This window comes from Streptomyces mutabilis (genome assembly GCF_014649815.1).
Lineage (GTDB): Bacteria > Actinomycetota > Actinomycetes > Streptomycetales > Streptomycetaceae > Streptomyces > Streptomyces mutabilis.
In genome coordinates, this window is sequence record NZ_BMTT01000014.1 from 114931 (window position 1) to 171622 (window position 56692).

Genomic DNA, 56692 nt, shown 5'->3' on the forward strand with positions numbered 1-56692 from the left:
GGTCCGACGGGTCGGCGGGGTACTGCGCCTGGGGGTCGGCGCCGGAGCCCCAGTCGCCGTCGTCGTAGCCCTGCTGGTGCTGGGACTGCGGCTGGCCGCCGTACTGCTGGTCGTACTGCTGTTGGTCGTACTGGGGCCGGCCGTACTGGTCGTACTGCGGCTCGGGGTGCTGCTGCCCGTACTGGTCGTACTGCGACTGGTGACCGTACGCGGCCGGGCCGCCGTCGCCCCAGTCGCCGTACTGCTGCTGCGACTGCGGCTGCTCCGGCTGGCCGCCGTAGGGGGGCTGCTGACCCGTGTGGGTCTGCTGCCCGCCCCATCCGCCGTCCCCGTACAACGGGTCCTCCGGATGCCACGGTTCGGAGCCTTGGCCCCGGCCATACTCAGTCATCGATCCCCTAGAGCCGCGAGACGGGCCATACGCGCGGCCTGTCATGGGGGCCGGCTTCCGTTCCGCCTCTTGCTGTGCGGTGGCTGTTCGAATGCCTCCGCATCGCGCGGAACGTTACCGTATCGCGATCAGGTGACCACTTCGACGCCCTCGCCGGGTGGCTTGCCTGACACCCGTTCGGATTCCAGCGCCTGCTGGAGAATGATCACCGCCGCGGCCTGGTCGATGACGGACCGGCCCTTCTTGGACTTCACTCCGGAGGCACGCAGTCCCTGACTGGCGGTCACCGTCGTCATCCGCTCGTCGACGAGACGCACCGGGACGGGCGCGATGCCCCTCGCCAGTTCCTGCGCGAAGCGACGGACCTTGACCGCCGCCGGGCCCTCGCCCCCCTTGAGGGAGCGAGGGAGGCCGACGACGACCTCGATCGGCTCGTACTCCTCGACGAGCTGCATCAGACGGCGGTGCGCCGCCGGAACGTCCCGGCCGGGGACCGTCTCCACCGGGGTGGCGAGGATCCCGTCGGGGTCGCACGAAGCGACCCCGATACGGGCGTCACCGACGTCGACGGCGAGGCGGCGGCCCCGGCGCGGCGCCGGGGTGTCCCGCTGGTCGGCGCTCACTTGGCGGTGTCCGCCACGAGGCGCTCGACGGCGTCCACGGCGTCACCGATGGCGGCCGGGTTCTGGCCGCCGCCCTGGGCGACGTCCGGCTTGCCGCCACCGCCGCCGCCGAGGGTCTTGGCGGCGGTGCGCACCAGGTCACCGGCCCTGAGACCACGTTCGCGGGCGGCGTCGTTGGTGGCGATGACCGTCAGGGGCTTGCCGTTGACGGTGGTGAACAGGGCGACCACGGCGGCCCGTCCGCCCTGGATGCGGCCGCGCACGTCGAGGACCAGCTTGCGCAGGTCGTCGGCGGTGGTGCCGTCCGGGACCTGGCCGGTGACCAGGGCGACGCCGCGTACGTCCTTGGCGGAGTCGGCGAGCGAGCCGGCGGCCTGGAGGACCTTCTCGGCGCGGAACTTCTCGATCTCCTTCTCGGCGTCCTTCAGCTTGCCGAGCATCGCGGAGACCTTTTCCGGGAGTTCCTCCGGGCGGCCCTTGATCAGCTCCTGGAGCTGGGCGACGACCGTGTGCTCACGGGCGAGGAAGTTGTAGGCGTCCACGCCGACCAGGGCCTCGATACGACGGACACCCGAGCCGATGGAGGACTCGCCGAGCAGCTTGACCAGACCCAGCTGGGCGGTGTTGTGCACGTGGGTGCCGCCGCACAGCTCCTTCGAGAAGTCGCCGATGGTCACGACGCGCACGCGCTCGCCGTACTTCTCGCCGAACTCGGCGATGGCGCCCTGCTTCTTGGCCTCGTCGATGCCCATGACGTCGGCACGCACGTCGAGGTCGCGGGCGAGCACCTCGTTGATCTTCTGCTCGACGTCGGTCATCACGGCCGTCGGCACGGCGGACGGCGATCCGAAGTCGAAGCGGAAGCGGCCGGGCTGGTTCTCGGAACCGGCCTGGGCGGCCGTCGGGCCGAGGGCGTCGCGCAGCGCCTGGTGGGTGAGGTGGGTGGCCGAGTGGGCGCGGGCGATGGCCTTGCGGCGCCGGTCGTCGATGGAGGCGTGGGCCTTGGCGCCGACGGTGATCTCGCCGACCTGGACGACACCCTTGTGGACGTACACCCCCGGGACGGGCTTCTGGCAGTCGCGGACCTCGATGACGGCGCCGGTGTCGACCTTGATCCGGCCGGTGTCGCCGATCTGGCCGCCGCCCTCGGCGTAGAACGGGGTGCGGTCGAGGACGATCTCGACCTCGTCGCCCTCGGTGGCGGCCGGCGAGGAGACGCCGTCGACGAGGATGCCGACGATCGTGGACTCGCTCTCGGTGTCCGTGTAACCGACGAAGTCGGTGGCGCCGGCCTGGTCGGCGATCTCGCGGTACGCGCCGGCGCCGGCGTGGCCGGTCTTCTTGGCCTGGGCGTCGGCCTTGGCGCGCTCCCGCTGCTCCTTCATCAGGCGGCGGAAGCCGTCCTCGTCCACGGAGAGCCCCTGCTCGGCGGCCATCTCCAGGGTGAGGTCGATCGGGAAGCCCCAGGTGTCGTGGAGCAGGAACGCCTTGTCGCCGGCGAGGACGGTGCCGCCGGCGGCCTTGGTGTCGCTCACGGCGGTGTCGAGGATGTTGGTGCCGGCCTTGAGCGTCTTGAGGAAGGCGTTCTCCTCGGCGAGGGCGACCTTCTCGATGCGCTCGCGGTCGGTGATCAGCTCGGGGTACTGCTGCCCCATCATCCCGATCACGACGTCGATCAGGTCCTTGACGACCGGGCCGGTGGCGCCGAGCAGCCGCATGTTGCGGATGGCGCGGCGCATGATGCGGCGCAGCACGTAGCCGCGGCCCTCGTTGCCGGGGGTGACGCCGTCGCCGATGAGCATCACGGAGGTGCGCATGTGGTCGGTGACCACGCGCAGGGAGACGTCCGAGGCCTGGGCGTCGCCGTAGGCCACACCGGTCAGCTCGGTGGCCTTCTTGATCACGGCCATGGAGGTGTCGATCTCGTACATGTTCTGCACGCCCTGCAGAATCATGGCGAGCCGCTCCAGGCCGAGCCCGGTGTCGATGTTCTTGCTCGGCAGCTCGCCGAGGATCTCGAACTCCTCCTTGCCGATGCCCTCGCCCCGCTCGTACTGCATGAAGACGAGGTTCCAGATCTCCACGTACCGCTCGTCGTTGACGGCGGGACCGCCCTCGGCGCCGAACTCGGGGCCTCGGTCGTAGTTGATCTCGGAGCAGGGGCCGCAGGGGCCGGGGACGCCCATGGACCAGTAGTTGTCCTTCTTGCCGAGCCGCTGGATGCGCTCGGACGGGACACCCACGACGTCGTGCCAGATGCGCTCGGCCTCGTCGTCGTCCTTGTAGACGGTGATCCACAGGCGCTCGGGGTCGAGGCCGTAACCGCCCTTGTCCTGGGGGCTGGTGAGCAGCTCCCAGGCGAGCTTGATGGCGCCTTCCTTGAAGTAGTCCCCGAAGGAGAAGTTGCCGCACATCTGGAAGAACGTGCCGTGACGCGTGGTCTTGCCGACCTCTTCGATGTCCGGCGTGCGCACGCACTTCTGCACGCTGGTGGCGCGGTCGAAGGGCGGCTTGACCTCACCCAGGAAGTAGGGTTTGAACGGCACCATGCCGGCCGGGACCAGCAGCAGAGTCGGGTCGTCCGCGATGAGCGACGCCGAAGGGACGACGGTGTGCCCGCGCTCCTCGAAGAAGCTCAACCAGCGGCGACGAATCTCGGCCGACTCCATCAGTGGTCCTCATTCCGGTTGTACGAGTACGTCGTCCTGACGTCGACGACGGACTTCGGGTTGCTGCGGTGTTCGGTGTTGCGGTTGTCGATGGCGGCGTGGTGCCGCGGTGCGGGGAGTTCGTCGCGGTCGACGGGCGCGTTCAGCCCGAGCGCGTCGTCCAGTTCGGCCTCCCGCTGGGCCATGTTCTCGCGGACGTCGAGGGCGAAGCCCACCGCGCGGTCCTTGAGCCGGGTGCCCGCCTCCAGCGCCTTGTTGGCCGCGGTCGCGGCAAGGCTCTCCGGGGTCAGCTGCTTGAGCTTCCGGTTGACCTTGGTGGTGGCCCACACACCGGCGGCGACACCGGTGCCGAACCAGAACGTACGGCGGAACATCGCTGGATCAGTCCTTCTTCCGCTTCGTCCGCCGCGCGGCCGGGATCGTACGGCCGACGATCACGGTGCGCCGCGGCTGTTTGGCCGGGCCCGCGGGCACGTCCTCCTTGCGACCGCCGAGCGCCCGGCGCACGCCGTACCCGAACGCGGCGACCTTGACCAGGGGGCCACCGAAGGTGGAGGCCACGGTGGTGGACAGCGCGGAGGCGTTGGACGTGACCTCCTGGACGTCGGAGGCGATGGCGTCGACCCGGTCGATCTGGGTCTGCGCGGAACGCACCGCCGACGAGGCGTCGGCCAGCAGCGGGACGGCCTGGTCGGTCACGTCCGCCACCAGCTTGGTGGTCGCCCTGAGCGTCTGGGCCAGCCTCGCCAGTGCCACGGCGAGGAAGGAGACCAGGATCGCCCAGAAGACGGCCACCAGGATTCCGGCCACCTCGCCACCGGACACTGTCGCACCCGCTCCCTGAAAGACGTGCCTGAACATCAAGAAAGTCGCGCACCGAGCCTATCGCGCCGGGCGCGGGGCTCCGTACCGGATTCGCGTCCGCGTTCCCGTGGAGTACGACGGAGTCGGGCGAAGCGATTGTACGGAGTGAATACGCTTCAGTACGCTCCGTGTTTCATGCGAGACCTTCGGCGCGACCGCATCCCGCACGGCAACCTCCCGCTGGAACTGGACACCTTCGTGGGCAGAGCCGCGGAACTCGCGGAGCTGGTCCGGGCGCTGGACTCGGAGCGGCTGGTGACGGTGACCGGGGCGGGCGGGGTCGGGAAGTCGCGTCTGGCGGTGCGGACGGCGGCGCGGTGCACGCCCCGGGACGGGGTGTGGCGTGTGGAGCTGGCGCCGGTGCGCGACGAGGAGTTCGTCGACTACGCGGTCGTGGAGGCCCTGGGATTGGTGGACCACACCACCCGGCTGCCGCGCGAGACGCTGCTCGCGCACCTCGCCGACCGGGAGCTGCTGCTGGTCCTCGACGGGGTCGAGCACCTGGTGGACGCGTGCGCCTCGCTGGCGGCCGACCTGCTGGGCCGCGCCCCCGGGCTGCGGGTGCTGGCGGTGGGCCGCAGGCCGCTGGCCGTGGCGGGGGAACGGGTGGTCCCCCTGGCACCGCTGAGTGCGGAGGAGTCGGTGGAGCTGCTGACGATCCGCGCGGGGCAGCGGCACGCGGGCCACGGGTACGACGCCTCCCCGAACGAGGGCTACGGGGAGATGCGCGAGCTGTGCCGGCGCCTGGACGGGATCCCGCTGGCGATCGAGCTGGCGGCGGGCCGGCTGGGCGCCCTGTCCCCGCGGCAGATACTGCAACGGCTGGACGACCGGTTCCGCCTGCTGACCGGCGGCGACCGCACCGCGCTGCCGCGGCACCGGACGCTGCGCACGGCGATCGGCTGGAGTCACGAGCTGTGCTCGCCCGGGGAGCGGCTCCTGTGGGCGCGGCTGTCGGTCTTCTCGGGCTCGTTCGACCTGGAGGCGGCCGAGTACGTGTGCAGCGGCGACGGACTGCCCGCCGAACAGGTGCTGGACGTGCTGTCCGCGCTGCTCGCCCAGTCCGTGCTGATCCGCGAGGAGACACCGTCCGGGGTGCGCTACCGGATGCTCGACACCGTCCGGGCCTACGGCGCCGACTGGCTGCAGGCGACCGGGGACGCGGCGCGGCTGCGGCGCCGGCACCGGGACTGGTACGTCGGCCTGGCGACCTGGTGCGAGCTGGAGTGGTTCTCGCCGCGTCAGCGGGAGGTCGCCACGCGCGTGGACGCGGAACTGCCGAATCTGCGCGGCGCCCTGGAGCACTCCTTGACCGAGCCGGACGAGACGCACCTGGGGCAGTACCTGGCGGGCTCCCTGTGGTTCCACTGGGTCGGCTGCGGACGGCTGTCGGAGGGGCGGCGGTGGCTGGAGCAGGCGGTGCGGCTGGACGCGGAGGGGCCGGCGGGCGAGCAGTCCCGGCTGAAGGCGCTGTGGGTGCTCGGCTACGTGGCGGTCCTGCAGGGCGACACCGTGCAGGCGCTGGCGGCGCTCCAGGAGTGCCGGGAGGAGGCCGAGCGGTCGGCCAACCCGACGGCCGTGGCGTACGCGGAGCACCGCACCGGCTGCCTGGCGCTGGTCACGGACGACCTGCCGCGCGCGGAGACGCTGTTGCGCTCGGCGCTGCACCGCTACCGGGAGATCGGTGAGCTCAACAGCAACGTCCTGATGGGCCAGGTGGAGCTGGCGATGGTCCGGGCGTTCCAGGGCGACCTGCCGGACGCGGTGCGCCTGTGCGAGGACGTACGCCAGGTGTGCGAGGACCACGGCGAGCGCTGGGCCCGGGGGTACGCCCTGTACGTGCTGGCCTACGCGGCCTGGAGCGACGGCGAGCCGCGGCGGGCGCGCGAGCTGCTGGCCGACTGTCTGCGCGGTGCGCACCGCTTCCGGGACCAGCTGGGCTCGGTGCTGGCCGTTGAGCTGCTCGCCCTGGTCACGGTGGCGGAGGGCGACGCGGCGGAGGCCGCGGTGCTGCAGGGCGCCGCGGGGCGGATGTGGCCGTCGGTGGGGCTGCGTCTGTTCGGCTCGGCGCACTACAACGTGCCGCACGAGCTGTGCGAGGCGGCCGCGCGCAAGCAGTTGGGAGACGAGCGCTACGAGGAGTTCGTGCGGCACGGTGCGCTGCTCGGCCGCCGGGAGGTGATGACGCGGGCGCTGCGGCGGCCCGGTCCACCGACCGCGCTGCCCCTGCCGCGCGGAGCCGGGCGGCGTGCCACGGCGGGAGCGCGGACGGCGAAGCCCGCCGCCTCACCCACCCGGAAGGGCGGGGAGACGGCGGGCTGAGGTACCGCTGGTGTACTGCGCCGGGGCTGGTATCAGCGGGCGTAGTACTCGACGACGAGCTGCTCGTCGCAGATCACCGGGATCTCCTTGCGGTTCGGCTCACGGTCCAGGCGGAACGCCAGGGCCTTGAGGTTCACCTGGAGGTAGCGCGGGGTCTCGCCGTCGGGGGCGAAGCCACCCTCACGGGCGATCGTGAAGAGCGTCTTCTCCTTGGAGCGCTCGCGCACCTGCACGACGTCGTCCGGACGGACACGGAAGGACGGCTTGTCGACCTTCTGGCCGTTGACCTGGATGTGGCCGTGGACGACCATCTGGCGGGCCTGGTAGATCGTGCGGGCGATGCCCGAACGCAGGACCAGCGCGTCGAGACGGCGCTCGAGCTCGATGACCAGGGCCTCGCCGGTCTTCATGTTGGTCTTGGAGGCACGCTCGTAGGCGCGGACGAGCTGGCGCTCGCTGAGGTCGTACTGCGCGCGCAGACGCTGCTTCTCGAGCAGACGGACCTTGTAGTCCGAGTTCTGCTTGCGGCCGCGGCCGTGCTCACCCGGCGGGTAGGGGCGGGCCTCGAAGTACTTGACGGCCTTCGGCGTCAGCGCGATGCCGAGGGCACGCGACTTCTTGACCTTGGGGCGGGACTGGTTCGCCACTGTCTGTGTCTCTTTCCTGGTTCCGGCTTGTCAGGGTTGAGGGAGGTCGCAATCCGCAGCCGGGGAAACCCGCCTGGTCCGCGAGGGACCTGCCGGGCAGCCGCTCCCTGGTCTGGGCACATACGTGCAGCACGCGAGTGGCCCACCGACCGCTCCCGGAGCTCCGGGTGGTGGTGGGCTGCCCGCGACACCTATCGACGGTGCGCGACGCTCCTGGAACCCCGAGGGGTTCCGGCCGGTTGTCCCGTTCTGACTGCACGGGACTCGGCACTCCGACCGAGTCTACAGGCTGCTCAGGACCGCTTGCGACCGAGGTGCCCGCGGGTCCACTCCACCGCGTCCGCGTACCTGGCCTCGGCTCCGTGCCGGGTCGGGGCGTAGTAGGTGCGGTCCTTGAGCTCGTCCGGGGCGTACTGCTGGGCGGCGATGCCCTCCGGCAGGTCGTGCGGGTACACGTACCCCTGCCCGTGTCCGAGCTTGCCCGCGCCCTTGTAGTGGCTGTCGCGCAGGTGAGCCGGGACCGGTCCCGCGTACCCCTTGCGTACGTCGTCCAGGGCGGCGCCGATGGCCGTCGTCGCGGCGTTGGACTTGGGGGCGAGGGCCAGGGCGATGGTGGCGTGACTGAGGGTGAGGGCGGCCTCGGGGAAGCCGATCATGGCGACGGCCTGGGCGGCGGCGACGGCGATCGGCAGGGCGTTCGGGTCGGCGAGGCCGATGTCCTCGCTGGCGGAGATCATCAGGCGGCGGGCGATGAACCTGGGGTCCTCGCCGGCCTCGATCATCCGGGCCAGGTAGTGCAGGGCGGCGTCCACGTCGGAGCCGCGGATGGACTTGATCAGGGCGCTGGCGACGTCGTAGTGCTGGTCGCCGTCGCGGTCGTACTTCACCGCGGCCCGGTCGACCGTCTCCTCCAGCGTCGCCAGGGTGACCTCGGCCTCGCCCTTGTCGAGCGCGGCCCCGGCGGCGGCCTCCAGCGCGGTCAGCGCGCGGCGGGCGTCGCCGCCGGCGATGCGCAGCAGGTGGTCCTCGGTGTCCTCGGGGAGCGTGACGGCCCTCCCCAGGCCCCGCTCGTCGGTGAGGGCGCGGCGGAGCAGGCCGCGGACGTCGTCGTCGGTGAGGGGTTCGAGCGTGAGGAGGAGGGAGCGGGAGAGCAGCGGCGAGATCACCGAGAAGTACGGGTTCTCCGTGGTGGCGGCGATGAGGGTGACCCAGCGGTTCTCCACGGCCGGGAGGAGGGAGTCCTGCTGGGCCTTGCTGAAGCGGTGGATCTCGTCGAGGAAGAGGACGGTCTCCTTGCCGTACCCGCCGACCGCGCGGCGCGCGCCGTCGATGACCGCGCGGACCTCCTTGACGCCCGCGGTGATCGCCGACAACTCCACGAAGCGCTTGTTGGTGGCCTTGGAGACGACGTACGCCAGCGTGGTCTTGCCGGTGCCGGGCGGTCCCCAGAGGATGACCGAGGAGGGCCCGGCGGGGCCGGATCCGCCCTCACCGACCAGTCTGCGCAGGGGGGACCCCGGCTTGAGCAGGTGCTGTTGACCGACGACCTCGTCGAGGGTGCGCGGGCGCATCCGCACGGCGAGGGGACTGCCGGTCGGGTCCTTCTCCTGGCGTTCTTCTGCTGCGGCGGTGAACAGGTCGGGCTCCACGCTCTGAACCCTAAATCACCGCACCGACAACGCGAGGGGCCCGGTGGACCCGGCCCGTCAGCTGATCCAGAAGTCCCACCAGCGGGTCAGGACCATCATCCCGATGATGCCGATGTGCAGCACCGGCAGGACCCAGGTGAACTCGCCGAAGAAGCCCTTGAGCCAGCCCGGCGCGGGCAGGAAGCCCTTGCGGACGTTGAAGGACGTCACGTACCAGAACATGATGATGGTCGCGACCCAGGCCAGGCAGCACCACAGGCACAGCGAATTGATCCGGTACAGGGACTGGAACTGCAGCCATGTGCAGAAGCCCACACCGAAGAGGGTGCCGGCGTTGAAGGTGAGCCAGTACCAGCGCGGGAAGCGGGCGCGGCCGAGCAGGCTCATGCCGACGCAGATGACCATGCCGTAGGCGACGAGGCCGAGCATCGGGTTGGGGAAGCCGAAGACCGACGCCTGGTCGCTCTCCATGATGTTGCCGCAGGAGACGACCGGGTTGAGGCTGCAGCCGGGCGTGAACGTGGTGCCGGCGACCTTGGCCTCGAGGATCTTCTGCTTGTCGAGCGTGATGACCCAGGCAGCGAGCAGACCGGCCGCGCCCGTGATCACCAGCAGCAGTGCGAGGGCGCGACTGCCGCCCTCGGTGCGCGGGGTGCGGGTGCTGGGGTCCGGCGCGGGCTCCGCCACGGTGGAGACGTCCTTCACTGTCGTCTTGCTCATCACGCCGATTCCGTCACTCGAGAGTCGGACCTGCTTCGGGCAGGCCCATTGTGCCGCACCGCCCTGTGTGGCAACCGTTCGATGAACATAAGAACGCATCGGTGATCGCGCCGGAGAGTTGCCTTCCGGCCGATTCCCGTTCCCCGGGGGCACGCGCGAGCGAACGCGCGCACCCCCGAGGGTGACATGACGCACAGACTTGCTAGCCGAGCCGCGACTCCAGCTCCGCGACGATCTCGTTGACCCCGATCGCGGTCTGCTCGCCGGACTCCATGTCCTTGAGCTGGACGACGCCCTCCGCGAGGTCGCGCTCGCCGAGCACCAGGGCGTAGCGGGCGCCGGAACGGTTGGCGGCCTTCATCGCCGCCTTCAGGCCCTTGCCGCCGTAGGAGAAGTCGGCGGCGACCCCGTTCTTGCGCAGCTCGGTGACCTTCGAGAAGAGGACCCGGCGGGCCTCTTCACCGAGCGGCACCGCGAAGACGGAGGTGGCCGACGGGATGTCCAGTTCGATGCCCTCGGCCTCCAGGGCGAGGACGGTGCGGTCGACGCCGAGCGCCCAGCCGACGGACGGGAGGGAGGGGCCGCCGATCATCTCGGACAGTCCGTCGTAGCGGCCGCCGCCGCCCACCGCGGACTGGGAGCCGAGGCCGTCGTGGACGAACTCGAAAGTCGTGCGGGTGTAGTAGTCCAGGCCGCGCACCAGCTTCGGGTCGTCCTCGAAGACGACGCCGGCCGCCGTGATCAGTTCGCGGACCTCCTCGTGGTACGTCTTGCAGGCGTCGCACAGGTAGTCGCGCAGCAGCGGGGCGTCGGTGAGCTGCTTCTGCACCTCGGGACGCTTGTCGTCCAGGACGCGCAGCGGGTTGATCTCCGCCCGGCGCAGCGTCTCCTCGTCCAGGTCCAGGCCGCGCAGGAAGTCCTGGAGCGCGGCGCGGTAGACCGGACGGCACTCCTTGTCGCCCAGGGAGTTGAGCAGGATGCGGAAGTTCTGCAGGCCGAGCGCGCGGTACGACTGGTCGGCGAGGATGATCAGTTCGGCGTCCAGCGCCGGGTCCTCCGCGCCGATCGCCTCGGCGCCGACCTGGGAGAAGTGACGGTAACGGCCCTTCTGGGGGCGCTCGTAGCGGTACTGCGAGCCGGAGTACCAGACCTTGACCGGCAGGTTGCCCGCCTTGTGCAGGTTGGCCTCCAGGACCGCGCGCAGCACGGGGGCGGTGGTCTCCGGGCGCAGGGCGAGGCGGTCGCCGCCCTTGGTCTCGAAGACGTACATCTCCTTGGTCACGATGTCGGTCGACTCACCGACCCCGCGCGCGAAGAGCTCGACGTTCTCGAAGCCGGGCGTCTCGATGTAGCCGTAGCCGGAGTTGCGCAGCGGGGCGGCGATCGCCTCGCGTACCGCCAGGAACTGGGCGGAGTCGGGCGGCAGCAGGTCGTACGTGCCCTTGGGGGCCTTGAAGGTGCTCACGGAAGGTCTCTCGTCACATTCCTCGTCGGGGAGCCCCGGGGGCTCCCTGGCCGGCCGCCACCTGCCGCAGGTAGGGGTTGGTGGCGCGTTCCTGGCCGATGGTCGTCTGGGGGCCGTGTCCGGACAGCACCACGGTCGAGTCGTCGAGCGGCAGGCACACGCGTGCCAGGGACTCGAGCATGTCGTCCATGGAGCCACCGGGGAAGTCGGTGCGTCCGATGGAGCCGGCGAACAGCAGGTCGCCCGAGAACATGATCGGCGGGATGTCCGCCGCCTCGGGCAAACCGAAGGCCACCGACCCCTTGGTATGGCCCGGCGCGTGCGCGACCGACAGGTTGAGGCCGGCCAGCTCCAGCTTCGCGCCGTCGGTCAGCTCCTTGACGTCGTCCGGCTCCCCTACGGTCAGCTCGCCCATGAGGGGCATGCCGATGGTGCGGCCGATCCCCTTTTCGGGGTCGCTCATCATGAAACGGTCCTCGGGGTGGATCCAGGCGGGCACGTCGTGCGCGCCGCACACCGGGACGACCGAGGCCACGTGGTCGATGTGGCCGTGGGTGAGGACGACGGCGACGGGCTTGAGCCGATGCTTCTGGATCGCTTCCTCGACTCCGGGGGCCGCCTGGTGGCCCGGGTCGATGATCACGCACTCCTCACCGGCGGCCGGGGCGACGAGATAACAGTTCGTCCCCCAGGCTCCGGCGGGGAACCCGGCAATGAGCACGATCGTCCTTCGTTTGTGTCGGTTCGGGTGGGCTTGCGGACCGGCCGCGCCCATGGTCAGAGCCTACCGGCGGTGCCGATTCCTCAGCGAACCCATATACGGTACGGGGCTACACGCCCACGGTCGGCTCATCGCACCCACGCGTACCGGTCGGCACACGAAGACGCATGAGGAGAGAACCCGGTGGTCAGCCAGGAGCAGCGGCGGCGTCAGCTCGCCCGGGAGAAGTTCTTGCGGCAGCAGCAGCGACGCACGTCCGCGCGACGCAAGGCGCGCATGCGCAACGCTGCGATCGCGTCGGTGCTCGGCGTGATCCTGATCGGCAGCCTCGCGCTGTACACGACCGGCGTGGTCCTGGGGGACGACGACAGCAAGACGAATGCGAGCGCGGAGGTCACGCCGAGCGCCTCGGCCTCCAGCAAGGCGCCGGACCCGTGCGACAAGCCGGCCGAGGGCAAGGTCAAGACGCAGACCTGGAAGAAGGAACCTGCGATGACCATCGACGAGTCGGCGAAGTACTCGATGAAGCTGGAGACGACCTGCGGCGACATCGACATCGCGCTGAAGGCGGATGCCGCGCCGCACACCGTCAACTCGTTCGACTTCCTGGCCGGGAAGGGCTACTTCGACCACACCAAGTGCCACCGGCTCACCACCGAGGGCATCTTCGTGCTCCAGTGCGGCGACCCCACGGCGCAGGGCAACGGCGGCCCCGGCTACAACATCCCGGACGAGAACCTGAAGGACGAGAGCCTGAAGGACAACATGTACCCGGCGGGCACGGTGGCGATGGCGAACACCGGCCAGCCGGACTCCGGCGGCAGCCAGTTCTTCCTCGTGTACCAGAACAGCCCGCTGCCGCCCAGCTACACCCCGTTCGGCACCGTCTCGGAAGAGGGCATGACGGTGCTGAAGAAGATCGCTTCCGCGGGATCCCAGCCCGCGGACCCCGCGACCGGCAACACCGCGCCCAACGCGACGGTCGTGATCGACAAGGCCACCGTCACGAAATCCTGACCCTCATCAGCGAGATTTCGGTCGTGCGGGATGCGGACAGGCCCCCCGCCGGTCGCCTATGTTGGCCGTGACGAAACTGTGGACGATGCCCGGGGGTAGCGAAGCCCTCCGCAGGCATCATGTGGAGGAGGCGCTGTGAGCAGCGACCCGTGGGGCCGCGTCGACGAGACGGGGACCGTGTACGTGCGTACGGCCGACGGCGAGAAGGTCGTCGGTTCCTGGCAGGCGGGCTCCCCCGAGGAGGCGCTGGCCTATTTCGAGCGCAAGTACGAAGGCCTGGTTGTCGAGATCGGCCTCCTCGAGAAGCGCGTGAAGACCACCGACCTGTCGGCGAAGGACGCCCAGACGGCCATCGACCACCTGCGGGAGCAGGTCGACGCGCACCACGCGGTGGGCGACCTGGACGCCCTGCGGGCCCGGTTGGACAAGCTCGTGTCGCTGGTGGAGAAGCGCCGCGAGGAGCGCAAGGTCCAGCGGGCCAAGCAGTCCGACGAGGCACGCGCCGCCAAGGAGGCGCTGGTCGCCGAGGCCGAGGAGCTGGCACAGTCCGACCAGTGGCGGTCGGCCGGTGAGCGGCTGCGGTCCCTGGTGGACACCTGGAAGGGTCTGCCGCGGCTGGACCGCAAGTCCGACGACGAGCTGTGGCACCGCTTCTCGCACGCGCGGTCGGCGTTCTCCAAGCGGCGCAAGCAGCACTTCGCCCAGCTGGACGCCCAGCGCGAAGGGGCCCGCCGGACCAAGGAACGGCTGGTCGCCGAGGCCGAGGCGCTGTCGAACTCGACGGACTGGGGACCGACGGCCGCGCGCTACCGCGACCTGATGTCCGAGTGGAAGGCCGCGGGCCGCGCCCAGCGCGAGCACGAGGACGACCTGTGGAACCGCTTCCGCGGCGCCCAGGACGTGTTCTTCGCGGCCCGCAGCTCGGTCTTCGCCGAGCGGGACGCCGAGCAGGCGGAGAACCTCAAGCTCAAGGAGGAGCTGGCCGAGGAGGCCGAGAGGCTCCTGCCGGTCACCGACCTGAAGGCGGCCCGCGCCGCGTTCCGCTCGGTGAACGAGCGCTGGGAGGCCATCGGCCACGTGCCGCGCGACGCCCGGCCCAAGGTCGAGGGCCGGATGCACGCCGTGGAGCGGGCGCTCCAGGAAGCCGAGGAGGCCGAGTGGCGCCGGACGAACCCGGAGGCACGCGCGCGTGCCGAGGGTCTCACCGGTCAGCTCCAGGCGGCCGTCGACAAGCTCAAGGGCCAGATCGAGCAGGCCCGTGCCCAGGGCAACAACGCGAAGGCCGACAAGCTGGAGCGTGAGCTGGAGGGCCGGCAGGCGCTGCTGGACCAGGCGCTGAAGGGGCTGCACGAGTTCGGCGGCTGACCTCGGTCACAGGGTGTGCAGCGGCCCGGCGGTGCGTGTCACCGCCGGGCCGCTGCACTGTTTCAGCGCCGTCCGGCGTGCTCGCTGATGTCGAGGGCGTGCTTGAGCACCTCACATGCCTGGAGGTGATTGCCGGACTCCTGCAGCAGGTCGGCCAGGCGGCGGCAGACCAGCACGGCCTCGGGTCCGTACACCTTGTGCACCTGCTGGAAGGCGAGCTCCAGCACCTCGATCGCCTCCCGCACCTGCCCGGTCTCGGCGAGCAGCTCCGACAGCTCCAGCTGTACCTCGACCAGGTCGCCGTGCCGGTCGCCGCTCCGCTGCTCCTGCAGCGCCAGGCGCAGCACGGGCAGCGCGTCGCGGGTGTTGCCCTCGGCGCGCAACACCCTGGCCAGGGAGAGCCCGGTGGCGACCAGTGCGGCGCGGACGTCGGCGGCCAGCACCGGGCCGGCGGGGCCGCGGCGGCGGCCGGCCCTCGCCTTGTTGCGGGCCAGGGGCAGGCGTCCGACGCCGTTCTCCTGGGAGCGCTGCGGCAGCGGCCGGTTCTTGGCGCGCAGGCGCTCCTCCAGGACCCGGTGGAGGGTGTCCAGGTCGATCAGTTCGGGGCCGTCCTCGACGCCGTCCCGCAGGACGCCGAGCAGTTCGCCGGTGAACGCCGTGTAGCGTTCGCCGTCCGGCGCCAGCGCGATGCGGTCCCGCGGTGAGGCGGCCAGGACGTATGCCCCGTCCACCGCGGCCTGGGCGGCCAGCTGGTCCCCGCCGGACAGGGCGCGGGCGGCGCGTCCGCTGAAGCAGCAGTCGAGGACGACGATCTTGCGCCGGGCGCGGGCGGTGCGCAGCGCGGCGCGCAGGTGCTGGTAGGCGACGGCCGTGTAGCCGAGGTGCTCGCGGGAGTCGCCCAGGGCCAGGTACAGGTCGGCCGAGTCGGCGTCCCGCATGCCGTGCCCCGCGAAGTACACCAGGAGGGTGTCGGTGGCCTCCTCGGCGGCCTGGTACACCGGGTCCAGGATCGCCGGGGTGGTGAGCGGGTCGGTGACGACGGTGCAGTGCCGTACCGGAAGTCCCCAGACGGTCGCGTCGCACAGTTCGGCGGCCAGGTCGACCACGTTGGCCTCGACCGCGGACAACTGGGGCAGGTGCCGGTAGGAGGCGGTGCCCACGAGGACGGCCCGGGAGCGCGTGGGGTCAGGCAGTCCTGTCATCTCCTCCGCTTCCCTCGCTGTGTGCGGGCGCGGGCGGCACCTGCCGGTCGAGCAGGTCGATGATGCCGCGGACGGTTTCCTCGTCCCCCGCCGCCTGAGCCGTGAGCACGACCTCCACGTCGCCGCGGCGCAGGGTGACGGCCGGTGCCCGGCGTCGGGAGGCCTGCCACTGTAGGACGGAGAAGACGAGGGAGCCCGCGGACAGCCCGCTGCCGATGGCCAATTGGAGGATGTCGAGGCCGGTGCCCATGCTGCCGGGGGCGGCCGGCGCGCTGCTGGCGGCCCGGGCCCGGAGGGTGGGTGTCCCGTCCTCGCGCAGCCAGCTCAGCAGGGACCGGAGGTGGTCCTCGGCGTCCGTGCCGTCCGGCGGTTCCGAGATCTCAACGCGGAAGTCGGTCATCGTCTCCGTTCGTCCCGTCCAGTCGTGGGCTGACACGTCGGTTCACGCGGGAGAGCAGGTCCAGTGCCTCTCCCCCGGCGCCCAGCCGGGCCAGGCAGACCGCCTGCCAGTACTGGCTGGTGAGGGTGGTGGGATGGTCGGGGCCCAGCTTGGACAGACAGACCGGTACGACCACCGACAGCGTCTGTGCCGCCTCCCGCAACTGTCCGCGCAGTACCAGGCCGACCGCCTCGCGCTGCCGGGACAGCGCGGCCCGGGGTGTCATGCTGCCCAGGACGATGCGCCGGGTGGCGTCGCTGAGCGTGGCGGGGTCCAGGACGTCGTGACGGCGCTGCTCGGGCAGGTGGGCTTCCGTCCAGACGTACTCGGGCGCCTCCTCCTCGGCTTCGTCCGGCGCCCCGGCGGCCGGCCCGGCCGCCTCGTGCACGGCGTCCACGGCTTCGTCCCGGACGTGCCGCTTCACCAGGTCGGCGAGCATCTGGGTACCGCCGTACGTCAGGGGGACGAGGATGTCGCGCACCACGCGGGGGTCGCCGAGACGCCGCTCCGGGTCCTGCCGGCACAGCTCGTCGACGAGCCCGGCCAGCGGCTGGGGGAGGCCGCCGGTGCCGGTCAGCGGCCGGATGCCGTCGCCGAGGGCCCGCTCCATGATGGCCCCGACGTCGGCGGTCTGCCCGAAGGGCAGCTCACCGGTCAGCATGAGGAAGACGCAGGCCCCGAGGCCGTACCAGTCCGCCGCCGGTCCGGGCAGGACGCCCCGCATCGCCTCCGGCGCCATGAACTGCGGGGTGCCGATCAGTGCGCCGGTGCGGGTGATCGCCGCCTCGCCCGCCAGCCGGGCCAGTCCGAAGTCCTGCAGCACGACCCGGCCGCCGCGTGTGGTCCCCACGTTGGACGGCTTGACGTCGCGGTGGACCACGCCCTTGTGGTGGCCGGCCTCCAGGGCTTCCGCGATCCCCAGGGCCACGGTGCAGGCTGCCGGTACCGGCAGCGGTCCCGAGTGCAGGACCAGCTCGGCCAGACTGGTGCCGTCGAGCACCTGCATCACGAGGTACGGAGTGCCGTCGTGCACGCCGTTGTCGTACAGCGTGACGACACCGGGGTGCTCGATCCGCGCGAGCGCGCGGGCCTCCCGCTGGAACCTCTCCCAGGCCGCGTCCTGCGCGGTCAGCCCCTCGACGGCGGTCAGCATCTTCACCGCCACGCGGCGGCCGAGCCGAGTGTCCTCCGCCTCGTAGACGACTCCCATGCCGCCACGCCCCAGTAGCCGCACCGGGCGGTAGCGTCCCGCGACGAGCGCGGGAGGCTCGGCCGACGGGTCGGCTAAGCCGGACTGTTCGACGTGCTCCTCCATCTGCTCCCCCGTCTCCCTTGGACCGCGCTACGACGGTCTGCGCGCCGACGTAACGCGGTACACGTCGTACACGCCCTCGACACCGCGTACGGCCTTCAGGACGTGGCCCAAGTGCTTGGGGTCGCCCATCTCGAAGGTGAAGCGGGAGGTGGCGACGCGGTCCCGGGAGGTCTGGACGGCCGCGGAGAGGATGTTGACGTGCTGGTCGGACAGTACGCGGGTGACGTCCGAGAGGAGCCGGGAGCGGTCCAGGGCCTCCACCTGGATGGCGACCAGGAACACGGAGGACTGGGTGGGAGCCCACTCGACCTCGAGGATGCGCTCGGGTTCACGGGAGAGCGAGTCCACGTTCACGCAGTCGCTGCGGTGGACGGACACGCCGCTGCCCCGGGTGACGAAGCCGATGATCGGGTCGCCGGGGACGGGTGTGCAGCAGCGGGCCAGCTTGACCCACACGTCCTCGACGCCCTTGACGACGACACCCGGGTCGGCACTGGTGCGGCGTTTGCGGCCGCGACCACGGGCGGGCGGGACCGACTCGTCGATCTCCTCGGTGGCCGCCTCCTCGCCGCCGAGCGCCTGGACCAGCTTCTGCACGATGTTCTGCGCGGAGACGTGGCCCTCGCCGATCGCCGCGTACAGCGCGGAGATGTCCGAGTAGCGCATCTCGTGCGCGAGGGTGACCAGGGAGTCGCCGGTCAGGATCCGCTGGATCGGCAGGTTCTGCTTGCGCATGGCGCGGACGATGGAGTCCTTGCCCTGCTCGATCGCCTCGTCACGGCGTTCCTTCGAGAACCAGGCGCGGATCTTGTTACGGGCGCGCGGCGACTTGACGAAGCCCAGCCAGTCGCGGGACGGGCCCGCGCCGGCCGCCTTGGAGGTGAAGACCTCCACCAGGTCGCCGTTGTCCAGGGTGGACTCCAGTGGGACCAGGCGCCCGTTGACCCGTGCCCCTATGGTCCGGTGGCCGACCTCGGTGTGTACCGCGTAGGCGAAGTCCACGGGCGTGGCCCCGGCCGGGAGCGCTATGACGTCGCCCTTGGGCGTGAAGACGAAGACCTCGTTGCGGGAGAGGTCGAAGCGCAGGGACTCGAGGAACTCGCCGGGGTCCTCGGTCTCCTTCTGCCAGTCGAGGAGCTGGCGCAGCCACGCCATGTCGTTGAGGTGGTCGTCCTTGCCCCTGCCGGACGACTTGGGCGCGTCGGAGCGGACCTTGGAGGCGCCGGCGACGGCCTCCTGCTTGTACTTCCAGTGCGCGGCGATGCCGTACTCCGCGCGGCGGTGCATGTCGAAGGTGCGGATCTGCAGCTCGACCGGCTTGCCGTTGGGTCCGATGACCGTCGTGTGCAGCGACTGGTACATGTTGAACTTCGGCATCGCGATGTAGTCCTTGAACCGCCCGGGAACCGGGTTCCAGCGGGCGTGGACCGTACCGAGCGCCGCGTAGCAGTCGCGAACGGTGTCCACCAGGACGCGGATGCCCACCAGGTCGTAGATCTCCGCGAAGTCACGGCCGCGGACGATCATCTTCTGGTAGACGCTGTAGTAGTGCTTGGGGCGGCCGGTGACGGTCGCCTTGATGCGGGCCGCGCGCAGGTCCTGCTGGACCTCGTCGGTGACGATCGCGAGGTACTCGTCGCGCTTGGGGGCGCGCTCGGCGACCAGGCGGACGATCTCGTCGTACATCTTGGGGTAGAGGATCGCGAAGGCGAGGTCCTCCAGTTCCCACTTGATGGTGTTCATGCCCAGGCGGTGGGCCAGCGGCGCGTAGATCTCAAGGGTCTCGCGGGCCTTCTTCTCCTGCTTCTCGCGCTTGAGATAGCGCATGGTGCGCATGTTGTGCAGGCGGTCGGCGAGCTTGATGACCAGGACGCGCGGGTCCTTCGCCATGGCGACGACCATCTTGCGGACGGTCTCGGCCTGCGCGGCCTCGCCGAACTTGACCTTGTCGAGTTTGGTGACGCCGTCGACGAGGAGCGTGACCACGTCACCGAAGTCGCGGCGCAGGTCCTCCAGGCCGTACTCGGTGTCCTCGACGGTGTCGTGCAGCAGGCCCGCCATCAGGGTGGCCGGGTCCATGCCCAACTCGGCGAGGATGGTGGTGACGGCGAGCGGGTGCGTGATGTACGGGTCGCCGCTCTTGCGCTTCTGGCCGCGGTGCCAGCGTTCGGCGACCTGGTAGGCGCGCTCGATCTGGCGCAGGGTCGCCGTCTCGATCTTGGGGTCGTTGCTGCGCACTATCCGCAGCAGCGGCTCCAGGACCGGGTTGTACGGGTTGGCGCGCTGCACCCCGAGGCGGGCGAGGCGGGCGCGTACGCGGTTGGAGGAGCCGGAGCGGGCGGGCTGCCCGGCGGGGGTGCGGACCACGGGCGCGTTGCGCTCACGCTCGGGCGGCATGGGCTTGGGACGGGGCTGCTGCTCGGCCGGCTTGTCGACGGGCGCGGACGGGGCGTGCTGGATCGGCCCGCGGGTGTCGTTCTTCGCCTGGGGCGCACTCGGCGCGGGCTTCGCCGCGGGCGCCGAGGCGGACTCGGGCTTTGCGGCGGTCAGTGGCTGGGCCTCGTCTGGCAAGAGGACTCCTCGTGCGCGATCCGGGTCCCCCGGTCAGGCTCCGGAGTCCCCATGGTAGCGATCCTGCACCCGAGGACCGCCTTCAGGCCGATGTGAGGGCCGTCAACCCGTGAAACGCCAGGGGCGGGCGCCGGATTCCTCCGGGCCCGCCCCAGGTGTGCGTACGTGACGCTCAGACGGTGAGCAGCGCCTTCAGCGGCGCCCCGGCCAGGGCGGGCTCCAGCCGGGCCCGGCCGCCGAGGAAGCCCAACTCCATCAGGACGGCGAGGCCCGCGACCTCGGCGCCGGCCCGGCGGATGAGCTCCAGCGAGGCCTCGGCGGTGCCGCCGGTGGCGAGGACGTCGTCGACGACCAGCACCCGGTCCCCGGCACTCAGGTCCTCGGCGTGCACCTCGATCTCGGCGGAGCCGTACTCCAGGTCGTACGACTGGCTGAGGGTGGCCCCGGGGAGCTTGCCGGCCTTGCGTACGGGGATGAAGCCGAGGCCGGCCCGCAGGGCCACCGGAGCGCCCAGGATGAACCCGCGGGCCTCCAGGCCCACGACCTTGGTCGCACCGGTGTCCCGCGCCACCTCGGCGAGCGCGTCGGTGAGCGCGGCGAAGGCCGCCGGGTCCGCCAGGAGCGGGGTGATGTCCTTGAACATCACACCCGGTTCCGGGTAGTCGGCCACGTCCCGGATGCGGCTGAGCAGCAGCTCCGTGATGTCGGTCGTCTCGGTCATCGGCGCTTCCCCGAGGGTCGGCCGCGACCGCGGGTGCGGGACGCGGGCTGGCTGCGCGGACCGACGACCGCGGGGGCCGCGTCGTCGGGCTCGTCGGCCTCGTCGTCGGCGTACCGCAAGTCGGCGTCGGACTCCACCGGCTCGCCCTTGGCGGCGGCCTGGGCGCGCTTGGCGAGGACGCGCTTCTTGAGGGACTTCATCTGCGGCTCGGCCTCCTTGAGGTCGGCGACGAGCGGCGTGGCGATGAAGATCGACGAGTACGCGCCGGCCGCGAGGCCCACGAACAGCGACAGGGAGATGTCGTTGAGCATGCCGGCGCCGAGGACACCGCCACCGATGAACAGCAGGCCGCCCACCGGCAGCAGCGCGACCACCGTGGTGTTGACGGAGCGGACCAGGGTGCTGTTGATCGAGCGGTTGGCGATCTCGCCGTACGTCCAGCGGGTCTGTTTGGTGATGTCCCTCGTCTGTTCCTTGAGACTGTCGAAGACCACGACCGTGTCGTAGAGCGAGTAACCGAGGATCGTGAGCAGACCGATCACCGTGCCGGGCGTGACCTCGAAGCCGACGAGGGCGTAGACGCCGACGGTGATGGTGATGTCGTGGACCAACGCGACGAACGCGGCCAGCGCCATGCGCCACTCGAAGGCGATGGCCAGGTAGATGACCACAAGGACCATGAAGATCCCGAGGCCCTGCCACGCCTTGTTCGCGATCTGGTCGCCCCAGCTGGGGCCGACCAGATCCGCGTTGATCTTCTCGGCCGGGACGTCGAGGTCCTTGGAGAGTTCTTCCTTGATCTGGTCCGAGGCCGCGGTGTCGGTGCCCGAGATCTGGATGCGGAGGCTGCCGTCACCGAGCTTCTGGACGATCGCGTCGTGGCCCGACGCCTCCTCCGCGTACGTCTCGGCCTGGGAGACCGAGGCGCTCATGTTCTTCGGAGTGGTGAAGACCGCGCCGCCCTGGAACTCGATGCCCATGTGCAGGCCGCGCACCGCCAGGCCGACGATGGCCGTGATGGTGATCAGGATCGAGATGCCGTACCAGAGCTTGCGGTTCTTGACGAAGTCGTAGCCGATCTCGCCGTGGTGCAGTCGGGCGCCGAGGTTGCCGAGCTTTCCCATCTCACGCCTCCTTCGGGTCGACGGGGCCGGCGACGGGGCGCGCGGGACGGCGGGTGCGGCGCAGCGGCGGCTTGGCGCCCAGGCTCTTCGGGTCGAGGCCGGACCACTTGTGACCGCTCGCGAAGAACTTGCGGCGGGCCATCAGCGTCAGCAGCGGCTTGGTGAAGAGGAACACCACCACCACGTCGAGCAGGGTGGTCAGGCCGAGCGTGAACGCGAAGCCCTGCACCTTGCCGACGGTGACCACGAAGAGCACCGCGGCGGCGAGGAAGGACACGAAGTCGGAGACCAGGATGGTGCGCCGGGCGCGCGGCCAGGCCCGCTCGACGGCGGGGCGCAGCGTGCGGCCCTCCCGGATCTCGTCGCGGACGCGTTCGAAGTACACGATGAACGAGTCCGCCGTGATGCCGATCGCGACGATGGCACCGCACACGGCCGGCAGGTTCAGCGCGAAGCCGATGGTCGGGCCGAGCAGCGACATGATCACGTACGTGAGACCCGCGGAGACCAGCAGCGAGGCGACGGCGATGAACGACAGCCCGCGGTAGTAGACCAGCAGGTAGATGACGACCAGGGCGAGGCCGATCGCGCCGGCGATCAGACCGGCCTCAAGCTGCTCACCGCCGAGCGCGGCGGTGACGGTGGTGACGCTGTCCTCCTTGAAGGTCAGCGGCAGGGCACCGTAGGACAGCATGTTGGCGAGGCCTTGGGCCTCTTCCTGGTCGAAGTTGCCGGAGATCTCCGCGCTGCCGCCGGTGAGTGCCTGGCTGACGTAGGGGTCGGAGACGACCTCGTTGTCCAGGACGATGGCGAACTGGTTCTGCGGAGACTGGTTCTGGGCCAGCTTGCCGGTGATATCGGCGAACTTCTTGGCACCGTCGTCCGTGAACTTCATCGTCACGGTCCAGCCGGCGGCGGTCTGGGTGTTGAAGACGGCCTCGGACTGGTCGACGTCCGTGCCGTCGACCGCGGCGGGGCCGAGGATGTACTTCTGCCACTGGCCCTGCGCGTTCTGGCCGCAGGCGATCATCGAGTCGCCGGGCTTGGAACCGGCGCCGGCCTTGGTGCGGGCCGCTTCGTCGGTGCAGTCCAGGGCGGCGTACTGCTCCTGCAGCTTGGCGGTCGCGTCGTCACCGGAGGCGCTGGCGCTCGGGGACGGGGAGGCGCCGTCGGACGCCGTGCCGGAGGGGCTCGGGTCGGCCTTGAGGGCGTCGCTGGCGGCGCGGCCCTGGGTGGTCGCGCTCGCCGAGGCGGAGTCGGACGGGGAGCCGCTCGCCTTGTCGCCGTCGGTGGCCTTGTCCTTGTCGGCCGCGCCGTCCGTCGCCTTGTCCGTCGGCTCGCCGGAGGCGTTGCCGGTGGCGCTCGGCGAGGGGCTGCCGGTCGCGCCGGCTCCGGACAGCTCCGTGGCTACGACCGGGCGGAAGTAGAGCTTCGCGGTGGTGCCGACCTGCTCCCGGGCTTCCTTCGAGTTCGTCCCCTTGGGGATGTTGACGATGATGTTCCGGTCGCCCTGGGTCTGGACCTCGGCTTCGGAAACACCCAGACCGTTGACGCGGCGCTCCATGATCTCGACGGCCGTGTCCATGTTGGTCTTGTTGATCGCGGACTCCTGGCCCGCCTCCGGAACCGCGCGGAGCGTGATGCTCGTGCCGCCGGCCAGATCGATACCGAGACGCGGAGTCGTGTGTCCGGAGGCGAACATGCCTCCGGTGAGCGCCACGATGGCGATCAGAATCAGGGCCAGCGAGCGCCCGGGCTTACTCTGAGCGCTCGCATTCTTCCCCTTTTTAGGTGCTACCACCTTTGCGTACTCCCTCTCGGGCCGCGTCGCGCCGGGGAGGCGTCACCGGCGGCCATCACATGGTGTTGGAATCCGTGCGAGCCGCGCGTCGCACGGGGTGCGCGGGAACGGTCCGCACACCCCGGAGCACGGCTTACTTCGCCTCGGAACCGCCGTCGGACTTCTTCGCCTGCTCGTCCGTCTTGGCCTCGGCGGACGTGGCGTCGGCCGTCGGCTCGTCGGCCGGCGTGTCGTCGGCGTCCTTCTTGCCGAGGTCGACGGACTTGTCGCCGGAGGCGTCAGCGTCGTCGGCGGAGGCGTCGGTCCCGGTGAGGGAGGAGGCATCGTCCGGGACCATGTCGGAGTCGGACTTCAGGTCGTGCTCGATGCCGTGGACGATGCGGTTGTACTCGTCGTCCGTCAGGACGGCACCGATGGAGTTCTTGGCGAAGAGCAGTTCCACACCCGGGCCGGCGTCAAGGAGGACCGTGTCGTCGTTGACCTCCTTGACCGTGGCGTACATGCCCCCGATGGTGCGGACGCCGGAACCGGGCTGCATCTGGTTCCGCATGTCGACGGCCTGCTGCTGCTTCTTCTTCGCCGACCGGGTCATCAGGAACATGGCCCCGATGAGCACGATGAACGGGAGGAGGGTCACGAGACTCACGGGTCGGTACTTCCTTCACACGACCGCAGATGGTGAGCGGCCTGATGGTTGGGGGTGTGTGCGCCGCCGACAAGGGCGGCATCGGCGGAGTCTAAGCGAGTCCGCGCGCATGGAACAACGCTCAGCATGGCACCGGGGTTCCTGCTCCGGCGAATGTCCTCTTCGTGACGGTGCCGTCACGCCCCGAACAAGTCCTGTTGTCCGTTTCCGGAACCCTGCGCACGCGGCGGGGTGAGGCCGAGATGCGCCCATGCTGCCGGGGTCGCCACCCGTCCGCGCGGCGTGCGGGCCAGCAGGCCCTCCCGTACGAGGAACGGTTCGGCGACCTCTTCCACTGTCTCACGCTCCTCCCCCACGGCGACGGCGAGCGTGGACAGGCCGACCGGGCCGCCGCCGAACAGCTTGAGCAGCGCCTCCAGCACGCCCCGGTCCAGCCGGTCCAGGCCCCGGGCGTCCACCTCGTAGACGGCGAGTGCGGCGGCGGCGATCTCCTGGGTGATCAGGCCGTCGGCCTTGACCTGCGCGTAGTCGCGGACCCGGCGCAGCAGACGGTTGGCGATACGGGGGGTGCCGCGGGAGCGGCCGGCGATCTCGGCGGCGCCGGCCGGGTCGATCTCGACGTCGAGCAGGCCGGCGGAACGATGGACGACGCGTTCCAGTTCCGCCGGGCCGTAGAACTCCATGTGCGCGGTGAAGCCGAAGCGGTCGCGCAGCGGGGGCGGCAGCAGCCCGGCGCGCGTGGTGGCGCCGACGAGGGTGAAGGGGGGCAGTTCGAGGGGGATGGCGGTGGCGCCGGGCCCCTTGCCGACGATGACGTCGACGCGGAAGTCCTCCATCGCCATGTAGAGCATCTCCTCGGCGGGCCGCGACATGCGGTGGATCTCGTCGAGGAAGAGCACCTCGCCCTCCTGGAGGGAAGAGAGGATCGCCGCGAGGTCGCCGGCGTGCTGGATGGCGGGGCCGGAGGTGATGCGGATGGGGGCGCCCATCTCGGCCGCGATGATCATCGAGAGGGTGGTCTTGCCGAGGCCCGGGGCTCCCGAGAGCAGGACGTGGTCGGCGGTCGCCCCGCGCGCGCGGGCGGCACGCAGGACGAGGTCCAGCTGCTCGCGGACCTTCTCCTGGCCGATGAACTCGCCCAGGTCCTTGGGGCGCAGGGCGGCCTCGACGGCCTGGTCCTCACCGTCGGCGGCCGGGCCCACCAGCCGGTCGGCGGCTTCGGTGCCGGTCGTGTCGTCGTCCCAGTTCACGGTGTGAGTCTCCTAGCCGGCTATCGGGCGCGGTTGAGCGTCTGGAGGGCCGCCTTCAGCAGCTGTCCCACCTGGGGTGTGCCCCCGGCGGCCTCCGCCTGGGGCGTCACAGCGGTGACGGCCTCGTCCGCCTCGCGGGTCGCGTACCCGAGGCCGATCAGGGCGGCGTGCAGCTGGTCGCGCCAGCCGGTGCTGACCGGGGCGCCCACGGCGGGGGCGCCGACCGGTTCGCCGAGGCGGTCCTTCAGTTCGAGCAGCAGCTTCTGGGCGCCCTTCTTGCCGATGCCGGGGACGGCGGTCAGCGCCTTCTCGTCACCGGTCGACACCGCCCTGCGCAGGGCGTCCGGACTGTGCACGGCCAGCATCGCCTGGGCCAGGCGGGGGCCCACGCCGCTGGCGGTCTGCAGGAGCTCGAAGACCTGGCGCTCGTCGTCGTCGGCGAAGCCGTACAGGGTGAGCGAGTCCTCGCGCACGACGAGGGAGGTGGCGAGCTTGGCGGGCTTGCCGAGGCGGAGTGTGGAGAGCGTGTTCGGCGTGCACTGGACGGCCATGCCGACGCCGCCGACCTCGACCACCGCGGTGTCGGGGGCGAGGGCGGCGACGGTGCCGCTGACGAAGGCGATCATGTCGTACGGCCTTTCGAGGCGTGCTGGGTGCGGGGAGCCCGGGACGCGTGCCGGGTCACGGCCTGCTGGAGCCGGTTCTGCGCGGGGGCGCGCCAGATGTGGCAGATCGCGAGGGCGAGGGCGTCCGCCGCGTCGGCGGGCTTGGGGGGCGAGGCGAGCCGCAGCAGGCGGGTGACCATGGCGCCGACCTGCGCCTTGTCCGCGCGGCCGCTGCCGGTGACGGCGGCCTTGACCTCGCTCGGGGTGTGCAGGGCGACGGGGATGCCGCGGCGGGAGGCGCACAGGATGGCCACGGCGCTGGCCTGGGCGGTGCCCATGACCGTGCGGACGTTGTGCTGGCTGAAGACGCGCTCCACGGCGACGTACTGCGGTTGATGCTCGTCGAGCCACTGGTCGATGCCCTGCTCGACGGCGACGAGACGGTGGCCGAGGTCGGCGTCCGCCGGCGTGCGGACGACGCCCACGCCGACCATGGTCAGCGGTCTGCCCGCGACTCCCTCGACGACCCCGACGCCGCAGCGGGTCAGCCCGGGGTCCACCCCCAGTACGCGCACCCGGCCCCCTCTCGTCGATCACCTGTTTGTGCAGGCTATCGGGTGGCACTGACAAAGCGGCGGGCCGACGGGTTGTGTCCCGTCGGCCCGCTGAGCCAGTGGACGCGTTACGCGTCGACCTTCTCCATGATCTCGTCGCTCACGTCGAAGTTGGCGAAGACGTTCTGCACGTCGTCGCTGTCCTCCAGGGCGTCGATCAGCTTGAAGATCTTCCGGGCACCCTCCTCGTCCAGCTCGACCTGCATGGTCGGAACGAAGTTGGCGTCGGCGGACTCGTAGTCGATGCCGGCGTCCTGCAGGGCCGTGCGGACGGCGACCAGGTCGGTGGCCTCGCTGAGCACCTCGAAGGACTCGCCGAGGTCGTTGACCTCCTCGGCGCCCGCGTCGAGGACGGCGCCGAGAACGTCGTCCTCGCCCAGCTCGCCCTTGGGCACGATCACGACGCCCTTGCGGTTGAACAGGTACGACACCGAGCCGGGGTCGGCCATGGAGCCGCCGTTGCGGGTCATGGCGACGCGGACGTCGGAGGCGGCGCGGTTGCGGTTGTCGGTGAGGCACTCGATGAGCACCGCGACGCCGTTCGGGCCGTAGCCCTCGTACATGATCGTCTCGTAGTCGGCGCCACCGGCCTCCAGGCCGGCGCCGCGCTTGACCGCGGAGTCGATGTTCTTGTTCGGGACCGACTGCTTCTTCGCCTTCTGGATGGCGTCGTACAGCGTCGGGTTGCCGTCGATGTCGGCACCGCCCATGCGGGCCGCGACCTCGATGTTCTTGATCAGCTTCGCGAAGAGCTTGCCGCGCTTGGCATCGATGACGGCCTTCTTGTGCTTCGTCGTGGCCCATTTAGAGTGGCCGGACATCTGCCTGTCTCCTTCGCGTAACCCGTCTTTGTACGAACGGAGGAATCCTACAAGGACTCCGCGGCCCCGTTCGCGCGCACCATGTCGGCGAAGAGGCGGTGCACGCGGTGGTCGCCGGTCAGCTCCGGGTGGAACGACGTGGCCAGCGCGTTGCCCTGGCGGACGGCGACGATGTGGCCGTCGTGCTCGGCGAGCACCTCGGCGGCGGCGCCGACGGACTCGACCCAGGGGGCGCGGATGAAGACGCCCTCCACGGGGACGCCCTCCACGCCCTTGACGTCGACGGCCGCCTCGAAGGACTCGTTCTGCCGTCCGAAGGCGTTGCGGCGCACGATCATGTCGATGCCGCCGACCGTCTCCTGCCCGGAGCGCGGGTCGAGGATCTTGTCGGCCAGCATGATCATGCCGGCGCAGGTGCCGTACACGGGCATGCCGTTCCGAACGCGCGCGCGGAGGGGCTCCATCACACCGAAGAGGACGGCCAGTTTGGAGATGGTGGTGGACTCGCCGCCGGGGATGACCAGGCCGTCGACCTCGGCGAGTTCTTCGGGGCGCCTCACCGGCCTGGCCACGGCGTCGGCCGCGGCCAGGGCGACGAGGTGCTCCCTGACGTCGCCCTGGAGGGCCAGGACGCCGATGACGGGGGTGTCACTCATGGGATCGGTGCCTTACCAGCCGCGGTTGGCGTAGCGCTCGGTCTCGGGCAGGGTGTCGCAGTTGATGCCGACCATGGCCTCGCCGAGGTTGCGGGAGGCGTCGGCGACGATCTTCGGGTCGTCGTAGAAGGTGGTCGCCTTCACGATGGCGGCGGCGCGCTTGGCGGGGTCGCCGGACTTGAAGATGCCGGAGCCGACGAAGACGCCCTCGGCGCCGAGCTGGCGCATCAGGGCGGCGTCGGCCGGGGTGGCGACGCCGCCGGCGGAGAAGAGGACCACCGGCAGCTTGCCCAGCTCGGAGACCTCCCTGACCAGCTCGTACGGGGCGCGCAGTTCCTTGGCGGCGGCGTACAGCTCGTTGTTGTCGTAGCCGCGCAGGCGGGCGATCTCGTTCTTGATCTGGCGAAGGTGGCGGACGGCCTCGACGACGTTGCCGGTGCCGGCCTCGCCCTTGGAACGGATCATCGCGGCGCCCTCGGCGATGCGGCGCAGGGCCTCGCCCAGGTTGGTGGCGCCGCAGACGAACGGGGTGGTGAAGGCCCACTTGTCGGAGTGGTTGACCTCGTCGGCCGGGGTGAGGACCTCGGACTCGTCGATGTAGTCGACGCCGAGGGACTGCAGCACCTGGGCCTCGACGAAGTGGCCGATGCGGGACTTGGCCATCACCGGGATGGAGACGGCGCCGATGATGCCCTCGATCATGTCCGGGTCGGACATGCGGGCCACGCCGCCGTCCTTGCGGATGTCGGCGGGGACACGCTCCAAGGCCATGACGGCGACGGCGCCCGCGTCCTCGGCGATCTTCGCCTGCTCGGGCGTGACGACGTCCATGATCACGCCACCCTTGAGCTGCTCGGCCATGCCGCGCTTCACGCGGGCGGTGCCGGTCTCGGGGGCCTGGTTTTCGGAGAGCGTGCTGGACACGGGTACCTCGCTGAGGGGAAGGGGGTCTGTGCAGCAACGAGAAAACGTGAGGGGACCAGGCCACAGCAAGGGCCAATGGGAAGCCGGTGGATCGTTTTCCGGTCCGGGACCGGTGCTTCGGCCCGCCGTGCGCTACGCGGCCCGCTCGACCAGCGCGGCCGGCGACTCGTCGTCCATCTCGAAGGCGAGCGGGAAGGGGGCGTGCCCGGCGAGGCGGAACCAGCGGACCTTGCGGTGCTCGCGCAGCCTGCGCGCGGCCCCCACCGCGTCGTTGTGGAACCGCCGGGCCATCGGTACCCGGCGCACGGCCTCGGCCAGCTCGTGGGCCGCCTCGTCTCCCCCGGGGGCCTCGCGCAGGGCGTCCACCTGCTGCGGCTCGGCGAACACCGCCCGCAGCGCCTGGCTCAGCTCGCTCTCGGCGACCTCACGCTGTTCGTCCTCCGCCTGCCGGGCGGCGTGCGCGGCTTCGTACAGCACCATGGAAGCGGCCGGGTCGAGGACGCCCGAGGTGGCCAGTTCCTGGGCCACGGACGCCCTGCGCAGCAGTTGCGCGTCGAGTGCCGCGCGGGCGGCGTCGATCCGGGCGTGCAGGCGGTCCAGGCGGCCGGCCGTCCAGCTGAGGTAGAGGCCGACGGCCACGAGGACGGCCAGGATCCAGATGAGAGTTGCGGTCACGGGCCGCAACCCTAGTCAACCCCCGGGCGGGCCGAGAATTGCGATGCCCCTTCGGAGGCTCGGCGCTCAGTCCCTCGCCAGCCCGAAGCGGGCCCTCAGGCCCGTCGCCCGGTCGTCCGTCGCCACCGCCGCCGCGCCGGCCGTCACCGTCTCGTAGACGGAGAGGATGTCCGCGCCGACCGTGGACCAGTCGAAACGCCGTACGTGTGCGCTGCCCCGGTCCCGCAGCGCCGCCCGGCGATCCGGATCCGCCAGCAGCCGTACGGCCGCGTCGGCCAGCGCGTCGGCGTCCTCGTTGGGGAACAGTTCACCGGCCGCCCCCCGGTCGAGGACCTGGGCGAAGGCGTCGAGGTCGGAGGCGAGCACGGGAGCGCCTGCCGACATGGCCTCGACCAGGACGATCCCGAAGCTCTCGCCGCCGGTGTTGGGGGCCACGTACAGGTCGACGCTGCGCAGGAAGCGGGCCTTGTCCTCGTCGCTGACCATGCCGAGGAACTCCACCCGGGAGCGCAGCTCGGCGGGCAGGGACGCCACCGCCTCCTTCTCGTCACCGCGCCCGGCGACCAGCAGCCGGGCCTGCGGGCGGACGGCGAGGATCTTCGGCAGGGCCCGCATCAGGACCGGCAGGCCCTTGCGGGGCTCGTCGATGCGCCCTATGAAGCCGATCGTGTCCCCCTGCCACTCGGGCTTCGGCTCGGCGTCGGCGAAGAAGCCGACGTCGACGCCGTTGGGGATGACGACCGCGTCACCGCCGAGGTGCTCGACGAGCGTGCGGCGGGCGTACTCGCTCACCGCGATCCGGGCGCTGATCTTCTCCAGGGCGGCCTGGAGGATCGAGTACGCGGCGATCATCGCGCGGGAGCGCGGATTGGACGTGTGGAAGGTGGCCACGATCGGGCCCTGCGCCGCCCAGCAGGTGAGCAGGCCGAGCGAGGGCGAGGTCGGTTCGTGGATGTGGATGACGTCGAAGGCACCGTCGTGCAGCCAGCGGCGCACCCGGGCCGCCGAGAGGAAACCGAAGTTCAGGCGGGCCACCGAGCCGTTGTACGGCACCGGCACCGCGCGGCCTGCCGAGACGACGTAGGGGGGCAACGGGGTGTCGTCGTCGGCGGGGGCGAGGACGGACACCTCGTGGCCGAGCCGGATGAAGTACTCGGCCAGGTCCCGGATGTGGAACTGGACGCCGCCGGGTACGTCCCAGGAATACGGGCAGACGATGCCGATCCTCACGAGGCGCCCCGCTCGCGGTTCCCGGGAGCCTTGGCCGGGTCGAGGTCCTTGAGCCACAAGCGCTGCAGCATGTGCCAGTCCTCCGGGTGGTCGGCGATTCCCGTGGCGAAGGCGTCGGCCAGGGCCTGTGTCATGGCAGACGTCCTTTCGGCCCGGGTGCCTGACTCGGGGACCTCGACCGGCGGGTGCACCCGGCCCCGCATCACGGGCGAGTCGTCGTACCAGAGCGTCGCCGGCAGCAGCCGGGCGCCGGTCTGCTGGGCGAGGAGGGCGGGGCCGGCGGGCATGCGGGCCGTCTCGCCGAAGAAGTCGACCTCCACGCCGGAGGCGGACAGGTCGCGGTCGGCCACCAGGCACACGAGACCGCCCTCGCGCAGCCGCCGGGCCAGCGTGCCGAACGCCGAGCCGCCGCTGTGCGGCAGGACCTCCATGCCGAGCCCTTCGCGGTAGGCGACGAAGCGGTCGTAGAGGGTTTCCGGCTCGAGGCGCTCGGCGACCGTCGTGAAGGGGATGCCGAGCTGGGTGGTGACCCAGGCGCCGGCCAGGTCCCAGTTGGCCAGGTGCGGGAGGGCGAGGACGACACCCTGGCCCGCGTCCATGCCGTCGGTGAGGTGGTGCAGGTCCTTGGGGGCGAAGCCCTCCCCGACGCGCTCCGAGCTCCACGCGGGGAGGCGGAAGGACTCCATCCAGTAGCGCAGGTAGGACCGCATGCCCGCGCGGGAGAGCGCGGCGAGCCGCTCGGGGCTCGCGCCGGGCACCACCCGCGCGTAGTTGCTCTCCAGCCGCCGCACGCCCGTGCCGCGCCGCTTCCAGGCGACGTCCGCGACGGTGCGGCCGAGGCGCGCCGCGACCGGCTCGGGGAGCTTCTTCACCGTGCCCCAGCCGGCCGCGTACAGGGCGTCGGTCAGCCGCTCCCGAGCGCTCACTTCGCCGCCTCGGTGCCGTGGTTCTCCTGCGCGGCGGCGTCCGCCTCGGCGGCCTCGCGGCGGACCGTGACGACGCGCTGCACAAGCGTGACCAGACTGCCGACGGCGACGATCCACAGGGCGACCGGCAGCAGGTACTGGATGCCGGGCACGCCGAACTCGTGCAGGCCCGCGAGACCGGCGGCGACCAGCGAGACGACCAGGCGCTCGGCGCGCTCGACCAGGCCGTTGACCGCGACGGGCAGCCCGATCGACTCGCCGCGCGCCTTGGTGTACGACACCACCTGACCACTGGCCAGGCAGAAGATCGACACGGCGCACAGGATGTTGTCGTCACCGGCGCCCGCGTACCAGAGGGCGAAACCGCCGAAGATCGCACCGTCGGCGACCCGGTCCAGCGTGGAGTCCAGGAACGCGCCCCAGCGGCTGGAGCGGCCCAGCTGGCGGGCCATGTTGCCGTCGACGAGGTCGGAGAAGACGAAGAGCGTGATCACGACCGTGCCCCAGAAGAACTCGCCCATGGGGTAGAAGACCAGCGCTCCCGCGACCACACCCGCGGTGCCGATCAGCGTGACCGTGTCCGGGCTGACGCCCCGGCGGATGAGAAACGCGGCGAGCGGTGTGAGGACACGCGTAAAAAATGCACGCGCGTACTTGTTCAGCATGGCCTTCCCGACGGTCGGTGTGGCCGCGCGGCCCCTGCTGGCCACCGGCTGGCCCATCGTAGTCACGCGCGCGTGTGGGCGGCGGACGGGCACCCGTAGCCTCCGGTGGGCGACCGGTGGGCGGCAGGGGGCCCGTCGTTCGTATGGACGCGGCGTGACGGGAGTGGAAAGCTCGAAGAACCGCGGGCGTCGCCGGAGCCGCCAGTGCACGCGGTCCCGCGCGTCCGCGCCCACAGTGACCTCACCGTGCACGGGAGGCAAGGACATGGGCGACAAGGCACACACCCACCCCGGAGCCGCCGGAAGGGCGTCGGCGGCCGACCATCCCACGTCCGTACGGAATGTGGTGCTGGTCGGCCACTCCGGATCGGGCAAGACGACTCTGGTGGAGGCTCTCGCGTTGACGGCGGGGGCACTGAACCGGGCGGGCCGCGTGGAGGACGGAGGCTGCGTCTCGGACTACGACGAGATGGAGCGCCGGCAGCAGCGCTCCGTACAGCTCTCCCTGGTGCCGGTCGGATGGGACGGCATCAAGGTCAACCTCCTGGACACCCCCGGGTACGCCGACTTCGTCGGCGAGCTGAGGGCCGGTCTGCGCGCGGCGGACGCGGCCCTCTTCGTCGTCTCGGCCTCCGACGGCGTGGACGGCTCGACCCGCATGGTGTGGGAGGAGTGCGCCGCCGTCGGCGTGCCCCGCGCCATCGTGATCACACACCTGGAGGCCGCCCGCGCGGACTTCGAGGAGACGACGCGGATCTGCGCGGAGGCCTTCGGCGGGGACGACCCCGACGCCGTGCTGCCGCTGTACCTGCCGCTGCACGGCCCGCAGGCGCCCGACGGGCACGCGCCCGTGACGGGGCTCGTGGGGCTGCTGTCGCGGAAGCTGTTCGACTACGCCTCGGGCGAGCGCGTGGAGTCCGAACCGGGCGAGGACCAGCTGCCGCAGCTCGACGAGGCGCGCTCCATGCTGATCGAGGGGATCATCTCGCAGAGCGAGGACGAGACCCTCATGGAGCGCTATCTCGGCGGCGAGCAGGTCGACGTCAAGTCACTGATCGAGGACCTGGAGCGGGCCGTGGCGCGCGGGGTGTTCTTCCCCGTCCTGGCGGCCGCCCCCGCGGCCGAGGGGGCCCGGCAGGGGCTCGGCACGGTCGAACTGCTGGAGTTGATCACGCGTGGCTTCCCGACGCCCCTGGAGCGCGAGGCGCCGCGGGTCACCACTACCGACGGTGTGCCGCGCGAGCTGCGGATGTGCGACCCCGGCGAGTCACTGGTCGCGGAGGTCGTCAAGACGTCCTCGGACCCCTACGTCGGCCGGATCTCGCTGGTCCGCGTGTTCTCCGGCACCCTGCGCGCCGACCAGACGGTGCACGTCTCCGGGCACGGACTGGCCGACCGCGGCCACGAGGACCACGACGTCGACGAGCGCATCGGTGCCCTGTCGACCCCCTTCGGCAAGCAGCAGCGGCCGGTGTCGCACGTGATCGCGGGCGACCTGGCGTGCGTGGCCAAGCTGAGCCGCGCGGAGACCGGGGACACGCTGTCGTCCAAGGACGACCCGCTCCTGATGGCCCCGTGGGAGATGCCCGACCCCCTGCTGCCGCTCGCCATCCAGGCGCACAGCAAGCCTGACGAGGACAAGCTCTCCCAGGGCCTGGCGCGGTTGGTCGCGGAGGACCCGACGATGCGCCTGGAGCAGAACCAGGACACGCACCAGGTGGTCCTGTGGTGCCTGGGCGAGGCCCACGCCGACGTGGCCCTCGAACGGCTGCGCAGCCGCTACGGCGTCCAGGTCGACGTCGTGCCCCACCGGGTCCCGCTGCGGGAGACGTTCGGGACCAGGGCGGCCGGGCGCGGACGGCACGTCAAGCAGTCCGGCGGGCACGGGCAGTACGCCATCTGCGAGATCGAGGTGGAGCCGCTGCCGGGCGGCTCGGGCATCGAGTTCGTGGACAAGGTGGTCGGCGGCGCGGTGCCCCGGCAGTTCATCCCGTCCGTCGAGAAGGGGGTGCGCGCACAGGCCGCCAAGGGCGTCGCCGCGGGCCATCCGCTGATCGACGTGCGCGTGACGCTGCTCGACGGCAGGGCGCACTCCGTGGACTCCTCCGACGCCGCCTTCCAGACGGCCGGCGCGCTGGCGCTGCGGGAGGCCGCCGCCGAGGCCAAGATCCACCTGCTGGAGCCGGTCGCCGAGGTGAGCGTCCTGGTCGGCGACGACTACGTGGGTGCGGTGATGAGCGACCTGTCCGGCCGGCGCGGCAAGGTGCTCGGCACCGAGCAGACCAGCGGCGGGCGGACCGTGATCCGGGCCGAGGTACCCGAGATGGAGATCGGCCGGTACGCGGTGGACCTGCGCTCCCTCTCGCACGGCACCGCACGCTTCGACCGCCGCTACGCCCGGCACGAACCGATGCCGCAGCAGGTCGCGGAGCGCCTGCGGGAGGAGCTGCGGGCCGCGTCGTAGCGCACCGGGGGAACGGCGGGAGTCGGCGCGGGAGTCCGGCGTCGGCTCCCGCAGCGGACGCGCTCCCCCGGCGCACGAGGGCGCGTCCCGGGGCCGACCCGCGCGCGCGGGGGGCGCCTTTGGCCGTCCGGTGACGCACGTCGGTTGCTGCGGATACGCTGATGACCTGATCAACAGGTGTGCGGGGCAGGGAAGTCGGGAAGGCCGCAGGAGCGACAGTGGTGGCGATCGGGGGCGGGAATGACCGTTGACGGCGGTTACGCGGACTTCTTCGGACCGCAGGTGCCGCGTACGGACGACGGAGGGCAGACGGCCACGTTCGCGCTGGCCTCGGCCGCCTACCGGGACAACCCGGTGGAGGAGATCAAGAAGGCCGACAACGAGTGGCACCAGACGACCGTCAACGCGGGCCGGTCCTGGGCCACGATCTTCCGGCCCAACCTCGGCGAGGCGTTCTCCCGCGCGGTGGCCGACCGCATGCTGGGCAGCGGCCGCAAACCCCTCATCCAGTCCTTCGGCGCCGAGCCGCAGGTCGTCGTCGAGCACTGCCTCGCGGCCAACGGCATCCGCAAGGCACGCGACAACCGGCTGACCATGATCAGCGTGGTCTGCGGACTGCTGTTCCTGCCGGGCATGCTGATCTGGCTGCTCGGCTTCCAGATCCGCACCACCGTCGCCAAGGCGGAGAACAAGCAAGCCGGCGCGCTGGGCACCGCGGTGCTGGTGGCGATCGCCGCGCTGGCCGTGCTGTTCCTCGTCAAGATGCCCTTCTCCGGCTTCTGGGCCTGGTACGCGCGTGCGGCGGTGGTGATGCCGGTCGTCGGCTGGTTCTGGGCCAAGCGGATCTGCGAGAGCACGGCGAAGGACCTGCGGGAGCGCTGGGACGGCCTGCTGTCGGGCAGCGGCGTGGGCGCCAAGGTCCCGGAGGCGGTGCCCACCAACCCGGGTGAGACCGCGGCCGAGCAACTGCGCCAGTCCCTGGCCAAGCTCGGCGCCGAGCAGCAGTCCAACTCCGTCTTCTACGCCGGTCCCAAGGGCATACTCGGGATGGGCACCCGCTGGGGCAGCTGGCAGCTCGCCGAGAACCTCGTGCCCGCGGACCCGACCCGGGAAATCCACCCCTTCCGCAGCTGGGACGTGGTGAGGTCCATCCACGACCAGTTGCGCATGCTGGAGCGCGGCCCGCTCAACACCGGCGGCTTCACCAAGCCCTCCATACGGCACTGGATCGTCACCCCGATCGGGGAGAACGCAAAGGCGGTGTCCCGTCCGGAGGGCACCGACGTAGAGGCGTACCAGGTCAAGTCGCACGCGATACAGGACATCTGCAACAAGCAGCAGTTCGGCGCCGGCGACCGGCACTACCTGGGCGTCCAGTGGACGCTGTGGGACGGCCAGTTGGTGATCACCATGCTGATCACGGTGACCGTGCTGCACGAGACGCTGCGCATCGAGGTCACCGGACACGCTCTCGGCCCGGTGAACCCGCTGTTCACCACCAAGCCGGAGGCGCCCTCCAAGGAGGTCGCCAAGTCGTTCAAGCCGTGGGAGACCCGCAAGGTGATGCTCCCGCTGGTCACCGCCAACGAGGTGGTACGGCTCGCCGTCCGCGCGCCGCTCACCTGGTATCCCCCGCTGCTGAACTGGCTGGGCGGCACGATCGCGTTGCCGGAGCCGTTCGGGCTGCGGCACGCGTGGGCGGACCAGCCGTGGCGGCACCGCTTCATGGCCGACGACGCGCTGCGGGCGGCGGCGCCGGTGCTGCGGGTGGTGCACTCGGCGGCGATCCGGGTGCTGGAGGAGAACGGCGTGGACACGGAGAAGTTCGGGACGCGGTCGGCGTTCCTGAGTACGGCCGTGCAGGATCCGACACCGGGCAAGGCCGACCTGTACAACGCGTAGGTCCCGTCGCGGGGTCCCGGGGTGCTAGGTTCTGTCCCGCCGATCATGTCCGGAGCCAGATGATGGTTGCTGCGACGGTTATGGTGCCCAGGTAGACGTATGCGCGCTTGTCGTACCTCGTGGACACAGCTCGGTAGTTCTTGAGCTTGTTGATCGCCCGTTCCACGGTGTTGCGCTTCTTGTACCGCTCCTTGTCGAAGCCGGGTGGGCGACCCCCTGCCCGGCCCCGGCGTACGCGGTTCACGGCCTGGTCGCTCTTCTCGGGGATGACGTGGCGGATGCCGCGTCGCCGCAGGTAGCGGCGGGTCCGGCGATTGCTGTATGCCTTATCGGCGCTCACGCTGTCTGGTGTGGTGCGCGGGCGGCCTGGCCCGAGTCGAGGCACCCGAATGCGTTCCATGACTGGCTCGAACTGCGTGCAGTCCGCCCGCTGGCCTGCCGTCAGCAACAGTGAGAGCACGCGGCAACGCCCGTCGGCACTCAGGTGAATCTTGGTGGTGAAGCCTCCTCGGGAACGACCGAGCGCCTCGCCTCCTGCACCACCTCCGCCAGGCGGGCGCGCAGCCTCACCCACGGTCTTCCGCTCTGGTGTGCCATCGCGGCCGCCCCTTTTGACGCGGCGGGCGGCGGAGCTTTCCGCGCGCCGGCCGCATGCTGGTGGGCACGGATTGAGGTGGAATCAACCGAGACGGCCCAGTCGATCCCACCGGCGGCATCGACCTGGGCCTGCGCCTGCTGGAGCAGCCGTTCCCAGGTTCCGTCGGCCGACCAGCGCCGATGGCGCTCGTAGACGGTCTTCCATGGCCCGTAGCGTTCAGGCAGGTCACGCCACTGCACCCCGGTCCGCACCCGGTGCAGGATGCCGTTGATCACTTGGCGGTGATCGCGCCATCGCCCGCAGCGGTTGTTGCCCGTGGGAAGGAGCGGCTCCAGACGTCGCCACTCCGCCTCTGTCAGATCCCCCCGACCCGTCACGCAAGAGCCAACGAACCAGTGGGTGTCATGGGTACGGTCAGCATCTGCGGTGCCACCACGCCAGCTCCGGGTCTTCCGTCGGCTCGTGATGCGTTCGCCCGAGGAGTACCGCGTCCAGGCACTCGACCTGCACCCGGAGTTCGCCGGCGGCCCTTGGCGGAAGCATGAACAGAGCGTCTTGCAGCTTGTCCCGGGCCCAACCCTCGCCGCAGCAGGGGCAGGTGAACTCCGCCTCCCATTGCCTCCACCGGCGCCTCGTGCCGTGGACGCGCACGGACCACACGCTTAGCGCCACCGCCACGATGCCCGGAGACAATCGCTCCCGTTCGAGCACACGGATAGCGGCATTCGCCGCTCCCGACAGACCTGGGACATCGCGATACCGCACCCAGGGTCTACCCCAGCCGCGTTCCCGCGGCCGAATCGAAGCTGGTGTTCTACGAGGCACGGCCCCTTCGGATGCCAGTCATGGACGGCATCCTCCCACAGCCCAAGATCGGCCGGACAGAACCTAGGGGGAGGGCCACGCCTCCGCCAGCATCTTGCGGGTGTCCCCCAACAGCTGCGGCAGCACCTTCGTGTGGCCGACGACCGGCATGAAGTTCGTGTCGCCGCCCCAGCGGGGCACGATGTGCTGGTGGAGGTGGGCGGCGATGCCCGCGCCGGCCACCGCGCCCTGGTTCATGCCGATGTTGAAGCCGTGCGCGCCGGACGCGGTGCGCAGCGCCGTCATCGCCTGCTTGGTCAGCTCGGCGAGCTCCGCCGTCTCCACCTCGGTCAGTTCGGTGTAGTCGGCGACGTGGCGGTACGGCACGGTCATCAGGTGGCCGCCGTTGTACGGGTACAGGTTGAGCACCGCGTACACGTGCTCGCCGCGCCGGACGACCAGCCCGTCCTCGTCGGACTTGGCCGGGATCGAGCAGAAGGGACAGCCGTCGGCGGCGCCGGGGCCGCTCGGCTTGTTCTCGCCCTGGATGTAGGCCATCCGGTGGGGCGTCCACAGGCGCTGGAACGCGTCCTGCGTCCCGACTCCGATCTGCTGCTCCGGCTCACTCGTCATGCGTGCAGCATATGGCGTCGCGTGCGGTGACAGGGAAAGGCCCCCGGGAACTCCCGGGGGCCCTCCGCGGTGGCCGGTCAGACCTGCGCCCGCTCCTCGACGACCTTCGCGATCTTCGCGATGGCCTCGTCGACGGGGATGCCGTTCTCCTGGGAACCGTCGCGGTAGCGGAAGGAGACCGCGCCGTTCGCCATGTCCTCGTCGCCCGCGATGACCATGAAGGGCACCTTCTGCTTCTGGGCGTTGCGGATCTTCTTCTGCATGCGGTCGGAGGAGGAGTCGACCTCGACGCGCAGACCGGCCGCCCTGGCCTTCTCGGCGAACTCCCGCAGGTACGGCACGTGCGCGTCGCCGATCGGGATGCCGAGCGCCTGGACGGGCGCGAGCCACGCCGGGAAGGCACCCGCGTAGTGCTCCAGCAGCACACCGAAGAAGCGCTCGATGGAGCCGAACAGCGCCCGGTGGATCATGACCGGCTGCTGGTGCGAGCCGTCCGCCGCGGTGTACTCCAGCCCGAACCGCTTGGGCTGGTTGAAGTCGACCTGGATGGTCGACATCTGCCAGGACCGGCCGATGGCGTCCTTGGCCTGCACGGAGATCTTCGGGCCGTAGTAGGCGGCGCCGCCCGGGTCAGGGACCAGGGGCAGGTTCTGCTTCTCGGCGGCCAGGCGGAGCGCCTCCGTGGCCTCCTCCCAGTCCTCGTCCGAGCCGATGAACTTGTCGGAGTCGTCGCGGGTGGACAGCTCCAGTTCGAACTCGGTCAGGCCGTAGTCGCGCAGCAGGTCGAGCACGAAGGTCAGAAGCGTGTCCAGCTCCTGCGGCATCTGCTCCTTGGTGCAGTAGATGTGCGAGTCATCCTGGGTGAAGCCGCGCGAGCGGGTCAGCCCGTGCACGACGCCCGACTTCTCGTACCGGTACACCGTCCCGAACTCGAACAGGCGCAGCGGCAGCTCACGGTAGGAGCGGCCCCGCGACTTGAAGATCAGGTTGTGCATCGGGCAGTTCATCGCCTTGAGGCGGTAGTTCTGCTCGTCGAACTGGATGGGCGGGAACATGCCCTCCGCGTAGTGCGGCAGGTGCCCGGAGATCTCGAAGAGGTGCTCCTTCGAGATGTGCGGGGTGTTCACGAACTCGTAGCCGGAGACCTCGTGCCGGCGGCGCGAGTAGTCCTCCATGACCTTGCGGATCACGCCGCCCTTGGGGTGGAAGACCGCGAGGCCAGGGCCCAGCTCGTCGGGGAAGGAGAACAGGTCGAGCTCGGCGCCGAGCTTGCGGTGGTCGCGCTTCTCGGCCTCGGCGAGGAAGTCCAGGTGCGCCTTCAGCTCGTCCTTGGACGGCCAGGCGGTGCCGTAGATGCGCTGGAGCTGCGGGTTCTTCTCGCTGCCGCGCCAGTAGGCGGCGGCCGACCGCATCAGCTTGAAGGCGGGGATGACGCGGGTGGTCGGCAGGTGGGGGCCTCGGCAGAGGTCCTTCCAGCACAGCTCGCCGGTCTTGGCGTCGAGGTTGTCGTAAATGGTCAGCTCACCGGCGCCGACCTCGGCGTCGGCACCGTCGGCGGCCTGTCCGGCGGCACCCTTGAGGCCGATCAGCTCCAGCTTGTACGGCTCACCGGCCAGCTCGTCGCGGGCGGCCTCGTCGGTGACGACGCGGCGGGAGAAGCGCTGGCCGCGCTTCTGGATCTCCTGCATCTTCTTCTCGATGGCCTTGAGGTCATCGGGATGGAAGGGCTTCTCGACGTCGAAGTCGTAGTAGAAGCCGTCCTTGATGGGCGGGCCGATGCCCAGCTTGGCCTCGGGGAACAGCTCCTGCACGGCCTGCGCCATGACGTGCGCGGTGGAGTGGCGCAGGATGTCCAGGCCGTCCTCGGAGGAGATCTCGACGCCCTCGACGGTCTCGCCGTCCTTGACCTCGTAGGCGAGGTCCTTGAGCTCACCGGCCACGCGCGCCGCGATGATCGAGCGCTGGCCGGCGAAGAGCTCGGCGGCCGTAGTGCCCGTCGTCACCACGCGTTCTTCCTGCTCCGAATCGCGTTGGATGATCACACGGACGTCTGACACCGGTCTCTCCTGACTGAAGTGGGGCTGCGGCGCCATACCGGAGCGCACGCATGAGGGCGATCGTACCGACCGGGGACCGCCCACCGCGAAATCAGTCCCCGCGGTCGCCGTCGTCCTCGCCGTCTCCTCCGCAGGTCTCCTCGAAGAAGGCCGCCACCTCCACGTGCTCCTGGACCGCCTTCAGCAGCCGGTCCCGCTCCGCGTCGTCGACCGGCACGGGGGCCAGCTCGCAGGCCCCGGTGAGCCGGCGGAAGCCGCCCCGGCTCTCCAGCCGGCCCAGTACCCGCACGGGCAGCCCGAGGAGGTGGGCGTGCCCGGCGATCCGGTAGGCCTCCTCGTCCAGCGTCATCCGCACGTGCGGCACGTCGGCTCCGGCCAGCACCCGCAGCCGTACGGTGCCCGCGCCGCGCGGCCCGGGCCGGCGCATGCGGACGACGGTGCCGGTGAGCCGCACCGGCACGGAGGGCTCGGCGCGCAGGTAGCGGGCGGCTGCCTCACGCAGGGCGGGCAGGTCGCCGGGCGAGAACTCGACGGGTTCGGCGAGATCGGCGCAGCCCTCGGGGACGCCGGCGGCCGGCGCCCAGTCGATGCCGACGCGGGCGCCCTGGGTGCCGCGGACCAGGGCGACGAGTGCGTCGGCGAGTTCGTGGCTGACGCCTGCCGCCACGGCCGTGTCGAAGGCCTCCAAGCCGCCGGTGGCCCGCCGGTAGTCGACGGCCTCGCGGGCGGCGTACAGCGCGTGGTGGAGGCGTACGGCGAGGGGGCGGCCGGTGGTGACGGGCACGAACGCCGTGAGTCGGCGGCCGCCGGGGGCCGCGCCGACCAGGACGTTCTCCAGGGCCTCGGCGGCGGAGCGCCGGTGGCGGGCTCCGTGGTAGCCCGCACGCGCGCGCGTGGCGAGCGCGCCGGCGAGGAGCATCCGTCGGGCGGCGGAGCGCAGCTGTTCCTCGGCGGCCCAGGACGCGGCGTCGCCGGGTCCGGCGGGTACGTCGCGCCCCCAGCGGATCTCGTCGCTGGGTACGGCGAGGGAGACCAGGATCTCGCGGGCGGCGGGCGTGCCGCTGCGGGACAGGGCGAGCAGGGCTTCGGCGAGCAGGTCGTCGCTGTCGGGGAAGGCGCGGCTGACCGGCACCAGCAGGCTGGTGGCGCCCGCGCCCGGGCCGGGCGGGGTCCAGCGGCCGTAGCGGGCCGGCGCGCCTCCGCGCCGACGCCAGCCGTGCCGGTGGAGCAAGGCGGTCAGCACGGCCGGGTCGACCGTGCCGGACTCGGGCGGGTGGCCGTCGCCCCAGGCCGCTCCGTCGACGAGGTGGGGCCGCACGGCGCGCAGGGGTTCTCCGGCCGGGCGGTGCGTCATGGTTTCCCTCCCGTCCCGACCCGCGTCATGATCTCGCACAGCGCCCGGTCGTCGAAGATCCGCGCGGTCGGTATCCGCACGGTGGTGCGCCGCCGGCCGGTGACCGGGTGGCCGGCGAGGTTGGTCCAGTAGCAGCAGTGCCTGAGGTCGAGCCGGTCGTGGCCGGCGCGCAGCCACTGGTCCCGGGACCGGGGGACGATCATCACGACGAGGATCTTGTGCACCGAGACCGGGGTGCGGGCGAGTTTCGCCAGGTGGTCGTTGTCGAGGGTGAAGGAGAAGAAGCGGCCCGGCGGGCTCGGCGGTATCTGGTACGTCGCCTTGAGCTGCACCTTGATGGTGACCTCGTCGTCGACGGTGTGCCCGGGGGCGCTGTGGCTGACGTGCCAGTCGATGCCGTTGTCCGGGAACGGCTGCGAGAGCGAGCAGCCCGCCGCCGCCGCGACCGCGTGGAGGTAGCCGACCTGCAAGGTCTCCATGCAGGCGGTGGTGGCGAGGGAGCCGCGAGTGGGCGCGGTGCGCTCGGGCAGCAGCCCGCCCCGTTCGGGCTGCGCTATGGCCATGACCAACAGCCTTCCAGAACTGGTGTATCCCCGCTGCGGGCCCGTGAACTGCGCAGACCCTCACTCCTGTTGTGTCCTTCCGGCGTACGGCGCAAACAGCCCGGGTATCACCGAACCGGGACAGAAGACGGCGCGTCAGCCGCCGTTCCTGGACGAGGAGTTGAGTGCCCTATGACGTGCTGGTTCGAGGGGCCGCTGGCCGCCTTCGACACGGAGACGACGGGTGTGGACGTCGAGACCGACCGGATCGTGTCGGCGGCGCTCGTCGTCCAGGACGCCCCGGGCCTGCGCCCGCGGGTCACCCGGTGGCTGGTGAACCCGGGTGTGCCGGTGCCGGAGGCGGCGACGGCGGTGCACGGGTTGACCGAGGAGCATCTGCAGCGGCACGGCCGGTGGCCGGCGCCGGTGATGTGGGAGATAGCCGAGGCGCTGTCCGAGCAGGCCCGCGCGGGACGCCCGCTCGTGGTGATGAACGCGCCGTTCGATCTGACGCTGCTGGACCGGGAGTTGCGCCGGCACCGCGCCTCGTCGCTGGGCCGCTGGCTGGAGCGGACGTCGCTTCACGTGCTGGACCCGCGCGTGCTCGACAAGCACCTCGACCGCTACCGCAAGGGGCGCCGCACCCTCACCGACCTGTGCGCGCACTACGGCGTGGAGTTGACCGGCGCGCACGAGGCGGCGGCGGACGCGCTGGCCGCGCTGGAAGTCGTACGGGCGGTGGGGCGCCGCTTCCCGTCCCGGCTGGAGCGTCTGTCCGCCGCGGAGCTGCACACGCTGCAGGCGGTGTGGCACGCGGGGCAGGCGCGGGGGTTGCAGGCGTGGTTCGCGCTCAACGGGACGGAGGAGGCGGTGGACCCGGCCTGGCCGCTGCGACCGGACCTGCCGGCGGCCGCGTGACAATTCCCTTACCGGCCCGCGGCAACGCCGGGACGGGGGTGGATGGCGGAGCGCCCACTGCGCGCGGCGAAGCCGTGCAGACACGACGAGAGCGACGCGGTCCGCGTTGCCTGCGGACACACGTCGCTCTCGCGAACGTGGGCGATACTGGGTTCGAACCAGTGACCTCTTCGGTGTGAACGAAGCGCTCTCCCGCTGAGCTAATCGCCCGGGAACGCACTGAACAATACAGGTCCCGGCGCGCTTCCATCAAACCGCTTGCAGGCGCGCGGCCAGTCCGCGACGCCCCGCCCGCATCATGAGCCGGTGGTTGGCCCGGAAGAGAGGGCGCCCCGGCACGGCCAGCCCCCGCAGCAGCGGCTTGCGTAGGACGACCTCCTGGTCGTAGCGGGCGAGGGTGGTGCCGGGGCCGTGTGCGGTGACCGTCCAGCGCGCCCAGCCCTCCAGGTCGCCGCTCATCGCGACCTCCAGCACTCCCGCCGCCGGGTCACGCCGGCCCTCGCGCAGGGTCGCGGTCAGGTCGTACGGGAGGAGTGAGCGGAAGCGGAGCACGGCGCTGGTGTCGTCGAGCCGGGCGGCCTCGCGCACCTGGGACCACCAGCGGGGGTAGTCCTCGATCCGCTCCAGTTCCCGGTAGACCGCCGGGGCGGGCGCGGGCAGGGTCCACAGGCTGAGGAATCGGTAATGGTTCCAGTCCACCCGTGGAGTGTGCCCGCACCCGCTCCCCGCGGGGGCCGACTACGGCATCCGGTCGCCCAGAAGTGCCAGGTTCTCGATGGCGGCGAGGCCGTAGAGGGCGGTGTCGTTGGTGGACACCCAGGTCGCCTCACTGCCGGGCACGAGGGCGGCGGGGCCGCTCAGCTTCTCCGTCTTCCAGGGCGCCGACTCCTTGTAGCCGTCGGATCCGTAGAACTTCTGCCAGGCACGCGCGGCGAGCTTGTCGTCCCCGGTCTGTACGGCGGCGTAGGCGTCGAGGCGCGAGTGGCCCTGGAAGAGGATGAGGCTGCCGAAGTTGCTGCCGTAACGGGCCGCCTGTTCCGTCTTGGAGGCGTTGAAGTAGCGGCAGTAGTCGTAGTAGGCCTCGTTGAACTCCGGCATGTCGACGAGGTCGATGAGTTCGGCGCACAGTTCGTTCAGGCCGAAGACGGCCGACAGGTGGGAGACCTCGACCTTCGGGGTCTCGGCGATCGCGAACCGGCCGGTGTCCAGGTCGTACAGGCCGCTGCCCTGGACGAAGCCGTTGGGCTGGGCGGCGATGGTCTCCATCGTGGACAGGACGCGCGCCTTGGCCTTCTCCCACTTGGGGCCCTTGCGTTCCCACTCGGTCAGCCACGCCGAGACCAGGCCGCTCCAGTCGGTGCCGAAGCCGACCGACAGGGCGTTGCGGTCGGGGGTGTACGGCTCGGTGCGGATCTTGCGGAGCGGGTCGAGGGCGAGGAAGGTCTCGTCGGAGTCGACGTTGGCGTGCATGAGGTCGCCGACGCGTTCGTCGGCGGTGAGGAAGTAGTAGAAGCGCCGGTAGGTGGTGTTGGCGATACGCTGCTGCTTGGCGCTGTCGGCGTAGTGCTGGACGCCGTGGCGGGTGCCGAGGCCGGCCCATTCGCCGAGGTGGTAGACGTCGACCTCGCCGGTGTGCCGGGTCATGGCCTCGGCGAAGCGGAAGACGTCGGCGCGGCCGGAGCGCAGGTAGGCGTACCAGAGCCAGAGGTCCGGGGACAGTTCGGAGTTGTCCCAGGCGTAGCCGCCGATGTCGTAGCGCCACTGGTGCCGGGCGGCGTCGTAGGTGTGCATGATGTCGCCGTAGTCCCAGAAGCCGTACCAGCGGCGCTGCTCGACCTGGTCCTTGTAGTAGGTGAAGAGGAAGTCGAGGTGGTCCTCGATCCTCGCCTTGGCGGGTGTGGAGCGGTCGGGTTCGGAGTAGAGGCCGGGGCCGAAGACCTTGGCCTTGATGAGCTGCTTCGGCGGGGCGGCCAGCTGGGGCAGAACGCGTACGGCCTCGACCTGTTCGGCGAGCTTCTCCGCGCTCGGGGTGGCGGCGTTGGCCCAGAAGAGCAGCTCGGAGGTGCGGGCGATGCCGTAGGGGGTGCCGAAGCCGGGCTCGTAGTCCTCGTAGGTGATGTTGAGGCCCTCGATCTGCTCGGGGAAGGTGTCCTGCCCCATGCCGTCGTGGTAGAAGCGCAGGTCCATGGGCTGGGCCTCGGGCGACCAGAGCCAGAGGGTGACCTCGGCCTCGTCGGTCTGGGCGTCGCGGATGTCGAGCTGGGCGGGGTACTTCTCCCAGAAGTCGCGCAGGCCGAAGGAGAGGCCGCCGCTCACGCCGCCGACGTAGCCGAAGCCGGAGGCGCGGCGTCCGCCGCCGGCGCCGATCCAGCCGTGGCCCTTCTTGGTGCGCTTGCGCAGGGTGAAGCCGTCGGCGGAGAGCTGGGAGAGGGTGTAGTCGCCCCACTCCGGGATGTACTGCAGGCGGGTGGTGACGCGCTGGTCCCAGGTGGACGGGTCGGGCAGCTTCTCCCCCGCGAACTGCGCCGCCTGTACGGCCGCGCCGGGGTCGCGGCGCAGCCCGGTGATGCCCTTGACGGCCTCGCGGAGCAGGCCGGTGCCCTCACCGCCGATGCGGATGTGGCGGTCGTAGGACTCGTCGCGCATCGGGACGGTGAAGCGGACGCCCAGGCCCCGGATGAAGTCGCCGCTCGCCTTTCCGGGCTCCTGCTTCCCGTCGAAGGTGATGGTGTGCACCATGCGGAAGGACTCGGCGCCCGCGTAGAAGTAGAGGCGGATGGAGAAGGGCAGCCAGCCGCGTCGGCCCTTGCGGTGCTTGCCGTCGATGCGGACGACGGCGCGGACCGGGCCCTCCTGTTCGACCTTCACCTCGTCGACGGCGCCGTCGAAGCGCTCGTATTTCACCGCGCCCTGGTCGCCGTCTCCGATCTCGGGCTGGCGCAGCAGGACGAGGCGGCCGTTCTTGGCGATCTCGGTGGCGCCTCTGGTGACCGACTTGATCAGCGTCGATCCGGACGTGCCGATTCTGGCGGTGATGACGCCGGTCGATACGTCGATGGTGCCGCCCCGCCGGTCGACGGTGACCTTCTCGGCAGGGGCGGCGGGGGTGCCGGCGGTGAGGGTGAGTTCCCCGTTGCCGGAGCCGACGGCGTGCGCCGTCCACTTCAGGGAGCCGTCCGGCCAGTAGGCGAGGGGCCAGGACTGGGTGGGTACGGACTTGCCGTCCGCGTCCGTGACGGCGAAGGACTGGTCCTCCTGGTAGGTGCCCCTGGGCCAGGGGACACCGACGGTGGAGCCGGGCGCGGCGCCGAGGCCGCCGTCCTCCAGCCAGGTCAGGGTCACGGGACTGTCGTCGGCCGCCTCGGCGGTGGGGGCGGCCTGGGCGGGCTTCGCGCCGAGGGCCCAGCTGAACTGGGCGGCGGCTCCGGCGACTGCGGCCGCCTTGAGGAGGGACCTGCGGGGGATGGGGGACATGGCCTTTCCTTTCCGTTCCGTGCGTGCAGGGAGTGTCAAGGGCATGACAGATAGAGCCACGGCGCCGGGGCGCCGGCCTTGGTGGCGGGCGGGGTCCCGGGGGCGCGCCCTGCCGTCGGGCCGGACCCCTGGCCCCGGCCCGAGTGCGGGGGCGCCGCCGTCAGCGGCGCCGGTAGCGCTCCTCCACGGCGGCGGCCGCCGCCGCGACGGCGCCCAGGACGGCGACCGCCAGCGGTGCGCTGAACCAGGCGGAGCAGACCACCACGGCCAGCCCGCCGACGATCAGGAAGGAACCGGCCGGGTCCAGCACGGTGCGGCGGCCGGCCCGCGCGAGCAGCGACCGCCAGGAGTCGCCCGGCCGCCAGGTCGCGGCCGCTCGCAGCCCGGCCACGGCGGCACCGATCAGGCCCAGCACCCCGACGGCCCCTACGAACGGGCCGCCCGGCAGCCCGCTCCGTACGGCCTGCACGTCCACCCACACCGCGGCCAGGGCGGCCCACCCGGCGACTCCGACGAGCCACCCGCGGCGCACCGCCGACCGGAAGTCGGCGGTGAACTCGCGCCAGCCGCCGCGCTCATGGGCCAGCCGGCGCCCGAGGTGCCGTGCCCCGGCCGCGAACGCCGCGGGGTAGGTGACCAGCGGCAGCGAGGCCACCGCGATCCACACGCCGGTGAGCAGGCACTCGGCGAACAGCGCGAACCCCTCGGCGAACCGCGACTCGCCCCGCTCCCCCGCCCGCTCCGCACGGGCCTTCGCACGCACCTCGGTCATGATCGGTTCACCTCAGCCCTTCAGCCCCGACGTCGCCATGCCGTCGATCAGATAGCGCTGGAAGGCCAGGAAGAAGGCGAGGACGGGCAGCAGGGCGACGAGCGACATGGCGATCATGCCGCCGTAGTTGGCCAGCCCTTCCTGGTCCACGAACATCTTCAGTCCGAGGGAGACGGTGTACTTGCCGGGCTCGTTGAGGTAGATCAGCGGACCCATGAAGTCGTTCCAGGAGTTGATGAACGTGAAGATCGCGCTGGTGATCAGCGCCGGGCGGCACAGCGGCAGCACGATCGACCAGTAGATGCGGAAGTGCCCGCAGCCGTCGAGGCGCGCGGCCTCGTCGAGTTCCCTGGGCAGGTTCCGCATGAACTGCACCATCAGGAAGACGAAGAACGCCTCCGTGGCCAGGTACTTCCCCAGCAGCAGCGGGGTGTACGTGTTGATCATGTCCATGTTGCGGAAGAGCACGTACTGCGGGATCAGCAGCACGTGATACGGCAGCAGGAGGGTGCCGATCATCAGCGTGAAGAGCAGGTTGCGGCCGGCGAACCGGATCTTCGCGAAGGCGTACGCGGTCAGCGAGCAGGACACCACGATCCCGATCACCGAACCCACCGCGAGGAAGAGCGAGTTGACGAAGAAGGTGGAGATCGAGATGTCGGCGATGCCGTCGGCGAGGCCCGTGTAGTTCGAGACGATCGGGTCGGCCGGGAACAGGTCCAGGCTGCCGACGATGTCCCCGCTCTCCTTGAACGAGCCGCCGATGACCCAGATCACCGGGTAGAGGATGACCGCCAGGATCGCCAGCGACCCGATGTGCCAGGCGAGCGAGCCCGGCAGCCTGCGCCGCAGGGCCCCCTTCGCGGGCGGGGCCGGCGTGATGTCGGTGGCCTGTGCGCTCATCGGCCGCCCTCCTCGTAGTGCACCCAGCGCTTCTGCGACCAGAACAGCACCGCGGTGACCAGGGCGACCGCGACCAGCAGCATCCACGCCATGGCGGAGGCCAGACCCATGCGGCTGTTCTCGAAGCCCTGCACGTACAGATAACAGGTGTAGACCATGGTCCCGTCGGCCGGGCCGCAGGAGTTGCCTCCGGCGCCGCCGCCGACGATGTAGGCGGAACTGAAGATCTGGAAGGAGTGGATGGTCTCCAGCAGGACGTTGAAGAAGAGGACCGGTGAGATCATCGGCAGCGTGATGTTCCAGAACTGCCGCAGCTTGCTCGCCCCGTCCACGTCGGCCGCCTCGTACAGCTCGCGCGGTACCTGCTTGAGGCCGGCCAGGAAGATGACCATCGGGGCACCGAACTGCCAGACGGTCAGCGCCACCAGGCTGTAGATGATCAGGTCCGGGTCGCCGGTCCAGCCGCCGGCGTCGATCCCGAAGAACTGCTGCGTACGGTCGACGACCGCGTCGTCCGAGAAAATCGCCTTCCACACGATGGCGACGGACACGCTCGCGCCGATCAGCGACGGGGCGTAGAAGGCGGCCCGGTAGAAGGCCTGCCCACGCCGCTTCTGCGCCAGCAGCAGGGCCACACCGAGCGCGGCCAGCAGCTTGATCGGCGTGCCGACGACGACGTACCAGAGGGTGACCTGGACCGAGTGGCGCCAGCGCGGGTCGCCGAACATCTCGGAGAAGTTGTCCAGGCCGATCCACTTCGGCGCGTCGAAAAGGTTGTAGTCGGTGAACGCGAAGTAGAGCGAGGCGACCATCGGTCCCGCTGTCAGCAGCAGGAAACCGGCGATCCAGGGGGACATGAAGAGGTAGCCGGCCAGGTTCTCCCGGCGGCCCCGCCGCTTCAGCTCGGCGGGGCGCGGGGACTTCACCGGACCGTGCCGCGGCTCGGAGCCCTTGGCCAGGTCCTCCGTCGCAGGGGCGTGTGTCACGGCGCTTCCCATCAGCCGGCGAGAGCCGTCTTCGACTCGGTGAAGAACTGCTTGACGGCGTCGTCGACGGACCGTTCACCCAAGGCCATCTCCTCGGCGATGCGCAGGAAGGCGGTTTCGCAGATGTCGGCGCCGTTCGGGTGCGGGGTGATGGTCTCCAGGACGCCCGCGTCGACGAGGGACTGCTCGTAGGCGGCGATCGCCTTGTTGACCGGGTCGGTGGGCCGGTACGCGTCGTACTGGGCCTGCGTCGTCGGCACGCCGCGGTCGTAACCCATGATCTTGGCGACCTCGGGGTCGTGCACCATGAAGTCGATGAACTGGGCGACTTCCTTGGGGTGCTGGGTGCGCTTGTAGCCACTCAGCATCAGCGAACCGAGGTACTGGCCGGTCCTCTTGCCGTCCGTGGTCGGGATGGGCGCGAGACCGTACTCGCTCTTGCCCTCGGAGGTGTAGCGGACGGTGAAGTTGTCCCAGGTGAACTCACTGCCGGCGAGCTCGGCGGAGAGCGCCGACTTGGGCTTGATCTGGGCGACCTTCTTCGGATCGGCGAACAGGCCGGACTTCACGCCCTTCTCCGCCTTCGTCCACCACGCGGTCAGATCGGCCTCGGAGAACCCGAGTCCGTCCTCGGTGAAGAATGCCTTGCCGTTCTGACGCAGGTACAGGTCGTAGAGGTACATGACGCCGTACATGCCGCTGTCGCCGGCCCGGCCCGTCCTGTCCCGGATCCTCGTCATCGCGTCGTCGAAGTCGTCCCAGGTCCAGCCCTGTTCGGGCTTGACGCCGGCCCGGGTGTAGACGGGCTTGTCGATGACGAGTGCCATCGAGTTCGAACCGACGGGCACGCCGAGGAGCTTTCCGTCGATCTCGCCGAACTTCTCCAGGCCCGCGCGGAAGCCGTCCATGGAGAGATTGCCCGCCTTCACCTGCTCGCTCAGGTCGAGCAGGACATTCTTGGCGTCGTATTTCCGGAGGAATCCGATGGCATTCTGGAAGACGTCCGGCGGATTCCCGCCGGATGCCTGGGTGTTGAACTTCTTCCAGAAGTCGGTGTACGGCTGGAAGTCGGTCTTGACCTTGATCTTCGGGTACTTCTTCTCGAAGAGCGCGATGGTCTTGTTGATGCGTTCCGCCCGGTCCTCGGCACCCCACCACGAGTAACGGATCGTCACGGTTCCGTCCCCGGATCCGCTGCCGCCGCCGCACGCGGTGGCCGTCGCCCCCAGCCCCGCGACGGCCAGCGAGGCCCCCGCCGCTTTGAGGATCGTCCGCCTCTCCACATTCCTGCCCTGCTGCATATGAGCCTCCCCGCGACGTTGCGTCCGCCTCATGAATCGTTTCAAGTAAGCGCTTGCTGGCACAAGGTACGGAGGGCCCGGGGGCGCGTCAATGATTCGGACAGGAATTGCCGGGCACCGGCCCGCGACGGCGGTGGCGTCCGGAGCGAGCCCACGGGCCGGCAGCAGAGGAGAACACCCAGGTCGACGCGGCGCGACCGACGGGCCGAACGCGGGAGAGCCCGCCGGAGCGGGCGGCGCGGAAGGTTACGGTTGAGTGAAGGCGGGCGGAAGCGGAATGCCTGGCCGCCGGAGGCAGCCGCACACGAAGGCGGCCCGGCTCACGATCGTGAGCCGGGCCGCCTGATGATCCGGTGGGCGATACTGGGTTCGAACCAGTGGCCTCTTCGGTGTGAACGAAGCGCTCTCCCACTGAGCTAATCGCCCGGACGCAGGAAGTACATTACCCCATGTCAGGGGGCGCCCGTGACCAGCGGGGGCCGGGCCACCGCACCCCCGCCGCGGATCACTGGTCCTCGATCTTCCAGGGCAACTGGAGGCCGAACTTCCACAGGTAGACCCCGGCCACCGCGGCCACGATCACCAGACCGACCGAGGTCAGGATGATGTTCCGCCGCCGCACCTTGGGATCGAGGGCCCGCTGGGCCGCCTCGGTGACCTTGCGCTTGGTCCAGCGCAGGACGAGCTGGGCCCAGACGAACTCGGTCGCCCAGATCGCCATGCCGCCGAAGATCACGACCCAGCCGGGCCCGGGCAGCACCAGCATGGCGGCGCCGGCCGCGACGACCGCCAGGCCGACGACGAAGACGCCGACCTGCCAGCTCAGGTGCAGGGCGCGGCGCGCCCTGATGAAATCCGGTGCACGCGAGCCGAGCGCCTGCACGGGCGCCGCCTCGTCGTCCGTCCCCGTACGGTCTTCCGCCACGGCCGCCTCGCCGGACTTGTTACTCCCCGTGTTCATACGGCCAAACACTACCGGAGCGAAACCTGTCACCGGAATGGGCGCATGACCCGAACGACCACTCGGCCGGATGAGTTACCTAAACACACCCAAAACACTCAGAGGGGTTTACAACGGCACCGTAGGTGGCATGTCGATTTCGCCGACGTGCGAATCCCCGAGCGCACACTGAGCGAAAGGCCCTGGCGCTTATGAACACCACGGTCAGCTGCGAGCTGCACCTGCGCCTCGTTGTGTCGAGCGAGTCCTCCCTGCCTGTCCCCGCAGGCCTGCGGTACGACACGGCCGACCCCTACGCCGTGCACGCCACCTTCCACACCGGAGCCGAGGAGACCGTCGAGTGGGTGTTCGCCCGTGACCTCCTCGCCGAAGGCCTCCACCGCCCCACCGGCACCGGCGACGTCCGTGTCTGGCCGTCCCGCAGTCATGGCCAGGGGGTCGTGTGTATCGCCCTGAGCTCCCCGGAGGGCGAGGCGCTGCTCGAGGCCCCGGCGCGGGCTCTGGAGTCCTTCCTGAAGCGCACAGACGCCGCCGTGCCGCCCGGCACGGAACACCGGCACTTCGATCTCGATCAGGAGCTCTCGCACATCCTGGCGGAAAGCTAGGGCGACGCTCCGTGAAGCCGCCCGTCGCCGTCGACTCGGGGTGACGGCACGGGCCCGGACAACCGCATAACGGCACACACCGGCGTCGTCGCCGCGGTCCTCCGCGGGGCGGCGCCGGTGCGTGCAGGGCGCCCGCCGCTTCACCGCCGCCCACTCGCCCGCTGTCACCCGTTGTCGAACCGCTGCCGCCCGCGTCGGGAACGGAAGCCGGACAGCCGGCGTTCTACGGACATCCGGCGGCGGGGGCGGCTTCCGGAGCCGGTCCGCCCGCCCTGGAAGCCACTACCATCGGCCAGCATCGGCGGGCGCCCGCCCGACCCCAGGCCAGGGAGCGAGATGTGCTGATCACCCACGACACCCGGTGTGCCCTCGACACCGTGGTGGATCTGGTGAACACCGTGCCGGAGGACGAATCGGCGCCGGACGGACTGCCGGACGTCGTCGCCCTCCAGGAATTCGTGGGAACGCACGAGATCAGCGACATCGGCGTGCTCTCGGAACTCGACCTCTCGGCAGTGCGCAAGATCCGCGGCCGGTTCGCCGCCGTCTTCGCCGCCCCCGACGCGCGTGCCGCCGCCGGTCTCATCAACGACCTGGTCGCCGCCGCCGGCACCACGCCACGGCTCACCGACCACGACGGCTACGACTGGCACATCCACTACTTCGCGCCCGGCGCCTCGGTCGCCGACCACCTCGCCGCCGACTGCGGGATGGCTCTGGCCTTCTTCGTGGTCGCCGGGGAGCAGGAACGACTGCGGCGGTGCGAGGCGCCCGACTGCCGGCGCGCCTTCGTCGACCTTTCCCGCAACCGCTCACGGCGTTACTGCGACAGCCGCACGTGCGGAAACCGCTTGCACGTGGCCGCGTACCGCGCACGTCGCAAGGAGGCGGCCGGCTGAGGACCGCCTGCGACGTTCCCCGGGCAAGCGTCGTTGCGACGCGGCCCCCGGCGGGTGACGCCGGGGAGCGCGGGTACGGCTCACAGCAACAGCAGGTCGTGCAACGAAGCCATGAGCAGCAGACACCCGATCACCGCAAGGAAGATCATGAGCGGTGGCTGGGAAAGGGCGAAGAGGCAGCCGCGCGGTTCGTCCTGCACCCGCGTGGTTTCGCTCTGTCTCGTGTCCAGCTGGGTATCCAGCTGAGTGGTGTCCGGCATCTCGCCGTGATGATGACGCAGTGACCAGGACTCACGCGATCAACACGCTCGCAAGGACCGGGAGTTCGCCGAATTCCGCAATGTCCGTTCGCTTCTTGATCATTACGGAGCATGCTTCGACGGCCTGGGACCGCTGTGTCGTTTCAGGTCCCGACGTGGACACGGGCACCGGCGGTCATATGCCGTGCTTCTTGAGGATGGCCTCGATGTCGCTGAAGTCGTCCTCGCCGCCGGACGGCTTGGCCGCACGGGACGCGGGCCGGGCGGCCGGGCGGGAACCGGGACCGAGGGAGGGCTCCGAGGACGCCGGAGCCACCGCGTCGCGCTGTGCCGCGGCCCGGGCCTCCTTGCGCTCCTTGCGGGTGCCGCCGCGGCGGCGCTCCACGGCACGGGTGGTCATGAACAGCACCCAGGACACGCCCAGCACGCCGAAGCCGGCCCAGGCCACGGGACTGAAGGCCGTGTCCGCGAGCCACTCGACGACCCCGGTCATCACCAGGCCGACGGGGATCAGCGAGTAGGCGGCGATGCGGGCCGCGGTCAGGAAGCGCCTGCGGTACGCGGTGACCGCCGCGATGCCCAGGCCGGCCGCGGACACCGCGGAGCAGACGGTCTCGGCAATCATCCGGTCCTCCAGGGCAGGTCGGTCGGGCATGAGTACTTCGTCCCTTCCATCCTGCACCGTCCGGACGCCCTCGGGCCATGCCGCGACCCGAGATCAGGGAGATCTCCGGGTCGGCTCCTCCCCAGGTGCCGGTGGCCGCCGTACGACGTGGTTGGGACGCCGCCCCCTGGGCTGGGAGAATGGCGCCATGAGCGACTCCTCCCCCGCCCGTCCCACCGCACCCGTCCTCGACGTCTGGTGCGAGCTCCAGTGCCCGGACTGCTATACCTCCCTGGACGACCTCCGCGCCCTGCGCGCCCGCTACGGCGACCGCCTGGAGCTGCGGCTTCGGCATTTCCCGCTGGAGAAGCACAAGCACGCCTTCGCCGCCGCGCAGGCCGCCGAGGAGGCCGTGGCCCAGGGGCAGGGGTGGCCGTACGCCGAGGCCGTGCTGAGCCGGGTCGCGGAGCTGGACCGCAAGGGGGAGCCCTTCCTGGTCGAGATCGCCCGTGAACTGGGACTGGACGCCGAGGAGTTCGACACCGCCCTGATCGACGGCCGGCACATCCTGATCGTCGACGCCGACCAGGCCGAGGGCAAGGCGATCGGCGTGACCGGCACCCCCACGTACGTGATCGGCGGCGAGCGCCTCGACGGCGGCAAGAGCCAGGAAGGGCTGCGCGAGCGCGTCGAGCGGATCGCGGACCGACTGCTGGCCGAGCGGCAGGTCTGACCGACCGAGGGCGGTCATGGAACCGGCCGACGCGGCCGGTCCGCCCCGAAGACAGCGGCCCGCCCCCCGGGAGGCAGCGGTTCGCCGTACGCCGAGGTCAGCGGTTCGCCGTACGCCTACAGCAGCGTTTTGCTGTAGTAGCAGCGCGTGGTCGCGTAACCGAGCGACTCGTAGAGCCGTTCGGCCGCGGTGTTGCCCGCGAAGACGTTGAGGCCGATCAGTCGCCGGCCCGCGGCGACGGCCTGCGCCTCGGCGAGCAGCATGAGCGTGCGGCCGTGCCCCCGGCCCCGGTGCGCCGCGTCGACCTCGACGTCGAAGACGAAGGCACGGTCCTCGCGCAGCGCCAGCCACAGGACGCCGACCTGTTCGCCCTCGTGCTCCAGCACGCTGAACAGCATGTTCTCGGTGTCGCGCCCCTGTGGGAGCAGCAGTTCGTGATCTCTGCGCGCCTTCGCGCGCGCCTCCGCCTCGGGAACCCCCCGCTCGGTCCAGGTACGGACGTACTGCTCGGACTCGTGTGCCTGCCAGGTGGCGTACTCGCCCGCCGTCATCGGCCGCGCGCGGCTTCCCTCGGGCAGGGCGGGCGCGGTGTCGCCGAGCTGCTTGGCCATGACTCGGTTGCGCAGGACGTAGCCGAGCGCCTCCGTGAGCCGCAGGCCCGCCTCCGCCTCGGCGGCCAGGCTGGTCTCGATCCGCCGGCAGCCCCAGCCCCGCGCGACCTCCTCGGCCGCGAGGGCCGCCACCGTGCCCCGGCCGCGCCGGCGGTCCGGTTCGTCGATGTGCAGTCGGTGAATTACGGCCACCGAGTCGCCGAAGGCTTGCGAGGTGCCGAGGTGTATCGCGCCGACGGGCCGGCTGTTCACGCACACCTGGTAGTGGCGCGAACGCGTCCCGTCGGCGACGCGCTGGAGCGGCTCGGTCGGCCGCAGGGTGGTGGTCATCACGGGTGTTCTACCCGGCCAGGGGCGGCGAGTCAGCCTCGTTCACGAGGCCTTCGCGGATCTTCGGCGCGCTTACGGGTCCAGGTCGTCCCCGGACCGCTCCTCGAAGATCCGCATGGCCTTGGCGGTCACCGGTCCGGGCGCGCCGGGCAGTCCGCGGTCGTCGACGCGGTGCACGGCCTGCACGTCCCGGAGCGTGGAGGTCAGGAAGACCTCGTCGGCGCGCTTCAGGACGTCCATCGGGAGGTCGGCTTCTCGGGCGCCGGTCCACTCGACGGCCAGGGCGCGGGTGATTCCGGCGAGGCAGCCGGAGGTGACCGGCGGGGTGTGGATCTCGCCGTCG

The 56692-nt window shown here is 70.8% G+C and carries 53 protein-coding genes and 2 tRNA genes (2 of these 55 running past the window's edge); 9 read left to right on the forward strand and 46 right to left on the reverse strand.

All coding sequences use genetic code 11. The features are described from left to right. From mltG to IE142_RS25640, 5 genes are all read right to left on the reverse strand, one after another. Positions 1-391, reverse strand: partial view of an endolytic transglycosylase MltG gene (gene mltG / locus IE142_RS25620; protein ID WP_191887938.1) — the 5' end (the start) only. The gene continues 1322 nt to the left of window position 1, outside the view; only the first 391 of its 1713 coding nucleotides appear in the window; the start codon lies at positions 389-391; its stop codon lies off the left edge, out of view. Positions 392-519: 128 nt separating this feature from the next. Continuing rightward, on the reverse strand, positions 520-1014 hold the full coding sequence (ruvX, locus tag IE142_RS25625; RefSeq protein WP_191887939.1) for a Holliday junction resolvase RuvX: 495 nt from the start codon (positions 1012-1014) through the stop codon (positions 520-522). After that, positions 1011-3683 carry an alanine--tRNA ligase gene (gene alaS, locus IE142_RS25630; protein ID WP_191887940.1) on the reverse strand — a complete coding sequence of 891 codons (2673 nt, stop codon included), beginning with the start codon at positions 3681-3683 and terminating at the stop codon, positions 1011-1013. The genes ruvX and alaS overlap by 4 nt, the downstream gene beginning before the upstream one ends. Next, a complete protein-coding gene (locus IE142_RS25635) occupies positions 3683-4057 on the reverse strand; it encodes a hypothetical protein (RefSeq protein WP_191887941.1) in 375 nt (124 codons plus the stop codon). The genes alaS and IE142_RS25635 overlap by 1 nt, the downstream gene beginning before the upstream one ends. A gap of 7 nt (positions 4058-4064) precedes the next feature. Further along, the gene (locus tag IE142_RS25640) at positions 4065-4508 is read right to left on the reverse strand and encodes a DUF948 domain-containing protein (RefSeq protein WP_019325088.1); all 444 of its coding nucleotides are present in this window, start codon (positions 4506-4508) and stop codon (positions 4065-4067) included. A gap of 174 nt (positions 4509-4682) precedes the next feature. Between IE142_RS25640 and IE142_RS25645 the strand changes: the two genes are divergently transcribed. Further along, positions 4683-6869, forward strand: a complete 2187-nt coding sequence (locus tag IE142_RS25645; RefSeq protein ID WP_191887942.1) for an ATP-binding protein — start codon at positions 4683-4685, stop codon at positions 6867-6869. Positions 6870-6901: 32 nt separating this feature from the next. On the opposite strand, the gene rpsD is transcribed toward IE142_RS25645, so the two are convergent. The 5 genes from rpsD to IE142_RS25670 form a co-directional block, all read right to left on the reverse strand. Beyond that, entirely contained in the window at positions 6902-7516 is a 615-nt protein-coding gene (gene rpsD / locus IE142_RS25650) for a 30S ribosomal protein S4 (protein ID WP_030185023.1), read from the reverse strand. 293 nt (positions 7517-7809) lie between these two features. Further along, on the reverse strand, positions 7810-9165 hold the full coding sequence (locus tag IE142_RS25655; protein WP_191887943.1) for a replication-associated recombination protein A: 1356 nt from the start codon (positions 9163-9165) through the stop codon (positions 7810-7812). A gap of 57 nt (positions 9166-9222) precedes the next feature. Beyond that, complete coding sequence (locus tag IE142_RS25660; RefSeq protein ID WP_043375108.1) at positions 9223-9885, reverse strand: vitamin K epoxide reductase family protein; 663 nt, start codon at positions 9883-9885, stop codon at positions 9223-9225. 202 nt (positions 9886-10087) lie between these two features. After that, positions 10088-11350: a histidine--tRNA ligase gene (gene hisS, locus IE142_RS25665; RefSeq protein WP_043375106.1), complete on the reverse strand. Its 1263-nt coding sequence runs from the start codon at positions 11348-11350 to the stop codon at positions 10088-10090. Between the two features lie 13 nt (positions 11351-11363). Continuing rightward, positions 11364-12071 (reverse strand): MBL fold metallo-hydrolase, encoded by a 708-nt coding sequence (locus tag IE142_RS25670; RefSeq protein ID WP_191887944.1) that lies wholly within the window; start codon positions 12069-12071, stop codon positions 11364-11366. A gap of 183 nt (positions 12072-12254) precedes the next feature. On the opposite strand from IE142_RS25670, the gene IE142_RS25675 reads away from it, so the two are divergent. Together IE142_RS25675 and IE142_RS25680 are read left to right on the forward strand one after the other, a co-directional pair. Continuing rightward, positions 12255-13088: a peptidylprolyl isomerase gene (locus IE142_RS25675; protein ID WP_191887945.1), complete on the forward strand. Its 834-nt coding sequence runs from the start codon at positions 12255-12257 to the stop codon at positions 13086-13088. Positions 13089-13223: 135 nt separating this feature from the next. Beyond that, positions 13224-14453, forward strand: coding sequence for a DUF349 domain-containing protein (locus IE142_RS25680; RefSeq protein ID WP_191887946.1), 1230 nt, complete (start codon positions 13224-13226; stop codon positions 14451-14453). A gap of 62 nt (positions 14454-14515) precedes the next feature. On the opposite strand, the gene IE142_RS25685 is transcribed toward IE142_RS25680, so the two are convergent. The 18 genes from IE142_RS25685 to pgsA all read right to left on the reverse strand — a co-directional run bounded on the left by IE142_RS25685 (position 14516) and on the right by pgsA (position 32695). Then, positions 14516-15655, reverse strand: a complete 1140-nt coding sequence (locus tag IE142_RS25685) for a caspase, EACC1-associated type (RefSeq protein ID WP_078949023.1) — start codon at positions 15653-15655, stop codon at positions 14516-14518. Next, complete coding sequence (locus IE142_RS25690; RefSeq protein ID WP_191887947.1) at positions 15639-16055, reverse strand: effector-associated constant component EACC1; 417 nt, start codon at positions 16053-16055, stop codon at positions 15639-15641. Before IE142_RS25690 ends, IE142_RS25685 begins: the two co-directional genes overlap by 17 nt. After that, positions 16036-17409 (reverse strand): serine/threonine-protein kinase, encoded by a 1374-nt coding sequence (locus tag IE142_RS25695; RefSeq protein WP_191887948.1) that lies wholly within the window; start codon positions 17407-17409, stop codon positions 16036-16038. The genes IE142_RS25690 and IE142_RS25695 overlap by 20 nt, the downstream gene beginning before the upstream one ends. 27 nt (positions 17410-17436) lie before the next feature. Beyond that, positions 17437-19980, reverse strand: coding sequence for a GTP pyrophosphokinase (gene relA, locus IE142_RS25700; protein WP_191887949.1), 2544 nt, complete (start codon positions 19978-19980; stop codon positions 17437-17439). 172 nt (positions 19981-20152) lie between these two features. After that, the gene (locus IE142_RS25705) at positions 20153-20701 is read right to left on the reverse strand and encodes an adenine phosphoribosyltransferase (protein WP_100047573.1); all 549 of its coding nucleotides are present in this window, start codon (positions 20699-20701) and stop codon (positions 20153-20155) included. Then, positions 20698-21825 carry a protein translocase subunit SecF gene (secF, locus tag IE142_RS25710; protein WP_191887950.1) on the reverse strand — a complete coding sequence of 376 codons (1128 nt, stop codon included), beginning with the start codon at positions 21823-21825 and terminating at the stop codon, positions 20698-20700. The genes IE142_RS25705 and secF overlap by 4 nt, the downstream gene beginning before the upstream one ends. 1 nt (position 21826) lies before the next feature. After that, on the reverse strand, positions 21827-23626 hold the full coding sequence (gene secD / locus IE142_RS25715) for a protein translocase subunit SecD (RefSeq protein WP_191887951.1): 1800 nt from the start codon (positions 23624-23626) through the stop codon (positions 21827-21829). Between the two features lie 133 nt (positions 23627-23759). Then, the gene (yajC, locus tag IE142_RS25720; protein ID WP_191887952.1) at positions 23760-24272 is read right to left on the reverse strand and encodes a preprotein translocase subunit YajC; all 513 of its coding nucleotides are present in this window, start codon (positions 24270-24272) and stop codon (positions 23760-23762) included. Between the two features lie 176 nt (positions 24273-24448). Continuing rightward, positions 24449-25522, reverse strand: a complete 1074-nt coding sequence (gene ruvB / locus IE142_RS25725) for a Holliday junction branch migration DNA helicase RuvB (RefSeq protein WP_191887953.1) — start codon at positions 25520-25522, stop codon at positions 24449-24451. A gap of 20 nt (positions 25523-25542) precedes the next feature. Next, entirely contained in the window at positions 25543-26148 is a 606-nt protein-coding gene (gene ruvA / locus IE142_RS25730; protein ID WP_100047115.1) for a Holliday junction branch migration protein RuvA, read from the reverse strand. Further along, positions 26145-26702: a crossover junction endodeoxyribonuclease RuvC gene (gene ruvC / locus IE142_RS25735; RefSeq protein ID WP_191887954.1), complete on the reverse strand. Its 558-nt coding sequence runs from the start codon at positions 26700-26702 to the stop codon at positions 26145-26147. The genes ruvA and ruvC overlap by 4 nt, the downstream gene beginning before the upstream one ends. A 107-nt stretch (positions 26703-26809) precedes the next feature. Next, positions 26810-27562: a YebC/PmpR family DNA-binding transcriptional regulator gene (locus IE142_RS25740; RefSeq protein WP_043375078.1), complete on the reverse strand. Its 753-nt coding sequence runs from the start codon at positions 27560-27562 to the stop codon at positions 26810-26812. 47 nt (positions 27563-27609) lie between these two features. Then, positions 27610-28218, reverse strand: a complete 609-nt coding sequence (pdxT, locus tag IE142_RS25745; RefSeq protein WP_191887955.1) for a pyridoxal 5'-phosphate synthase glutaminase subunit PdxT — start codon at positions 28216-28218, stop codon at positions 27610-27612. 12 nt (positions 28219-28230) lie between these two features. Continuing rightward, complete coding sequence (gene pdxS / locus IE142_RS25750; RefSeq protein ID WP_191887956.1) at positions 28231-29142, reverse strand: pyridoxal 5'-phosphate synthase lyase subunit PdxS; 912 nt, start codon at positions 29140-29142, stop codon at positions 28231-28233. A gap of 132 nt (positions 29143-29274) precedes the next feature. After that, positions 29275-29817: a LemA family protein gene (locus IE142_RS25755; RefSeq protein ID WP_100047119.1), complete on the reverse strand. Its 543-nt coding sequence runs from the start codon at positions 29815-29817 to the stop codon at positions 29275-29277. Between the two features lie 66 nt (positions 29818-29883). Continuing rightward, a complete protein-coding gene (locus IE142_RS25760; RefSeq protein ID WP_191887957.1) occupies positions 29884-31047 on the reverse strand; it encodes a glycosyltransferase family 4 protein in 1164 nt (387 codons plus the stop codon). After that, entirely contained in the window at positions 31044-31973 is a 930-nt protein-coding gene (locus IE142_RS25765; protein ID WP_191887958.1) for a phosphatidylinositol mannoside acyltransferase, read from the reverse strand. The genes IE142_RS25760 and IE142_RS25765 overlap by 4 nt, the downstream gene beginning before the upstream one ends. Next, complete coding sequence (pgsA, locus tag IE142_RS25770) at positions 31970-32695, reverse strand: phosphatidylinositol phosphate synthase (RefSeq protein WP_191887979.1); 726 nt, start codon at positions 32693-32695, stop codon at positions 31970-31972. The genes IE142_RS25765 and pgsA overlap by 4 nt, the downstream gene beginning before the upstream one ends. Before the next feature lie 208 nt (positions 32696-32903). Between pgsA and IE142_RS25775 the strand changes: the two genes are divergently transcribed. Then, positions 32904-35102: an elongation factor G-like protein EF-G2 gene (locus tag IE142_RS25775; RefSeq protein ID WP_191887959.1), complete on the forward strand. Its 2199-nt coding sequence runs from the start codon at positions 32904-32906 to the stop codon at positions 35100-35102. 240 nt (positions 35103-35342) lie between these two features. Continuing rightward, on the forward strand, positions 35343-37004 hold the full coding sequence (locus IE142_RS25780; RefSeq protein WP_043375061.1) for an AbeC-like domain-containing protein: 1662 nt from the start codon (positions 35343-35345) through the stop codon (positions 37002-37004). Between the two features lie 43 nt (positions 37005-37047). On the opposite strand, the gene IE142_RS25785 is transcribed toward IE142_RS25780, so the two are convergent. The 5 genes from IE142_RS25785 to IE142_RS25805 all read right to left on the reverse strand — a co-directional run bounded on the left by IE142_RS25785 (position 37048) and on the right by IE142_RS25805 (position 43013). Further along, positions 37048-37979 (reverse strand): IS5 family transposase gene (locus tag IE142_RS25785; RefSeq protein ID WP_440862273.1). Its coding sequence is split into 2 segments (ribosomal slippage): positions 37048-37544 and positions 37544-37979, totalling 933 coding nucleotides; the frame shifts between segments, so codons are not numbered across the junction. A 511-nt stretch (positions 37980-38490) separates the two neighbouring features. Beyond that, entirely contained in the window at positions 38491-39039 is a 549-nt protein-coding gene (locus IE142_RS25790) for an HIT family protein (protein WP_191887960.1), read from the reverse strand. A 77-nt stretch (positions 39040-39116) separates the two neighbouring features. Then, entirely contained in the window at positions 39117-41096 is a 1980-nt protein-coding gene (gene thrS / locus IE142_RS25795; RefSeq protein WP_191887961.1) for a threonine--tRNA ligase, read from the reverse strand. A 91-nt stretch (positions 41097-41187) separates the two neighbouring features. After that, positions 41188-42450: a hypothetical protein gene (locus tag IE142_RS25800; RefSeq protein WP_191887962.1), complete on the reverse strand. Its 1263-nt coding sequence runs from the start codon at positions 42448-42450 to the stop codon at positions 41188-41190. Next, positions 42447-43013 carry a DUF4365 domain-containing protein gene (locus tag IE142_RS25805; RefSeq protein ID WP_073730840.1) on the reverse strand — a complete coding sequence of 189 codons (567 nt, stop codon included), beginning with the start codon at positions 43011-43013 and terminating at the stop codon, positions 42447-42449. The genes IE142_RS25800 and IE142_RS25805 overlap by 4 nt, the downstream gene beginning before the upstream one ends. A 171-nt stretch (positions 43014-43184) precedes the next feature. Here IE142_RS25805 and IE142_RS25810 point away from each other — a divergent pair, with 171 nt between their 5' ends. Continuing rightward, positions 43185-43910, forward strand: a complete 726-nt coding sequence (locus tag IE142_RS25810; protein ID WP_191887963.1) for a 3'-5' exonuclease — start codon at positions 43185-43187, stop codon at positions 43908-43910. Positions 43911-44048: 138 nt separating this feature from the next. On the opposite strand, the gene IE142_RS25815 is transcribed toward IE142_RS25810, so the two are convergent. The 9 genes from IE142_RS25815 to IE142_RS25855 form a co-directional block, all read right to left on the reverse strand. Continuing rightward, positions 44049-44120, reverse strand: a tRNA-Val gene (locus IE142_RS25815). 39 nt (positions 44121-44159) lie between these two features. Beyond that, positions 44160-44609, reverse strand: coding sequence for an SRPBCC family protein (locus IE142_RS25820; RefSeq protein ID WP_191887964.1), 450 nt, complete (start codon positions 44607-44609; stop codon positions 44160-44162). 39 nt (positions 44610-44648) lie between these two features. Further along, entirely contained in the window at positions 44649-47384 is a 2736-nt protein-coding gene (locus IE142_RS25825) for an exo-rhamnogalacturonan lyase family protein (protein WP_191887965.1), read from the reverse strand. Between the two features lie 160 nt (positions 47385-47544). Beyond that, on the reverse strand, positions 47545-48156 hold the full coding sequence (locus IE142_RS25830; protein ID WP_191887966.1) for a hypothetical protein: 612 nt from the start codon (positions 48154-48156) through the stop codon (positions 47545-47547). A gap of 12 nt (positions 48157-48168) precedes the next feature. After that, positions 48169-49059, reverse strand: a complete 891-nt coding sequence (locus tag IE142_RS25835) for a carbohydrate ABC transporter permease (protein WP_191887967.1) — start codon at positions 49057-49059, stop codon at positions 48169-48171. Further along, positions 49056-50057 (reverse strand): carbohydrate ABC transporter permease, encoded by a 1002-nt coding sequence (locus tag IE142_RS25840; RefSeq protein WP_191887968.1) that lies wholly within the window; start codon positions 50055-50057, stop codon positions 49056-49058. Before IE142_RS25840 ends, IE142_RS25835 begins: the two co-directional genes overlap by 4 nt. Next, positions 50057-51346: an ABC transporter substrate-binding protein gene (locus IE142_RS25845; protein WP_043375039.1), complete on the reverse strand. Its 1290-nt coding sequence runs from the start codon at positions 51344-51346 to the stop codon at positions 50057-50059. The genes IE142_RS25840 and IE142_RS25845 overlap by 1 nt, the downstream gene beginning before the upstream one ends. Before the next feature lie 354 nt (positions 51347-51700). Next, positions 51701-51772 (reverse strand) — tRNA-Val (locus IE142_RS25850). A 79-nt stretch (positions 51773-51851) separates the two neighbouring features. After that, positions 51852-52307, reverse strand: a complete 456-nt coding sequence (locus IE142_RS25855) for a TIGR02611 family protein (RefSeq protein ID WP_191887969.1) — start codon at positions 52305-52307, stop codon at positions 51852-51854. A gap of 191 nt (positions 52308-52498) precedes the next feature. On the opposite strand from IE142_RS25855, the gene IE142_RS25860 reads away from it, so the two are divergent. Then, a complete protein-coding gene (locus IE142_RS25860; RefSeq protein ID WP_004002642.1) occupies positions 52499-52912 on the forward strand; it encodes an SsgA family sporulation/cell division regulator in 414 nt (137 codons plus the stop codon). A 338-nt stretch (positions 52913-53250) separates the two neighbouring features. Beyond that, positions 53251-53811 (forward strand): CGNR zinc finger domain-containing protein, encoded by a 561-nt coding sequence (locus IE142_RS25865; protein WP_043375031.1) that lies wholly within the window; start codon positions 53251-53253, stop codon positions 53809-53811. An 80-nt stretch (positions 53812-53891) separates the two neighbouring features. On the opposite strand, the gene IE142_RS25870 is transcribed toward IE142_RS25865, so the two are convergent. Continuing rightward, a complete protein-coding gene (locus tag IE142_RS25870; RefSeq protein WP_043375030.1) occupies positions 53892-54071 on the reverse strand; it encodes a hypothetical protein in 180 nt (59 codons plus the stop codon). A gap of 175 nt (positions 54072-54246) precedes the next feature. Continuing rightward, on the reverse strand, positions 54247-54696 hold the full coding sequence (locus tag IE142_RS25875) for a hypothetical protein (RefSeq protein ID WP_191887980.1): 450 nt from the start codon (positions 54694-54696) through the stop codon (positions 54247-54249). Positions 54697-54883: 187 nt separating this feature from the next. Between IE142_RS25875 and IE142_RS25880 the strand changes: the two genes are divergently transcribed. Next, a complete protein-coding gene (locus IE142_RS25880; RefSeq protein WP_191887970.1) occupies positions 54884-55408 on the forward strand; it encodes a DsbA family protein in 525 nt (174 codons plus the stop codon). 116 nt (positions 55409-55524) lie between these two features. Here IE142_RS25880 and IE142_RS25885 read toward each other — a convergent pair whose 3' ends face one another. Together IE142_RS25885 and IE142_RS25890 are read right to left on the reverse strand one after the other, a co-directional pair. Continuing rightward, positions 55525-56349, reverse strand: a complete 825-nt coding sequence (locus IE142_RS25885; protein WP_191887971.1) for a GNAT family N-acetyltransferase — start codon at positions 56347-56349, stop codon at positions 55525-55527. A gap of 72 nt (positions 56350-56421) precedes the next feature. Then, positions 56422-56692 carry the 3' end of an aminotransferase class IV gene (locus tag IE142_RS25890; protein WP_191887972.1) on the reverse strand. 551 nt of this gene lie beyond the right edge of the window, so 271 of the gene's 822 nt are visible here — the last part of the coding sequence; its start codon lies beyond the right edge, outside the window — the gene reads right to left on this strand; the stop codon is at positions 56422-56424.

Excerpts from the sequence above, each read along its gene's own strand:
- IE142_RS25685 (WP_078949023.1), bottom strand. The coding sequence starts at position 15,655 with ATGACAGGACTGCCTGACCCCACGCGCTCCCGGGCCGTCCTCGTGGGC.
- IE142_RS25740 (WP_043375078.1), bottom strand. The coding sequence starts at position 27,562 with ATGTCCGGCCACTCTAAATGGGCCACGACGAAGCACAAGAAGGCCGTC.
- IE142_RS25660 (WP_043375108.1), bottom strand. The coding sequence starts at position 9,885 with ATGAGCAAGACGACAGTGAAGGACGTCTCCACCGTGGCGGAGCCCGCG.
- pdxT (WP_191887955.1), bottom strand. The coding sequence starts at position 28,218 with ATGAGTGACACCCCCGTCATCGGCGTCCTGGCCCTCCAGGGCGACGTC.
- IE142_RS25845 (WP_043375039.1), bottom strand. The coding sequence starts at position 51,346 with ATGCAGCAGGGCAGGAATGTGGAGAGGCGGACGATCCTCAAAGCGGCG.
- IE142_RS25790 (WP_191887960.1), bottom strand. The coding sequence starts at position 39,039 with ATGACGAGTGAGCCGGAGCAGCAGATCGGAGTCGGGACGCAGGACGCG.
- IE142_RS25810 (WP_191887963.1), top strand. The coding sequence starts at position 43,185 with ATGACGTGCTGGTTCGAGGGGCCGCTGGCCGCCTTCGACACGGAGACG.
- IE142_RS25695 (WP_191887948.1), bottom strand. The coding sequence starts at position 17,409 with ATGGAGGAGCACGTCGAACAGTCCGGCTTAGCCGACCCGTCGGCCGAG.
- IE142_RS25840 (WP_191887968.1), bottom strand. The coding sequence starts at position 50,057 with ATGGGAAGCGCCGTGACACACGCCCCTGCGACGGAGGACCTGGCCAAG.
- pgsA (WP_191887979.1), bottom strand. The coding sequence starts at position 32,695 with ATGGGCCAGCCGGTGGCCAGCAGGGGCCGCGCGGCCACACCGACCGTC.
- IE142_RS25860 (WP_004002642.1), top strand. The coding sequence starts at position 52,499 with ATGAACACCACGGTCAGCTGCGAGCTGCACCTGCGCCTCGTTGTGTCG.
- ruvA (WP_100047115.1), bottom strand. The coding sequence starts at position 26,148 with ATGATCGCCTTCGTCAGCGGCACCGTCGCCGCCCTCGCCCCCGACACC.
- alaS (WP_191887940.1), bottom strand. The coding sequence starts at position 3,683 with ATGGAGTCGGCCGAGATTCGTCGCCGCTGGTTGAGCTTCTTCGAGGAG.
- IE142_RS25830 (WP_191887966.1), bottom strand. The coding sequence starts at position 48,156 with ATGACCGAGGTGCGTGCGAAGGCCCGTGCGGAGCGGGCGGGGGAGCGG.
- IE142_RS25875 (WP_191887980.1), bottom strand. The coding sequence starts at position 54,696 with ATGATTGCCGAGACCGTCTGCTCCGCGGTGTCCGCGGCCGGCCTGGGC.
- IE142_RS25780 (WP_043375061.1), top strand. The coding sequence starts at position 35,343 with ATGACCGTTGACGGCGGTTACGCGGACTTCTTCGGACCGCAGGTGCCG.
- IE142_RS25690 (WP_191887947.1), bottom strand. The coding sequence starts at position 16,055 with ATGACCGACTTCCGCGTTGAGATCTCGGAACCGCCGGACGGCACGGAC.
- IE142_RS25705 (WP_100047573.1), bottom strand. The coding sequence starts at position 20,701 with ATGACCGAGACGACCGACATCACGGAGCTGCTGCTCAGCCGCATCCGG.
- IE142_RS25645 (WP_191887942.1), top strand. The coding sequence starts at position 4,683 with ATGCGAGACCTTCGGCGCGACCGCATCCCGCACGGCAACCTCCCGCTG.
- IE142_RS25855 (WP_191887969.1), bottom strand. The coding sequence starts at position 52,307 with ATGAACACGGGGAGTAACAAGTCCGGCGAGGCGGCCGTGGCGGAAGAC.
- IE142_RS25825 (WP_191887965.1), bottom strand. The coding sequence starts at position 47,384 with ATGTCCCCCATCCCCCGCAGGTCCCTCCTCAAGGCGGCCGCAGTCGCC.
- secF (WP_191887950.1), bottom strand. The coding sequence starts at position 21,825 with ATGGGAAAGCTCGGCAACCTCGGCGCCCGACTGCACCACGGCGAGATC.
- IE142_RS25635 (WP_191887941.1), bottom strand. The coding sequence starts at position 4,057 with ATGTTCCGCCGTACGTTCTGGTTCGGCACCGGTGTCGCCGCCGGTGTG.
- IE142_RS25775 (WP_191887959.1), top strand. The coding sequence starts at position 32,904 with ATGGGCGACAAGGCACACACCCACCCCGGAGCCGCCGGAAGGGCGTCG.
- IE142_RS25800 (WP_191887962.1), bottom strand. The coding sequence starts at position 42,450 with ATGACGCACCGCCCGGCCGGAGAACCCCTGCGCGCCGTGCGGCCCCAC.
- IE142_RS25805 (WP_073730840.1), bottom strand. The coding sequence starts at position 43,013 with ATGGCCATAGCGCAGCCCGAACGGGGCGGGCTGCTGCCCGAGCGCACC.
- IE142_RS25870 (WP_043375030.1), bottom strand. The coding sequence starts at position 54,071 with ATGCCGGACACCACTCAGCTGGATACCCAGCTGGACACGAGACAGAGC.
- IE142_RS25885 (WP_191887971.1), bottom strand. The coding sequence starts at position 56,349 with ATGACCACCACCCTGCGGCCGACCGAGCCGCTCCAGCGCGTCGCCGAC.
- IE142_RS25835 (WP_191887967.1), bottom strand. The coding sequence starts at position 49,059 with ATGAGCGCACAGGCCACCGACATCACGCCGGCCCCGCCCGCGAAGGGG.
- IE142_RS25880 (WP_191887970.1), top strand. The coding sequence starts at position 54,884 with ATGAGCGACTCCTCCCCCGCCCGTCCCACCGCACCCGTCCTCGACGTC.